Below are 57,671 nucleotides of genomic sequence, written 5' to 3'. Positions count from 1 at the left end.
ACCCGGACGAGCTCGCGAAGATCCGCGAATGGGCCGCCGCAAACGGCCACGACGTCTCCTCCCGCGGCCGTATCAGCCAGACCGTCCGCGACGCCTACGACGCCGCACACTGACACGTTCAAGCACTCCCCCGCTACGCTCACCTCGAGCACTGTCGCAGGGACTCCGGCCGGACCGTCACGACACTGATGGTCCGGCCGTTCCTGTTCCCACACCCTGTGCGCAGGATCGGCCGGGGGCGATGCAGGTGCTCCTCCTCATCAACGCAAGCCGACAGGGCACCATCGTCGGCGCGTTCGCCTTCATAGAAGCAGCCAGACGCTACGTCCGCCAAGTCGACCCGAGCCGCACCTTTACGTACGACATCAGCGAAGTACCCTGGTTCGACAACTACGACAACTACGACAACTACTGAATCGCGCTCTCCAGCGAATGCCACTCCCGCCGATACGTCGCTCTTATGTCAACTCCCGAGACGAACGCACTTTTCACTTCACCCTCGAGGGAATCAGATCGCCTCAGATGCGTTCAATACGCTCATCGAGTTGCGCATCTGTAAGGGGAACAAATGCCGACTGCTGCTTACTGCGGTACCCTCCGAGAACATCAGTTCCGTCCTTTTTAAAAATACGCTCTGTCTGCTTTCGATTCGTGGTGCGTGTAGGAAGCGAACTAGAAAATGTCCGCAATGTTTTTTTAGAAAAGCGCGGGCGCAAGACAGCTTGCTTGCGACGCTGGACAACTATCATATTTTCGGACTGAAGATAATCAAGAAGAGGCACCTGATAATACTGACCAAATGACATTTGTATTTTGTAATTGACAAAAGCTTTGGGGACAAGTAGAAGCGCTTTCGCATCTGCTTGAGGGACTGTAATCCTCTTACTCCTCCACGCCAGCGAAGGCTGGTCCCAGTATGACACCTCCTCGGTGACGCTCCGCCGTCTGGTTGCCAGTGACGGATACTTGCGCGTCATGTCCAATGTGAACTTTTCAAGTGTTTCTAGAATGATTCGCGCGGTGATGTCGGAGGTAATATCTCTATCGATACCCTCGACAAAAAGGGGAATATCCTCGACGTACTTCAACGTCGCGATCGCCCGGTGGCATAGAGGATTAGTGCGCAACTCCGTCCAAATTCGCGTACCAAGATCTTCTGCAGCACCATGGCCGTTAGTCCCCGATTTTGACAGACCCAGCCTGGTGTAGCTGATCTCTGAGAACTGCTGGAGATCGGCTTCTCCCTGACGAAGAGTCGCTCGATTCGTGGACCTCAACTTGATGAGAGTTTCGTCGAAAAAGTTGTTGAGTGCCGTGGCGGCCATCTGTCCGTAGACATCACCCGACGCGGCGGCGGCTCGAATTGCACTCGGATCGATGAAAAGTCGGTTGTCGCGTTCTACGTGAACATCGACAAAATCAACCGGACCTGCAATCGAAAAATCTACCGTGATTCGCGTCATCGCGACCCCCTCTGCTACTGAGTCGAGCTACAGTGCCCTACCTCTCTTACATCTTTGCATACATGATCCCCAAAATATTCGAGGCGACTCCGACACGTTAAGGGTCAGCGGCATCTTTGGTGCACGAGGTTCATCCGGAGCGGGTGCCTCGGTCGAGACAAGTCGCTCAAGAACTCTTCCGGCGGTCTGTAGCGCTTGGGTATGCCCTAACGCCGGACGGGGGTCGTTGGGCTGTCCGCGTGGTTCTGGGGTGGGCTCCGGACCTTGAGCAACAGGTCTGTACACGGGTCTAGAGGTTCCGCATCAGTGCCCGCGCCGATCAGCGGGTGGTGGGTGAGCCCAGATTCGGGAAGCCGCGCTTCGTTCAGCGGTACCGGTAGAACCCCTCGCCGGATTCGACGCCGTACTTGCCCTTGTCGAGGTACTCCGACTGCAGGTACGCAGCCCACGCCTGAGCGCCCTCGTCCGGTGATGCGCTCGCGATGGCGTGTGCAGTCCGCAGGCCGACGATGTCGAAGATTTGGAAGGGTCCGACCGGTGCGCCGGTGCCGATTCGCCAGGTCGTGTCCACGGTCTCCGGGTCGGCGACGCCCCGTGCAACAAGCTGGGATGCTGCGTCGAGGAGTGGGACGAGGAGGGAGTTGAGGACGTAGCCGGGCTGCTCTTTCCGGACTCGGATCGGCACCATGCCGATCTCTTCAGCGAAGGCCGCGACCCGCTCATACACGGCAGGGTCCGTCTGCTCAGTTCCCATCACCTCGGCGGTGTTCTGCCGCCAGACGTGGTTGGCGAAGTGCAAGGCGAGGAACCGGTCCGGTCGCCCCGTGGCGTCGGCGATCGCGCTCGGCAGCAGTGTCGATGAGTTCGTGGCGAACACGGTCTCCTCGGGTGCGACCGCCGCGAGCTGCTGATACACCTCCCGTTTGAGGTCAACACGCTCGGGGACCGCTTCGATCACCAGGCCCGCATGGGCGGCCGCTGCCGCGAGGTCCGTCGCGAACGCGATCCCGGCCGCGGCTTCCGTGGCGGCCGCGCGGTGGTCCTCACCGACGTCAGCGACGTACTGCTCGATGATCGCGACCAAGCGCTGCCGTCCTGCGGCGACGGCATCATCGTTGATGTCGTAGAGCGTGACTGGGACACCGTGCGTGGCGGTTTGGAACGCGATCTGGGATCCGAGGACACCGGCGCCGAGGACGGTCACCGCACTGAAAGTCGTCATGTCAGCCAGTGTCGCACCGCAGTCGGAGAACACCACCGGACGCGGGCAGCAAGATCACGGCACACTGAACCCGATTCGCGATCGCGAAGCACCGAACTCCGGCCACGGCCCTAGAGCGTCTGACCGGCTCCGAAAGACCGGCCGATACCGGGCTCTTTTGTCAGCACTGCCACGCGTGCACACCTTGGCGTGAACTTTCGTCAACCGGTATGCGGGTTACCCGCAGATCGACGGATCAGGGCACAGTGTGTACCGGTGGACCTGTTCGGGTCAGAGCCACCACCGAGGTGCCGGTGCACCCCAAGCGCAAGGACAGCGACACCAACTCGGGCGGAGAACCCACCTCCCCGGAACAGGACGCATCATGAGCGGCCCCGCACACCCCGATCACGACAAGCCTGCCGACGACGTCGCCAACCCGAAGGACGTCGACCCAATCGACGGCACCGACGAAAACGACCGCCCGGTCGACAATCCCTCCGGCTGACCTACCGTCCCTACGCCCCGCGGCCACGCGAGATCAACCGGTACCCGCTGTATCGCGCCATGCCGAGACGCATCACGGAGCAATCGGGTAACCGGTGCGCTGTGGAGTTGGCGGGCCCGTTCGGGTCAGCACCGCCACGAGGTGCTGACGTGCGTTCCCTGCCTCGCGCCTCCCGCATCGTGGCGCGGCTCGAGGCGGACGCGCTCATCACGAGATCCACCTGCAAGACCGATGGCCGAGCTGTCATCGTCACTTTGACACCTAAGGGCGAAGACGTCTTGAAGGCAGCCACGCCTCGTCACGACCGGCTCGTTCGAGAATTCCTCGTCGACGCCCTTTCCGCGGAGCAGCTGGCACAGCTGCGCAACATCGCCTCGACCCTCGAAGTCCACCTCCACCCCGACATGGCGTCACCCGTAGATCGCCAACGCGTTGTGACCGCCACCTGAGCGACCGTGCCTCGGGGCCCTGAGCGCGGAGAACAACCGTGCCGGGGGGGGTGTCATGGGTGCACGGTCGCAGACGTATACGCCAGAAGCGAGATGTCCCGGCTTTTTCGCATGTTCATCAGTGCTAGTCGGGCGACGTTGCCGCCGCTCGCGTCGTGTGAGACTCGGCGATGAGGCCACCTTGCGAGCCGCACCCGCCGCTGAGCGATCACAAAACGCCACCAACAAGCGATAAAGCCCACACTCAGGGGGGAGCGGTCGTGGCCGGCGATCGTCCGGTGGACGACCGGCTTACGAGACAGACGTTGCGTCAGCTCGCGGCGTCCTCCGCGGTCCCGTTCAGCAGGTTCGCGAGTCCCTCGGGTGCGCGGGCGCCGAAGATGAGGTCGATGGTCTCGTGTGCGGCGATGGCTTCTTCCTCGGCGCGGGCGAACATGACCTCCTCGTAGGCGGTGAGCGCGGCGTCGATGTCGTCCGGGTGGGCAACGATCGCCTCGGCGAGCTCGGCGCCGTCGAGCATCGCGGTGTTCGCGCCTTCGCCACCGGGGAGTGTGACGTGCGCTGCATCGCCGATGAGGGTCACGCCTGGGGTGTGCGGCCACCGGTGGTCGTCGGGGAGCTTGTAGATGCTCCGCAGCACGGGAGGCGTATCGGCATCTGCAATCAGCGCGACGAGCTCGGGCGCCCAGCCGTCGAACTCCGCGGCGATGCGCGCCTTGGTGCTTGCCGCGTCGGAGAAGTCGATGTCGTCGAACCAGCTGAGGGGTCTGCTCAAGATCACGTAAGTGTGGATGATCTCTCCCGCCTCGCGATGCGTAAGGAATCCTTTGCCTGGGATGAGGGCGTACATGGCGCCGTCGCCAGCAACCAGGGACGTCGTGCTGTGCCGTTCGTCGACGTCGTGGAGGAACGTGTCGATGTAGCTCATGCCCGCGTACACCGGCTTCTCGACGGAGACCAACGCTCGCACCTTCGACCACGTCCCCTCGGCGCCGACGAGCACGTCGCTGTGGGCGGTGGAGCCGTCCGTGAAGGTCAGCTCGTGGCGGCCGTCGCCGAGAGGGGCGACATCGCGGAGCTTCTTGCCCCACTGCACCGTGCCATCCGGGAGGGACTCGAGGAGGATCCGGCGGATGTCGCCCCGTCGCGCCTCGGGACTTGCCATCGACCCGTCGTCGGGCAGGTCGGCCAAAAGCGTGGCGTTCCGATCGAGGACGCGTTGTCCTGCGCCGCCGACATGGATGATCGACCGGTATTCGTTCATCAAGCCGGCCTCCTGGAGGGCGAGCTGCCCGTTGTGCTCGTGCAGGTCCAGCTGGCCGCCCTGGGAGCGGGCGCCGGCGTCGGCGTCTGCCTCGAACACAGTGACGTCGATGCCGTGCAGGTGCAGGACCCGGGCAAGGGTGAGGCCGCCGAGCCCGGCGCCGACGATGCTGACTGAAGGAGTCATGGTGTGCCTTTCTTCGAAGTTGGACCGTTGGTCCAACCGAAGTGTGGACCGACGGTCCACTTGTGTCAAGATGGGCACATGACGAACCCGGCGCCCCGCATCCACAAGCGCGTCGACGCCCTCTCCCGCGAGCAGATCGTGCAGGCGACGATCCGGCTGCTCGACTCATCCGGTGAGAGCGCGCTGACCGTCCGGGCGCTCACCGAGCATCTCTCGACCGGCCGTGGTGCGATCTACCACTACGTCACGGGCAAGGAGGAGCTCCTCGAGGCCGCAACGGACGGCATCATCAGCGCGGCGCTCGAGAGCCCCGCGAACGTTCTAGGCCCTCGCGAATCGCTCCGGCACCTCGCCCTAGCCGTGTTTGATGCCCTCACTGAGCACCACTGGGTAGGGAAGCAACTGGCGCGGGAGCCACGACAGCCTGCCGTCCTCCGCATTTGGAAGGGCATCGGAGCCGGCCTCGGGCGCTTGGGAGTGTCCGGCAGCGCCAGCGCTGATGCGGGAGCGGCGCTCATGAACTACCTGCTCGGAGCGGCGGCGCAGAACGCAGCCGCCTCTCACCACTTGCTCTCCGACAGCGACAGGCAAGCATACCTGGAGGCATTCGCGGCCGAGCTGACCCGCAGCGACTCTGATGCCGTCTCTGAGCAGACTGCCGCGGCCCTCGTGGAGCATGACGACCGTGAGCAGTTCATCAACGGCCTGAACATCTTCCTCGCCGGCATCGAGACCGGCGGGGATACCAGCGTGCGCCTGTCCCACAACCCACTGCGATAGAGGTTCAGCGCGGAACGCAAGCGCGTCGGGCAGGGCTCAGCGTCCGATGAAAGATCGGCTACCGGGACGTGAACAAACCGGAGGGCTTCGGCGAGACCTTGACCCTCCGAGACTGACCCCCTGGCCGGCCGAGTCATCATCCGCAGCACCGACCCCGGCACAGCCCCGCAATCACCAGGCGCCGAAACGTGAACCACAACGCCGCGGTGCCGGCAGCGGCAGATGCGATCGGGATTCTGCCGAGCAGCTGCAGGATCGTGAGCCGTCCCATCGAGCGTTCACACCCGAGTGCGTACCACCGAGATCACTCGCCGAGCAGGTCATCTAACACAGCCGCTGCTTCAGGGACAAAACTGTTGCAGGTTTCGCGGAACGATTTAGTCTTCGAGGGCGTCGATCAGTGGTTGGAGGATTGCGTGCATCTGAGCGCCAGCAGCCTCACCATCCCCCGCCACGATGGCGTGCACTAAATCCCGGTGTTCACGAGAGAACTGGTCCTCATCACCAGACACGTCGGCATCGAGTGCATCCGCGAACACCGCGACCAGGCCCTCGTAAACCTCTGCGAGGAGCGTGTTCGACGATGCGATAATGATCGCGACGTGGAGTGCAGTGTCTGCGGCAAGACGGTCTGCCCGATCACCTGTGCACCATGCCGTCCGGCGCGCTTCGAGCAGCGCCAGCAGGCCTTCGGCTTGCGCGTCCGACCGGCGCCGAGCCGCCAACCGTGCGGCAACCGTGTCGAGCGCAAGTCGAAGTTCGAGGGTGTCACGCCGCGGATTCGCGGCGGCACGACGACTCAACGCACCCCCGAGGTCCGATCGCGCAGTGACGAACGTGCCCCGACCCTGCTCACGGCGCAGCATCCCCGCCTGAACGAGTGAACTGACGGCTTCACGAACCGTGTTGCGTCCAGCACCGCTCCAAGCAACGAGCTCGGATTCGACCGGGATGCGCAACCCAACAGGCCAGCGCCCCGACGTGATCTCATCTCGGATGGCGTCGACCACACGGTCACCGAGCGCTCCGCGGGACTCATGCACAGACACGCCTCCAACTTAGACAATGAAATTCATGGGATGATCCCATCTATGCCTCCTTTTGCCCTGCCCGCCCCGAGGAGGGCTAGCGGCCTCATCCTCCTCCTTGCGGTGTGTCTCACGGCCTTGAACTTGCGCACCGCCGTGACCGGGTTTTCAGCAGTCGTCGACATCGTGCAGGAGTCCCTGCTATTCGGGCCGACGGTCACGGGGCTGCTCGGGACGCTGATCACCGGGTGCTTCGCGGCGTGCGCGTTCGTCGCGCCGGTACTCGCGCGACGCTTCGGGCTCGAGCATGCAGTCCTGGGTGCCGTGGCGATCACGACTGTCGGCCTCGCGCTCCGCGCGGCGGCCGAGTCGGCTGGAATGCTGATTGCGGCGACGGTCGTCGGCTTCGCCGGAGTCGGCGCGGCCAACGTTCTGCTGATCCCGATCGTCAAGGAGCACTTCCCCGACCGGGTGAAGGCGGTCAGCACGCTGTACATGCTCTTGCTACAGGTGGGGCAATTCGTGGCGCCGGTGGTGGGCGTCAAACTGGCAACCGCTGCCGGTTGGCGTGTCTCGCTCGGGCTGTGGCCGGCGCTCACCGGGATCGCGACGCTGCTCTGGTTGGTCGTCGTGCTCAGGACGAGCCGACGGGCCGGCCTGGCCGAAGCCGAAGCTGAATCCCCACGCGTTGCACCACCGGTTCGGCGTGTCACCGGCCAGCGTCCGTCGACCGCGACTCTCGGACTCGTCGGCCTGATGGCCATGACGGCGTTGCATACCTACGCGCTCATCACGTGGATACCGTCGATGTTCGCCGACGCCGGGCTCAGCGCCGTGACGAGCGCGACGCTGCTATCGCTGTTCTCCGCGATGGGTCTGCTCGCCGCATTGGTCATACCAGGACTTGCAGGACACATGCGGAACCCGTTTCCGATCGTCGTCATCTGCGTCGCCCTCCTCCTCGCTGGGTACCTCGGGATGCTGAGCGCTCCAGCCAGCGGCGCAGCTCTGTGGGCAGTGCTTCTCGGCCTCGGGGTCAGCACGTTCCCGCTGACACTCACCCTGATCGGCCTGCGGAGCAGTACCGCGGCCGAGTCCGCGTCGCTCTCCGGCATCGTGCAAGGTGTCGGCTACGGCATCGGCTGTATCGGGCCACTTGCACTCGGAGCGCTTAACACTGCGACCGGATCATGGGATTCGTCCTACGCAGTGCTGATCGCTTCGCTCGCGGTCACACTGATCGCCGGCTGGAACGCTTGCCGTCCCGTAACCAGCCTCGGCAACCGCGAATAATCTCCTTGATCGTCACAGCCGAATCTTTCGTCTGGTCCGGGAGCGCTCAGACGCTGACGTTGAGGCGTGAGTTGTAGTCGCGGCAACAGTCGTGGGCCCAATCGGCAGTGACCCATCCAAAGGTTGCGGCGTAGTCGCGGGCGCGCTGGTAGGTGTCGGCGGAAGGGCCTGAGACGGCGATCATGTGCTCGCAGTCCGCAGTGTCGCAGGTGAGCACCGCGGCGGGGTGGGCGGTCACCGTTCCCGCCCGTCGTCGCCACGGGTGCGGTCACGCTCGCGCGCCTGGCGGTCGCGCTCGGCGGCCTTGCGCTGCTCGTCGGCGGGATCGCGGTCGCGGGCGGTGGCAGTGACGCCGACCTGGCGGAGCCGTTCGGCTCGGCGCTGGGCCTCTTGACGGTTCTGCTCGCGGAGAGTCTCGGCAACGCTGCGGGGCCGGGCCGGGGTCGGGCTGACCTGCTCGCGGGTCCGTCGCGCTGCGGCGGTCACTTCGGCGGCCGCGCGCTCGCGCACCGCCTGCTCGGCCGGCGGCTGCGTCGTGAGAGCCGACTTGTGCATGGCCGTCACTCGCGCATGCAGCTCCACACCGATGGTCTGCTCCCGGTACTGCTTCGGCACGGCCACGCCAGCGTCCTCGATCCCGTAGCGGGTGCGGAACGTGTCCACCTCGGCAGCGAGCAGCGTCCACGCCTCACGGCGCTCAGCGGCCGCCGGGACGTCGCCAAGCTGCTCGGCCCACGCAGGTTGTTCCGCGGCGATCGTCGCGCCCCGCTCCTCGAGGCGGACGGCGATGTACTCGTACCGCTCCTGGAGGTGGTCCCGCCAGGCCGGGTCGGTGTGCGGGGAGTCGAGCGCGCCGCGGTCGGCGATCGAGCGGGGCACCCGGTGGTCGGGCTCGTCCGCGCCGAACGACTCCGTGTACTCGGCCACGTCGGCCTTCACGCGGGCGGCAAGCACCGCGGGCTCGTTCGCTGCACCGCCGAGGGTGTCCTTCGTCCACGCCTGGTACAGCGCGTCCGCGGGGTCGTAGCCGGCACGCTCGGCACTGGCGAGGGACGCCAGCCTGCTGCACGTGGTCGCGGGCTCGATTATCCGCGCACAGATCGAACTCCTCCCCCGGATCACCGGGGCGATCCAGGGGATCTGGGGTCCCCTCGTGCAACAGCACCTCGACGCTGTCGCCGGCATGGTCCAGGCCATCGAAGCAGTAGACAAAGAGCGAGCAATCGCCGCGCGGACGACGCCAGGGTTCGACGCGCTGTTCCACCACATCCACGTACTGCCCGCCTCATAGCAGGCTTCAATGTCGAACTCCTCACTGGAGGATGCGCACGCCGCTCCTGATGGCTACCGGCGGCAAGCTACCCTCTGGATACTCGGGCACTTGACACCGAAGCCTCGCAATCTGCTATCTGACATACGAAGCCATACCTCGTCCTCATTGACGGGCGACAAAATCCGTTCAGTACCACACTGCGACCCGCGGGTTCTGCTTCCAGTACTCCGCGCCCAGCGCGCGGAGTCGCGTGATCCGTTCCCGGATGCGAGCATCAAGGTCCTCAAACTCGTCGAGCACGTCCATTGCGGCATACGTGCGGTCTCGCTTCCGGTCAGTGACAGCCTCGACTACGCGGGCCTCCTCGAGAACCTGCACGCCGCGGTACACGCTTCGCTCCGGAATGTCCTGCACCTCGTCGACGAGCTGCTCGACGGTGAAGACCGGCATGGTGAGCAGGACCGGCAGGATGCGGTCGGCAGCGCTGCCTGCGCGCGGGCTGGCTTGCTCTCGCCAGGCATCCTCGTACTGTGCGAATGCGCGCGCGGTACCGCGGGCCTCGCGGGCCGCCGTCTCGACGCAGAGCGCCAGGTCGGTGACGATCGGCTCCACGTTCCCGGCGCGGTAGGCGGTGAGGAGCGAGAAGTAGTGCGTCGTGTCGGCGGCGAGGGCGCTGGCGACCGGGAGCACGGTGTGCGGCGTCACACCCCGCCGACGCAGGATGGCGCCGATGAGCGCCCGGCCGATGCGGCCGTTGCCGTCGGTGAACGGGTGGATGCTCTCGAAGTGGGCATGCGCGATCGCGGCCTGGGTGACGGGTTCGACGTCGTCGCGGTTGGCGAACACGATCAGATCCTCGAGCAGCGCCGGCACCTCTTCCGGCGGCGGCGGGACGTAGAGCGCGCCGCGGGGCGAGTACTGGGAGCCGCCGATCCAGTTCTGCACGTCGCGGACGCGGCCAGCGTAGGGACGCTCGGCCACGTCCGGGTCATCCTGCATGAGCGCCTGGTGCGCAGCGAGGATCTCGTCGAGCGTGATCACCAGGCTCGATGCGTCGATGAGCTTCGTGATCGCGGCTCCTGCGGCGACCATCGACATCGCGGACGTGTTCTCCTTCAGCCCGCCAATGGCGCGAGCGAACGCTATCGGGGACGCCTCGACGTGTTCGATGCGGCTGGACGCGACGGACTCCATGCGGATGAGGAACCCTGCGAGGGGACTGAGCACGCCGTCTGCCACCCGCTCGAGGTCCGCGGCCTCGTAGCGAGCCCGGGCGAGGTCGCGCTCAGCGATGGCCGGAACGTCGGCGTCTGCGATCATCGGCGGGATGGACACCGTGACCGCTGCGAGGGTCCGGTCCTCCCGAGTGCCGCGACGGCTCGTGCTCGTCCAGGGGACGACGCGCCTGCTGTGCGCCGGCCAGTTCGTCATCGCGGCTCCTTTCTGGCGATAGCTACGTCGATAATGTCAGTTATTTAGAATAAGTGACAGCGACGCCAGAGATGCTGCCACGGAGGTTCCGCGGGCTTGGCGCGCTGGTTAGGCAGATGAGAAGCGCCGCGCGACCGCCGCCGCGACGCCCACCACGTCCACCGGCCCATCGACAGCGGCGAGCTGCTTCGCGAGCTTCTTCGGCCAGCAGACGTCGATGCCGCGGGTGGTGAACGAGCCGCCGAAGAGCGGCCAGTCCGCGTCAACGAAGCAGAACGCACCGCGCACGGGTATCGGGCCCACGACCTCCTGGACGAGCGCCGCCTGACGGAGTGCACCGTCGACGAGCTTCATTCGGTCGCCGCCCACGATGAGCCTCTCCGTGCGGGCTCGGAACAGGCCGCCCTCGACCTGGAGCCGCGGCCGCTTGTCGCGGTATCGCTTGGCGTCGACGGCCCAGACGCCGACGCGGGTGATCACGATGTGGTCGATGTTCGCTCGGGAGCCGAGCGATACGGCGGTCGTGGAGCACGGCGAGGTGCTCGGCGGCAACGGCGTCGAGAACCCGGCTGACGACAGCTTCACCAGCGGCTCCGGACTTCCACGCGACAGTGCTCTGTCGCTCGCTCGAGAGCGCCACGGCGATCGTGCCGATGCGCCCCTCACTCCACGTCTGTCGGATCTTTACCGCGTCGCGGGCCCGCCTGGGTCCAGTGGGCCTGACAACCGAAGCGCCCCGTGATGCTGGTTCGAGCTAGCGATCGCTATCGGGCGCTATCCCATGCTTGCTGGTGCTGGCAAAGGGTTCGAGTGCAGCATCGAGGGCTCGGGCATCTTGCCAGAGGGCCGTGATGCGAGCGAGTACGTGATCGGCAGCGCTGTCAGCAGCGCCGAGCGCGGCGTATGTCTCCGGCAGCGTGAGTTCGTCGAAGCGGGACCCTGCGCGCACTACCGGCCCGACAGCCTCCCGCTCCGTCCCGTGCGCAGCGGCGACGCGTCTGACGGGGACGATGCCCGTGATCGACCGACCGGACAAGGTCACCCCGGTCTGGGCCCACCCGTGAACGTCTAACGGCAACAGCAGCTGCTCCGCTCGCCGCCACTCCCCCGGTACCGGCTGCTCGCAGTCATGCACGTCGAGGTTGCCTCTCGTGGGATCGAGCAAACGAACGACGTCGCCGCGGAACCCGGTCCACACCGGACCCACGATCCGCAACCACCGGGTCACCGCGCACGCAGCACACGCAGCCGGATCATCCGCGGAAGGGACCACCTTTCCGCGGATCCGCACGATGCTCGTCACCGCGACCTCGCCCGCCGTGACGGTTTGCGCCTCTCGGCGGGTGAGGTGCAGCACGCCAAGGAGGACGATGAGGAAGGCGTCGCGGCGGCCGCGGAGACCAAGCGGATAGCGGTACTTCGGAATCGCCGCGAGCACCTCGCGGACATCCACACTGTGCGGGGCCGACTGGTGCGGCCACACGCGCCCCTGCAACGCCGGAAGCGGATCCGGATAGCCGGCGGCGAGGTGGTGCGCGCGAATGCTGGAGCGCCGGAGTCGCTGCGTCGACGCCGCGCCGGGGAACGCGGCGAGGAACTGCTCGATCGTTGCCGGCGCCGCCGGCAACGACGCCTGGCTGGTCGCAGCGCACCATGCCACGAACCGGTTCCAGTGCGCCCCAAACGACCCCTGCTCGCTGCGAAGTTTAGGGTCGAACTGGAGGGAAGTTTGGGGGGTCATAGCCGCATCCGGGTGACGGCGTTGCGGACCAGGGGCGTGTACTCGCGGTCGTAGATCTGCAGGGTGGCGGCGTTGGTGTGGTGGGTCTGGTTCATGATCTCCACATCCGTCGCGCCCGCGTTCCGCGCCTCGGTGACGAACCCGGCACGGAGCGAGTGCCCGGACCACCCCTCCTCCCCCAACCCCGCCGCTCGCGCACGGCGCGCGACGGCTTTCCCGACCGTTGTCGGGCTGATGCCGGTGTCCCGGAACAGACCCCACTTCGACACTGCGCGGAAGAACGGCATCGACGGCGGCAACCGGTCGGGTCCGAGCCCATCTGCACAGACATGGACGGACAAGCCCGCGCCAGCGAGTGCCGCGAACAGGCCGGCTTCTCCTCGGGTGTCCTGTGCGGCCATCAGCCGATAGAGCCGGACGAAGGCGCACGGCGCGCAGGTGACCGGGTTCGCGCCCTGCTTGAGCGCCTTCACCCGCCCAACCCCGTCCTGATCGGTCTTCGACCGCCGCACGCGCGCGTAGACACACTCACCATCGACGAGGCGGATGTCGGCGACGGTGAGGGCGGTCAGTTCGGACTCGCGGAACGCACCGACGAACCCGAACAGCAGCAACGCGTGGTCCCGGATTCCGAGCGCGCCGGTCTGCAGGTCGGTGACGTCGATCGTCAGCAGGGTCGTCTGCAGGGTCTGCAACGTCATCGGCTTTGCCCGCCGGACCGGCACCGACCGGGTCCGGCGGATCCCTTTCAGGACGTCGCGGACGATCGGGGTGGAGCCGGGTGGGGTGTGGCCGCGGCGGGTGTGTTCCCAGTCGATCGCGGCGACGTAGCGGCTGATCGTCGCCGGCGCATACCGCTGCCCACCATCCGGCAGAACAGCATTGGCCTTGTCCGCGAGGAACGCTGCGACCTCGGCAGGGTCGACCGGCGCCGTCGACATCTGCTCGAGCTCGTGCGCCTCGGAGATCTCGTGGTCGAGGAAGCCGGCGCGCCACCGGGCGAACTGGCGCAGGTCCGACCGGTACGCACGGACCGTGTTCAGCGACAGGGACGCCTCAGCGAACACCTGCGGCGACGCGTCCGCCTGAACCACCACGTTGCCTCGATCAACCGGGTTCCCCTCCCCCGCTGCCATGCGAAGCCGCGCGAATGCCGTCCGGGACCGCTCCGCGGCCGCACGCTGCTCCGCTGACGCAGCCTAGTCATTCTCGGAACGTAAGAGCGGGGGTGGAAGTGGTACTTGCCTGGTAGCTCGCGGTTGCACCGTCGGTCAGACGCGAGGCAAACCATCATTTCACAAGAGTTCCACGTCCGAACTGGCGGCTGCTTCCTCCGCGAGGGCCGCGTCTGGAAGCAGTGAGGGTGCTGTGACGGCCGGTCGTGGCGATACCTTGTGGTTGCGTGCCCGCTCGAACTGCAGGGTGAAGACGTCGGGGCGGGAGTAGTGGCCGACGGGGTCCGCGGCGTTCTTCGCGGCCAAGATCGCGCCGTAGTCGATGTCCGCGTAGAGGATGCCCTCTTCCGTCTGGGCGAGCGGTGTGGCCAGTGAGCGTCCGTCCGGCCCGTAGATCCGGGCGTGGCCGCCGCCGAGCGACAGGAACTGCCGCTTTTGCTCGGAGTTGGCGAACAGTGCCTGGGCCGCCTCGCCAATGATCCCGCAAGGAGAGAGCACGAACACCTGCCCCTCGACCGCGTACTGCTGCGCCGCGGCTGTGTTGACCTCCGGCCCGAGCGCGTGGACGGCTCCCTCGAAGATCGAGAAGCTTGGCCACGCGGCGACGTGGAGCTGCTCGTCCTGCGAGAACATCGCGTACTTCGTCAGGGGTTGGATGTGCTCCCAGCAGCAGAGCGAACCGACGCGCCCGAGCTCCGAGTCCACCACGACGACGTCGGAACCGTCGCCCTCGCCGAAGTGGGCGCGCTCTACATGGGTGGGCTTGAGCTTGCGGCGCGTGATCCGGGTGGTGCCGTCCTTATCGATGTGCGCCTGCCCCATGTAGAGCGAGCCGTGGTCGCGTTCGCTGTACCCGAGCGCGATGGCGATGCCGAGGCTGCGAGCCGCGTCCTCGAGCCGGGTGAACTCGGCGCTGCCGACCTCGAGGGAGTTCTGCGCGTACGGGACGACGAACTGCGACTGCCAGGCCACTGAGTCGAGCCAGAGGAACCACGGGTAGCCTGGAATCCAGGTTTCGGGGAAGGCAATGATCTCGGCACCGTTTTTCGCGGCCTCGGTCGCCAGGGCGATCGTCTTGTCGATCCCGCCTCGGAGATTGTTCCAGACCGGTTCGGCCTGAACGGCGGCCGCGCGGAATGTCTTGGTGTAATCGGTCATGGTCGGGCCTCTCGGTCGGCTGACTGCTCCAGCGCGGGGCTGGACTGATGCAGCGACGCTAGGTCAACCCGTCCGCCCCGGATCCGACGATCCGCGCACGGTGTCCGACGATCCGCGCACGGTCCACCCTGTATACGACGATCCGTGCACGACCAGGCACTGGAGCCCGGATCGGAAACGTGGTTGAAACGATGGGCACCGCTCGTCGAAACGCCCTGATCGTAGGGTGAATGCGTGTCCACGGTCCGCATCGACTCTCCCGAGGAGTGGGCGCACGCCTGCAGTGCAGCCTTCGTCCCGCTCGGTGTTCGCGCGGCAGGGCCGGCGTTCCGCGCGCACCTCGAACAGGTCGCGCTGCCGGGCGGGGTTCGTGTCACTCGTGTCGGATCTGAGCGGTCCGAGGTCTTTCGCAGCGCCCGGACCATCGCGCAGGCCCCCCGCGACGACATCCTGCTTGCCTTCCACGAAAAGGGCCGCGGCCGGGTGCACCAAGACGACCGCACCGTCTCGCTGGGTACCGGCACCGCTGTCTTCTACGACACGGCGGCCCCGTACACGCTCGACTTCCCCTCAACGATGATCGAAACCATCGTGCAGTTCCCGCGCAGCGTCCTCGGACGAGAGCGGCAAGACCTGTCGGATCTGACCGCCCGATCACTGCCCGCAACACCCATCACGCGGGCCCTCACCACCTTGGCGACATGTGTGCTTGAAGACGAGATGGCCGAAGACACCAGCCAACGAGCGGCGCTTGGTGAGGCGATCAGCACCCTGCTCGGCGGAACGTTCGGCCGTTCATCCGCCCAGATGAGCCCGGCGGTAAACCGTGCGTCGCTCGCTCGACTGATGCTCGCGTTCATCGACCAGCACGTCGAAGACCCTGACCTGTCACCTCCCGCACTTGCCGCGGCGCACCATGTGTCAATTCGGTCCGTGCACAGCGCCTTCGAGTCCCTCGACGTCTCTGCGGCTGGGGCCATCCGTGCGGCTCGGCTCCGCCATGCACGGCACCTCCTCGAACGAGGCGTTACCGTCCACGCGGCAGCCCTGGCGTCGGGCTTCACCAGCCCAGACACCTTCACACGCGCCCACCGACGCGCATTCGGAATCCCTCCTTCTCGAAACCGCGACACCACGCAACAGCCCTAGCTCCACACGCCACTCCCGGGGCCGAGATCGCACCTACGGATTCGCCCTGACCGCAAATCGATTCAAGTAATGCCGCTTCTCGGACCGTGCTGGGCTGGAAGCGGCTACTCGTAGAGTCGACCGACATCCCGGGCCGCTGGCAGCAGAATGCCCCGCCGCCCCGGTGAGGGGCAGGCGGGGCCGGAGCGGGCCTCCCGTCCGTCACGCGGGCACGCGACGGACGGGAGACGGCAGTCCTGTTCGACCGTCAGCGCTGTGCGCGACGACGACGCAGGGCGCGGGCACCGATCAGGCCGGCACAGGCGACGAGCAGACCGAGGGCCCAAGGCAGGAGGCCGGTGGCGTCCGAACCCGTGTACGCGAGCTGCCCACCACGGTTCATCGGGGTGACCGGAGCGGCCACGGGCGTCGGAGCGGCCGGCGTGACGACAGTGGTGGTGGCGGGCTGAACCTCGACGGAGAACGAGGTGCTGAACGACCCGAGGGCAACGGACAGGGTGTGGGTCGAGGCGTGCGGGAACGTGACGCCGACGATGCCGAAGTCGCCGAGCTCGGGGTCGGGCGCGATGACGTCACTGGCCACGTCGGACGTGACGGTCGGCAGGACGTCCTCGTGCGGCCGGCCGTGCCTGTAATGCACGGACGGTACTGATCAGCAGCACCGCATCCCCCAGACTGAAGCGCAACAGCTGCAGTTCATGCGCGAGCCGCAGCCACGCCACACCATCCATTCCCAAATCACCACGCACAGGCTGCAGGCCACTCCCAATCCCAGAATGGGAGCGGCCGGACTGTCAGTGTCGTGACAGTCCGGCCGGAGCCCCAGCAACGATGCTCGAGGTGAGCGTAACCAGGGCAGATGGTGTGAGGGGGATCACCCGCCGATGACGGACGGGAGGCCCGTGGCGAGCTGGCACCTCTCCCTCGCAGGCTCGGTCGGCGCGCCCCGCGCAACGCTTCGCGTTGCCGCTGAGCGGGGCGCGCCCGTCCGCCTGTCGGTTCAGACGCCGGCCGTGGTCTTGATCCAGGACGAGGCCTGCGACAGCAGGGCGTAGTTGGAGCCGGCCTTGGTGTTCGCGCCGGGGTCGGCGCTGTCACCGGTGGAGCAGACGGCGACGACCTTGCCGTTCACGAGCAGCGGGCCGCCGGAGTCACCGTGGTTCGAGGCGCCGGTCACACCCGTGAGGTGCTGGGCACGACCGCTGTAGGCATCGGTGCTCGCGCCGGTGAGCGAGACGGTGGCCTGGTAGAGCCCGTCGGACTGGGTCGCGTTCGCGCGCAGGCCGTAGCCCTGGATGGTGCCGGTCCCGCTCGACTTGGCGGTCGCGGTGAGGTCGAGGGGCGCGTAGGTGGACAGCGAGTAGGCGGTCCGCAGGTGGACGAGGGCGATGTCGCCCGCGGGCGAGGCACTGACGCGGTCGACGGCGACGGCCGTGCCCCGGTTGGTCGTGGAGTTCGAGTGGTAGACGTTCATCGCACCGATGCCGTCGATGCAGTGCCGGGCGGTGAGGATCCACGAGGCGTTGATCTGCTCACCGGTGCAGTTGCTGACGTAGCCGGACGGGATGGAGCCGCCCGAGGCCTCGAGCTGGACCGCCCACGAGGTGGTGGGGGCCTTCTCGCCGCCGACGACCTTCGTGCTGGCCGGCAGTGCCGAGGCGGGTGACGCGGCGAACACGCCCGCGGTGATGACGGCCGCGGCGGCGAACGCGGCTGCGATGGACTTCTTCATGACGACTCCTCTGTCGGGGGAAGTACCTGACCCGTTGCGTTGTGCAACTGGTCAGCATCCTGACCCTCGTTCGAGGGCCGCACCAGTCCGCACTTCGGCGGACGCCGAGCCCTACCAAGTCGTCGCGCCCCCTGACAGGATACGAAGAATCACCCATCCTGCGCGCTGAGCCGGACATCCAACAGCCCAGCTTGCGCATCCAGGCAAAAATACGCAGCCGCCCGGCGGAGAATCTCATTCTCCTACTCGACCAGCGCCGTCAGCGACGCCGCGATACCAATACCGCCATCGCGGTCCGCGAGCCACAACCACCGGGCCAGGCAAGACTCCGAGACACCGAAGTCCTTCGCCACCTGCCGCATCGACGTCTCACCCTTTCAGGCGACCGCGATCACATCACGGCGGAACTCTTCCGGATACGCCTTCACGATGGCGCACATCCTTCCAAGCAGGCGCCAACGCCTCTACCTCTCAGGAGCCAACCGGACCTACAGCAGTCCCGCTTGCCATGACCCCATCTTGCATGTCACGGATGGCGAGCGATTGGTACGGAGCTGTACCGCGCCTGGGGCGGGGAGAGCGCGCCGTCGGGGCGGCGGAGGTGCAGGTGCACACGCGACTGAAGGGCAAAGTTGGTAAGCGACCCAACTAGCAGCCCGCGTCGAATGGGACGGCACCACATCCGACAAGGTTAACTCCCCTGCCAGTCTGGCGGCTGGTCTCTGTGCCGTGTTCGGGGGTCATGATTTCTTGCGATACGGGCGTATGGTCGCCGGTAACCAGGAGATCAGGTTGTCTCCAATTTAGCGATCAGGGGTTTTCATGATTACGGCAGCAGCACAAGGTGGAGATCGTCGGCGGCGGAAGACGGCATTGGCGGTGCTGGCCGGAGGATTGGTGCTCGGTGTCGGGGCGGTCGTGACGTTGGCGGCTTGGCAGGACGATGAGTTTGCGAACGGCACGTTCACCTCGAGCGGTGACTTCGAGCTAGCTGGTCAGGTGAGCACGGCAGAGGGATTCACGGATCACGCGACCAGCCCAGGCGGCGCGTTGGCGTTCGATGTGAACGCAGCATCGCTGGCACCGAACATGGTGTCGTACTCCCCATATGGGGTGGAGCTTGCCGCCGGTACGACCGTGCCAGCAACGGTCACGGTGACCGCGGGGACACCGACTGGGACGGTTGCCGATCTCACCTACGGCATCTACGCCGTTGACTCCTTCACGTGCAATGCCGCCGCCGTCACGGCAGGGACAGCATTGATTCCTGAGGGCACCGCGATCGACACAGTGCCGGCCGATACGACGTTCGATCTGGCGGCGGCAACCGCGGACACGGCTGGCGCTCCGCAGTACCTGTGTCTAGTCGTGACAGCGGGTCCGGATCTCGCCACGGGGCAGACGGGTGCTGCGGTGTGGCAATTCCAGGCGGCGTCGCAGTAGCTCGCGACCATGCGTGCAACACCTCGCCGCCCCCAGCGGTGGCCTGTACTGCGTAGCGTCCTAGCCTTTGGGCTCGTCGCCGGAGTTTCTGTGCCGGGGACGATAGCGCAGTGGACGGACCAAGAGTACGGCACCGGAACCTTCACCGCGGGGAGCTTCGCGATGCAGTCATCCACTGACGGAACAACTTTCGCTGACCACCCGTCGGGCTCGGCGGCACCGTTGACGTTCAACGCGGCGGCGATGTACCCCGGGCTGACGGTTGCCGCGCCGCTGGTGGTGCGGACGACTGCCGGATCTCTCGGCGGTACCGTATCGTTGTCATCCGCGACAACGTCGGGGAATGCCACGCTGGTGTCGACACTGGCATACAAGGTGTACGCCGACACCGTCAGCGGGTGCACAACGACCTCCACCCCGAGCAGCTCCGGAACCTGGGTAGCGGGCAGCACCACAACCTTTGTGAGCGGGTTGACAACGGCAGTGCCATCGAACACGCGACCGTTGCCCGCCGCGACGTCCGGAGCGCCTGGCGCGGCCGTGTACTACTGCCTCATCGTGCAACTGCCCGCGACAGCACCCAACACGGTGCAGGGCGTCACCGCCACCGCTACGTGGTCGCTCACCGGAAGCCCGCCGAGCGCATGACACCGCAGATACCAGCCAGCCAGCTCCGGTACCCACGTGCCCGCACGCTCGGCATCGTCCGAGGGGTGCTGCTCAACGTCGCAGCGGCAGGCGGAGCGGTCTGTATCGTCCTGGTCATCCTGGCGCTGACGTTGCAGATCACCTTGATCATGTTCCGGACCGGGTCGATGGCTCCCACAATCCCGGCAGGGTCTCTCGCGGTCGTGAAGCAGATCCCGGCCGCGAAGGCACATGTCGGCCAGGTCGTAACGGTGGACCGGGCAGGGCAGTTGCCGATCACACACCGCGTCGTGTCGGTGACGCCCAACACGGACGGTTCCGCGACGCTGCAGCTGCAGGGCGACGCGAATGACGCACCTGACCCGAACTCGTATCGGGTTACGCAGGTGCGCCTCGTGATCTGGTCAGCCCCCCGCCTCGCGTACGTAGTGGTGTGGCTGTCACAACCGGTAGTGATTGGCGGGCTCGCCGTCGGCGTCGCCGCGCTAGTCATGTGGTCGCTCTGGCCCGACCGCACCGCCCCCAACACTGACGGTCCCGAACCCGACGTAGACAACGATCGAGCCGACCCATGAGCACCACGGCGGTAGCGCGCTACCGAGCCGCGCCGATATGGGCACTGGGGATGGGACTGGCGCTGATGTTCGTGGGGGTTGCCCCTGCCCAGGCCGCTGAGCAGCTCGGGCCCACGGGAAACGACACGGTTCTCCGACTCTCGGGAACCCCGGTCGCAATGACGGTGACCCCAGATGCGCCGGCGTACTGGGAGATCGGAATCACCACAGCACCGATCACCACCCAGACACTCATGAGCGCCGTCACCGCTACCGGGCCATCCGGCACACCCACACACGCACTGACGATCGCGTTATCGAGCTGCACAGCAGCCTGGCAACAGGCGTCATGCTCCGGCACGGAGCATCAGATTTTACAGCCGACACGGATGACCGAGCTCACTGGTGCCGCTTTCCCGGTCACAGCGACGGCAACGATTCCCGCGCGGTTGCATCTCCTCGCACGGGTCACCCAACCCACCCCAGCCGCGAAATCACAAACGGCTGCGGTAACTATCAGGGTGTCCGCCACCGGTGACAACACCCCCGACCAGATAAGCAGCGCTCGAACACCGACCGGGGCACTCGCTTACACCGGAGCGCGCCTAACCTTCTGCGCTCTCGCTGCTGCACTGAGCGTCACGTCCGGCATGCTCCTCGCACGTCTACGCAAGCGGACGCGGCAACTATGAACCGGACACTACGGACCACGGCGATCGGCGGGCTGCTCTCAGCCGTGTTCCTCCTGCCCCAGGGCAGCGCCGCGACCTGGACCGACACGGAAACCGCCGCCACCCAATTCGCCACAACCACGCTGCCAGCCCCAACATTCGATAGCTGCAGCAACACAGCAGGCGACATCACCGTCACATGGCACTACGCCACCACCACCACCACCCTCACCGCAGGGAACGTGCAATGGTCCGCGTCCAACGGTGTACTGCAGCAGCTGACGAACATCATCACCCCAAGCAGCACCACCACGACCGGGCCAACCAACGGGCGCTACCAAACCACCATCACCGCCGGCGCCATCAGCAACCTCGCCTCACTGAGCTCCTTCACCATCCAAGCCCAAACCGTCCTAGCGAACTGGACCACGATCAGCACCAACAGCGCACAAGGCGTCAGCACAGGCCTCATCGGCATCGGCGTCTACACCTGCACCCTCAACTAACCGGGACTCGAAGCTAGCGAAAAATCCCGGGACTGCTGCAGCTTTCGTTGACTCGTTCGTTTAGGCCGCGAGTGCGACCTGGGGGTTGATGATCGTCTCGTACTCGATCGGGGTCAACTTCCCCAGACCGCGTTACCGTCGTTTCCGGTGATAGGTCGCTTCGATCCAGGTGATGATCGCCAGTCGGAGCTCTTCCCGAGTCGCCCACCGTTTCCGGTTCAGGACGTTCTTCTGCAGGAGCGCGAAGAACGATTCCATCGCCGCGTTGTCCGCGCACGCACCGACTCGGCCCACCGATTCGAGCAGGCCGGCATCATTCAGCGAGCGGACGAACTTCTTCGACCGAAACTGACTCCCTCGATCTGAGTGGACGACCGTCCGGACTGGGCTCCGGCGATTCACCGCCATGTGCAGGGCAGCGACGGCGAGCGAGGACCGCATCCGATCATCGATCGAGTACCCCACGATGCGGCGTGAGCAGGCGTCTTTCACGGCGCAGAGGTAGAGCTTGCCCTCACCGGTCGGGTGCTCGGTGATGTCAGTCAGCCAGAGCTTGTCGAGGTCTGGCGCCGTGAACGCACGCCGGACCCGGTCCTCGTGCACCGGCGGTCCCGCTTTGCGGTTCAGGCCGCGCTTCTTCGCGTGCAGGGACCAAAGCCGCTGCTGCGAGCACAACCGCCAAACCCGCCGCTCAGACGCCCGGTGCCCAGCGGCGGCGAGGTCGTCCGCGATGAACCGGTACCCGAACGTCGGGTCGTCTCGATGCGCGTCGATCGCGGCGTTGGTCAGGTGTGCGTCGTCCCAGTCCCGTTGCGAGACCGGGTCAACCCGCCAGCGGTAGAACGCCTGCTTCGAGAACCCCAACACCCGGCAGGCCACCGCGACAGGGATCCGGTCTGCGGCGAGTTCGAGGACCAGCGGGTAGATCATTTTGGGAGTTGCGACTGGGCGAGGTACGCGGCCGCCCGGCGGAGGATCTTGTTCTCCTGCTCGAGCAGCCGGATCCGCTTTTGGGCTTCTCGCAGCGCCGCCTGCTCCACCGCCTTCATCGACGGCGAGGCAGCATCACCGATGCCGTCGTCGCGGTCCGCGAGCCGCAGCCAGCGGGCAAGAAACGACTCGGACACGCCGAAGTCCTTCGCGACCTGCCGCACTGACGTCTCGCCCTTCCGGGCGACCGCGATCGCATCGCGGCGGAACTCTTCCGGATACGCCTTCACCATGGCGCACATCCTTCCTGCAGGAGCCCATGCCCCTACCGCTCAGGAGTCAACCGAACCTGCAGCAGTCCCGGTGGCTGGCTGTTCTCGTTGGTGCTGATACAGCCGATTCATCTCTCCTTCACGTGCAATGTCACCCACACCGTTTTGAGACATCACAAACTCACGCGGCAGCGCTCGTACGGCCGCCCTGCCGGGAGAGCTCCCACCGGCGATGGCGTTCGGAGTGGTTAGCGTTCGACGTAAGCTTTGAGGGATGAGCAGCATCATTTGCTCGGTCTTTGCCTGCAAGCAGACTCCCGAGTCTGCCGAGGGAGTTCCCCGAACCTGTCTCTGTAAGCACCCGCAAACCGGCCGACATGTGCGAAGCCAGCCTCCCGTGCAATCTCGGCAATGCTCCGATCGGACTCGGACTGCAACTGCTCACGGGCGAGGGCCAGGCGGATGCATCGCAGGTATGCCAGCGGCGTGGTTCCGTGATAGCGGTGAAATAGTGCCTGTACACCGCGGACACTTAGTCCAGCGGCTTTGGCAACGTCGGCGACGGTTATCTGCTCAGTGGCGTGCTCGAGCAGGAATGCCTCAGCACGGGAGAACCGCGAACTTGTAGGGCTCTGCTGAACCGGGCGGCCAGCGGGCCAGTGGGGAATCGCTTTCAGGAGACCGTCGGCTACAAAACGAGCGAGTCCACGTTCCCGCTCTCCTGACACTTCGTCCGGCCCGGCGAGAACCTCGGCCGCGACGATGTGGACAATCCTCCACCAGGAGGCTTGCTTCGGGCCCGGCGGGATGTGCCTGCGCTGGAACTCGAGCGGCCGCGGCTCCCAACCACCGCGCTCAGCAGCGACAGCCTCTACCGTCGCACGATCAATACGGATGACGTCCTGCCGGAATGCCTCCAACCGCACGAACTGAGGCCGGTTCCGATACAACACTGGTCCACCTATTGGAGCAGAAAGACCATTAATTAGCCCGCGGCCTGACTTCAACCACATCAAGGCCATCGCGCTGCCAGGCTCGATTGTCCCGCTGATTACCCCCGTGCAGGTGGTTGATTCCAGCGTCAACAAATGCGTCCCCCGCACCCTCTCCTCGAACACAAATTCAGCATCACTCGGATGGACGTCGATCCCTTGGCTAATGTATCTGCGAGCGAACGCATCCGCGGCGAAAGTGGGGTCGGTCGTCTCGATAAACTCACGCGTGCGACGCATCGACTCAATCACTCGTTCATCATCAGCGTCGCCCGACACGTAAGACACCTGAATTGTACGACTACCGAAATTATCTCCGACATCGAAGTACGCGCGGATCACCATGGTGATCATGGTGCAACATCGGGCGCTGTCCATCGTTGCGCACCCGCGTGCCAGCCAATATCACATTGTGCCATTCGGTCAGTACAGGTGGATCAAGCCGTCTTGGTGTGCACGGTCGAGCAGCGCCACGCGGTTCGGGACATCCACGCCCATCGCCACGTACTTTGCGCGGATACGTTTTACGTAGGACCGCACTGTATTCACGCTTAACCCGAGCACCAACGCAGCGTCCTTATCAGCTCTGGCGGCCGCGATCGCGGCTAGCACTGTTCGTTCACGCTGGCTCAACACCAGACGTCGATCCAATCGAAGCTGTGGCACCACAACATGGCAACGAACCCACTTAGCAAACAGCGCCCCCTCGATCCGAACAGACCCGTTGACACGATGACACGGCAACGCATCCGGATCCCCCAATTCAATTAGCTGCCGGACCTGAATAGAACTGATGCCCAGAATCCCAGCAACATCCTCAATCGTGAGAACAGCCCCCTGCATTTCCGCAATCGTCAACATTCCATTACCATCACATCGGTGTATCGGTAGACCATTTTAGGAAGTGATCAATATAAACACCCACCTTGCCCCAGGCAAGTAATATACCACTCAGGGTGCCTGGTTTTCGGAAATTGACCGCTCCTCTAGAAAATCTATGCGTCATCAATATCGTTACGTATGAACGTCGAAGTTGACTGCCCCAGAGCAAGGACTGATCACCATGCGCAAGAGCCTGAAGACCTCCATCACCCTCGCCACGACCGGCGCCCTCGTGCTCGGCGGTGCCGCGTTCGGCATCTCCTCCGCCCAGGCCTCCACCCTCGCGATCCACACGGTCTCGTCGTCGTCGTCGAAGATCCCCGCACCCGTCGCCTCCGTCCCCGAGGTCCTCGGTGGGTCCACCGCCGTGAAGCTCGACTCCGGCTTCACCGACGCCCTCACCGCCCTCAAGCTCACCCCCGGCGTCTCCGGCGACGCGACCCTCGCTGACGGGTCGGTGTCGTTCCCGATCACCGCCGGGTCGGTCACGTACTGGTCGCCGGACGGCGACTACAAGCCCTACGTGCAGGGCCTGCTCAACCACGACGACTCCGGCCTCACGCTGAAGGCCGGCGACACCACCGTCACGCTCGAGAACTTCGTCGTGAACCCGGGCTCCTCCAAGCTCTACGGTGACGTCCTGGTCAACGGCAAGGTCGCCGCGTCCAACGCGTTCCTGTTCGAGCTCTGGGGCGGCTCCCTCAAGCCCCTCCAGCTCGAGGGCGACAACGCCATCCTGACCGGCACCACCGTCCACGTCTCCGAAGACGCCGCCGGCCTGCTGAACAAGACCTTCGGCACCGACGCCGTCAAGCGCGGCCTCCTCGTCGGCACCGCCACCATCACCGCACAGATCAAGTAACACCATCGGGCACAGCAGTAGCGGTCGAATAAAGTGACTACCTCTGACCTCTGCGGTATGAGCCGCAGAACAAGTGAACAAGAATATCCAACGCACCCAAGGAGTATTGATGAATATCATCGCCATGCTGGCCAATGTAGGCTTCAAGAGCCAATATGCATATATTGGGTCGTTCGTATCAATTGCATTGTCCCTGATCAGTTGGTTGACCTCTAGAGGAAAGAAAAGTGACAGCAAAGCACAGGCAGACCGGTGGGGTATTTTTGTCGGCCACTGGGCGCCGACTTTCATGGCTCTCGGCGTTGCGCTCGATCTTCAAAAGAAGAGGTAGTTAACACTCGCCACCATGTAGTGCTTGGCTATATGGCTTCCAAAGAAGATACAAGCACAACACGCCTGATAACCGTCGGGCGCTCTAGTCCAGCTTCTAGCCGGATGTGAACTGACATGCCCGACCGCGCTGCCTCCACCCCGTCCGACGCCCTGCGCCTGCTCGTCGACGGCAACGCCCGCTTCGCCGCCGACAAGCGCCGCATGGGCCGCACGGACCCCGACCGCCGCACCGAGCTCCAGGGCTCACAGGCGCCGTTCGCGACCGTCCTCGGCTGCTCCGACTCGCGCGTGCCGTTCGAGCACGTGTTCGACGCGGGCATCGGTGACCTCTTCGCCATCCGCAACGCCGGGCAGATCGTCGACGACGTCGTGCTCGGGTCGATCGAGTTCGCGGTCGTCGCGCTCGGCACCCCGCTCGTCGTCGTCCTGCGCCACACCCGGTGCGGTGCCGTCGCCGCCGCCCGCTCGGGTGAGCCGGTCCCCGCGCCGCACCTGCAGGCCCTGGTCGACGCCATCGCCCCGAGCGTCGAGAAAGTCCGAGCCACCGACGCCGAGCTCCCGCAGGAGGCGATCGGCGCCGCCCACCTCGAGGCCACGCTCCGCCAGGTGCTCGAGCGCTCCGGTGCCGTCTCCGACGCGATCGCCGAGGGCCGGCTGGCCGTCGTCGGCGCGACCTACGACCTCGGCACGGGCGAGGTCACCATCGACACCGTCGTCGGCCAAAAACAGACTGCCGATCGTAAGCAGTAGCGATGTGGAGCCACAGGCTTTCATGACTCTCTTCGCTTTCCGACAAGGTGCGCGGCAGTTTCAAGCCCGCGTTGGCAAATCCTCGCTATCTGGCGAGCGGCTTTCACGTTACATACGACGCTAGCTTCGCCGGTCTTCGCGTCTCACTTCGCGACGCGTTCCCGGACTACCTAGTTCTGATCTGGACACCCGCAAGGCCAAACTGCTAATAGAGTATTGACCGGATCATTAGTAGGGATCGACTTCACGGCCGAGTTATTCTCACTATGGTCTACTTGGGTTAGCTGGTCACATCAGGATTCAGGCAAAGTCAGGGCACTCATAGTGGATGACGAGTTTGAAACGCTGCGCTGGTTTTCAGTCGATGAACTGGCCGCGACGCGTCGTAGTGCCATTCGCCGGTTGAACCGAATCGACTGGTCACAACCAGATGCAGAGTGGCGGGCGGCCGTACTACAACGTACGATGCGACTGATAGGCGAATTACAGGACGGGCACCAGCGCAAGCACTAAAGAGCTTTTGTCCCTCGTCGCGAGTGGAGGACGGCTCGCCGTCGCCAGGCTCGCCAGGGCAACGACGTCACGAGTGCAAGCCCGATGACTACGGTACCAAACCAGCTGACAACGATTCCCGGAATCGGAATGAGCAAACTCATCCATAACAGCACCGCGAGGACCCCAAGCACGTACGCCGCCCCGGCCTTCAAATAGCGGAGCCGCTTCAGCCCCGCCGCTTGGTCCACCCTTGAGGTCAGGCGAGCGAGAAATACTGCACCGACCCCGATCGCGGCTATTGCCGCGGCCGCCTGCTCGAGCACACCAAGATCGGCTGAGGTGGACAGCCCCGACAGGCTATAGACGCCGTCGAGGATCTCGAAGAGCATAAATACGACGAGTCCGCGCTCGAAGACAACCGTCGACGCATAGGCATGGATCCGCCAGACAGAGCGGCCGGTACCGACCGAATCGCTGAGTAGATTGACATCAGCGTCGGAGAGCAGGGCCCAGGCCGCAATGCGCTTTGAGACGAGGTATGCGACGATCCCCATCATCCCACCGAGGGTGGGAGGCAGCATGGTGCTCGCCGACCAGCCTAGGCTCGCGCCGACGAAGAGCGATGTAACCAGCACGCCGACGCTGGCGGTCGCCAACGACCAGGCACGTGGTCGGGCGACGGTGGCGATTCGTGCTTCTAGGCGGCCGAGCCAGGACTTCCGGGACGCTCGATCAGTGTTGAAGAGGTACTCAGCGAATACCAACCAAATGAATGCGGCCCCGAATGCGGCAAGCGCCGGTCGGACCTCTCCAAGGCGCGCAGAGAAAGCAGACGGAGCGAAGACTGCCTGCTGGACGGAGCCAGCCCAGTTCGTCGCACCCCCCACAGCGACGGCCGCCGGCGGTAGGAAGAGACGCATCGCGAGCACCCCAACGACGATTCCCAACGACAGAAATAGCTGCCTCGCAGAGGAGTGAATTCGGCTGGCGATACCCGCCATCGGGACCGACGAGTCAGCCGCCATCGCAATCTCCAAAAAAGCAAGTGAAACAAACGTCAGGGTTACGGCCGGGCCGAGGGCGAACCACATCGCAGCTGTGGACGCGGCGGTAATGAGCAGCGGAACAGTGAGCGATCTCGAGGTCATTGATCCATGCAGCGCCTGCTGCCTGGGCGGATGGTTGAGTACTGCTGATATGCCCCTGTCAATCATACGATAGTCACAGCGCCCCTAGGTGATACTTGAGGCTGGCGGGCGCGTTTGCGCCACGTGTCTTTTAACGCTTTGACGTTCTGGTCATCGATCTCGACCCGCGCGCCTGTACCCCAGGACCCTGCAGCAGGAACCCGTCGGAGCGCGGATGATGACTACCGTCCCGCGGCAGCCATCGATGTTTTCGACACGTGGGCCGGGCGCAATTTCGGCGCTTTACGTCCGCCTCAGCTGCGGTCTGATCAGGGAATTTCCGCCGACGCATGCTCTAGCGGGGGTTGCAGCTAGCGCCCACACAGATTGACTACCGTCGCGCAGGCGCAACTTAGCTGAGCCGCAAGCCTGCGAGTGGTCAGTTCCTAGTTTGTAAGGAGGACCCGAGTTGTACCCCGTAACCCATTCGAAACACGCTAGTAACGCACTGAACACTTGGTCGCGTTGCGCGCGCGTTCAGGTTCTGCATCAATTGGGTCACCCGAACCGACCCTGATTCCCCAACGTCGCGGAATCTCCACCTCGAACGTTGAAGCAGGGATCAGTGTTCACCTTCATTCTGCAGATCAGGCAGATGGTCGAAGGCCGCCCCGAGTTCTACCTGTTCGCCGTGTACTCCGCGGTGATCTGGTTGCTCTGGTTGGTCAAGGTCGTCATCTCCGCCCGCTACCGCCCGTTCACCGGCACCTTCGTCGGTACCACCAGCGTCGTCGTCCCCGTCGTGGACGAACCGCTCGACCTGTTCCGCGACGTCATCGGTCGCATGGTCGAGCAGGGACCCGGCGAGATCATCGTCGTCATCAACGGCGCTCGCAACGAGGCGCTCGAAGCCGTCTGCGACGAGTTCGCCCCGCTCGTCCGCTGGACGCACACGCCCATCCCGGGCAAGCGCAACGCCGTCAAGGTCGGCACCGAGATGTCCAACGGCGACATCACGGTACTCGTCGACTCGGACACCGTCTGGACCCCCGGCGCGCTCGAGGAGTTCCTCAAGCCGTTCGCCGACGAGTCCGTCGGCGGTGTCACGACCCGGCAGCGCATCCTCGAACCCGAGCGCAGCTGGATCACCCGCTGGGCCGACTGGCTCGAGAACTCGCGAGCGCTCTACTCGATGCCCGCGCAGAGCGTCCTCGGGCAGATCGGCTGCCTGCCCGGGCGCACGATCGCCTTCCGGCGGAGCATCCTGATGCGCGTCATGGACAAGTTCATGCACGAGAAGTTCATGGGCGTGTTCCTCGAGGTCTCCGACGACCGCACGCTCACGAACCTCACGCTCAAGGAGGGGTACCGGACCGTCTACCAGTACACCTCGCTGGTCTACACGGACGCTCCGCTGCAGGTGAAGAAGCTGTTCAAGCAGCAGCTCCGCTGGGCCCGTGGCTCGCAGTACAACACGCTGCGCATGCTGCCGTGGATGCTCGGTCACGCCCCGGTGCTCGCGGCGTTCTTCATCACCGACATCATCCTGCCGTTCATGCTCTTCGGCGTGATCGCCGGTTGGATCTACCGGGCCTTCACCGGGCAGGGCGAGAACCTGTACCAGGGCATCCTGTCGCAGTACGGCTTCTCGACGGGCTTCGTGTACGTCGCCGCCCTGATGGTCGTCTCGTCGGTGCTCAGCATGGCCATCCGGCAGATGCGCCACCTGGCCGAGAAGCCGAGTGACTTCTTCCGCCTGCCGATGTTCATCATCGTGTCGACGTTCTTCCTCATGCCGATCCGGCTCATCGGCTTCTTCCGCCTGGCGCACGCTTCCGGCTGGGGGACCCGTGCGGGCGCCTACGCCGGCGGTCCGATGCAGGAGGACCCGTCCGACGCCGCGCAGCCGTCGTCGTTCGGCGCCCAGACCCCGGTCAGCCCGATCGACGCCGCGGACCGTGCCCGGGCCGTCGACGGACGCGTGCCGCTCGGGAGCGACCAGGTTGCCGTGGACCGCGCGTTCGACGAGCTCTTCGGGGCCGACGCCACCACCAACTCCACCACGACCGTGCTCGCCACCCGGCGCGAGGCCGCTGCTGCAGCAGCAGTGCAGCCCGCAGCCCCACGGACCGCCCCCGTGAAGGCCCGCCGGTACAACCCGTACGCCGCGATCCCGTACTGCATCGGCATCGCGATCTTCGTCCTGGAGGCCTTCCTCATTGTCTGACATCATCCGCTCCTCCAGTACCTGGTGGGCGCAGTCGAGCAAGCACGCCCGCTGGACGGCGGTCGGCACGACCGCCATCGTCCTCGCCCTCGCCCTCATCACCTGGTCGGTCTGGGTCTCCCCGGCCGGCCCCGTCTCCACCGCCGTGCACCAGGCCCTCGGGGTCACCGCCCCGAAGGCCAAGAAGGTGTCCGCCGCCGAACTGCAGACGCAGCTCGACGCCGCCCAGGACCGCATCTGGGCGCTCGAGGGCAAGCTCGACTCCCGCACCGCCCAGGCCGGGTCGCGTGGCGACCAGATCACGCAGCTCAAGGCGCAGATCGCGTCGCTCCAGTCCCAGCTCGGTTCCGCGAAGGGCTCGGGAGGCTCGTCCTCCGTCACCGCGTCGGGTTCCGGTGCGAACGGGGCCGGCTATTCGGGATCTGGGGTTGGAACGCCTTCCGGTTCCGGCGACCTGACCGACGCCAGTGCCGGCGGTGGTTCTGAGTCGAACGGTGGCTCCGGCGTAGCAGCCACGAAGCCGAATACTGGGCCGTCAACCGACCCGGGCAGCACTCCCGTTGACGTACCCACCAAGGCCGAGATCCTTGACCAGCAATCGCGCTGGTACGGCCTGTACACCGCGCAGGCTCCGTTCAACTGGGCCGAGTACGACCAGGTTTCTAAGGAAGTGGGTACCGCGTCGAACATGACAGGCTTCTTCCAGGGCTTCGACCAGGAGTTCAACGCCAAGGCGGTGCAGCGCTCCTGGGCCAACGGCCGTGTGCCGCTGATGACGTGGGAAACGCTCCCGGCAAAAACCGGCAACGACCAGAAGTACATCCCCGGGTATACCAACGAGGACATCTCCGGCGGGTCGTTCGACGCCTACCTGACGAAGTACGCCAAGGCACTGGCGGCCAACGGGCAGCCGATGGTCATCCGTCTCGACCACGAGATGAACGGCTCCTGGTACAACTGGTCCGAAGGCGACGCCCAGCAGAACCCGGCAGGTTCGTACAAGAAGATGTGGCAGCACGTGCACGACATCTTCGAGGAAAACGGCGCCAACAAGTACGTCATTTGGAACTGGGCGCCGACCCGAATCGATGCTCTCCAGTCCGAAACCCGATCAATCGATCACATGAGAGGTTATTACCCGGGTGATCAGTACGTCGACTGGACTGGCATGAGCGGCTACTACCGCAGGGTGACCGACCAGCCCACGTTCCAAACGACGTTTGGTGCAACCCTCGAGCAGCTGCGATCGATCGCTCCAACCAAGAAGATCATCCTCAGTGAGATCGGTGCGACCGAGACCGGTACTTCTGTGAAAGATGGGCAGAAATCGAAGTGGTTCAACTCACTCTTCGATGCCCTAGCAGATCCTGCAAACGACGACATTATTGGATTCTCGTATTTCAGTCAGGTGGCGACGACAGTGGTCGATGGCAAGCGCACTACGAACGACTGGCGGCTCAACTCACGAGCCGATTCCCTGGCGGCCTTCGCCGAGGGCATCAAGCGCAACGACATCGACTACGACCTGCAGGAGGTCACGCCATGACCGCGTCCAAGAAGTCGCCCGACCAGGCCGACACCCGTCCCGCACCCGTCATCAGCGTCATCGGCACCGGCTACCTCGGTGCCACCCACGCGGCCGCCATGGCCGAGATGGGTTTCGAGACCATCGGCGTGGACGTCGACCCGGCGAAGCTCGCCGCGTTGTCCGCCGGCGAGGTCCCGTTCTTCGAACCCGGCCTGCCGGAGCTCATCACGAAGCACGTCGCGAGCGGCAAGCTCCGGTTCACCGCCGACATCGCCTCGGCCGTCGCCGCCGCGGACGTCCACTTCGTCTGCGTCGGCACCCCGCAGAAGGCGGGCTCGCACGCCGCCAACCTGGCGTACGTCGAGAGCGCCACCCGCGGCGTCGCCGAGAACCTCACCCACCCGGGCCTCATCGTCGGCAAGTCGACGGTCCCGGTCGGCACCGCGGCGCGACTGCGCGGCATCGTCCGCGAGTTCACGCCCTCCGGGATCGATGCCGAGCTCATCTGGAACCCGGAGTTCCTCCGCGAGGGCAAGGCCGTCGAGGACACCCTGCACCCGGACCGCCTGGTCTGGGGCGGTGCGTCCGAGGCCGCTGACGCCGTCATCCGCGAGGTCTACGCCGCGCCGATCAGCGAGGGCACCCCGGTCATCAGCACCGACCTGGCGACGGCCGAGCTCGTCAAGGTGAGCGCGAACGCGTTCCTCGCCACGAAGATCTCGTTCATCAACGCGATCTCGGAGATGTGCGCGATCACCGGCGCCGACGTGTCGACGCTCGCCGACGCCCTCGGGCACGACGCCCGCATCGGCCGGAAGTTCCTGAACGCCGGCCTCGGCTTCGGAGGCGGTTGCCTGCCGAAGGACATCCGAGCGCTCATGTACCGCGCGAACGAGATCGGCGCGGGCCAGGTCGTCGGCCTCATGCAGCAGGTCGACGAGATCAACATGGGCCAGCGTCAGCGGGTCATCGACATGGCGATCGACTCGGCCGGGGGATCGGTGCTGAACCGTCGGGTGGCCGTGATCGGCGCTGCGTTCAAGCCCCTGACCGACGACGTGCGGGACTCCCCGGCGCTCAACGTCGCCGCTGCACTGCACCTGCGCGGCGCCCAGGTCACCCTCTGGGACCCCGAGGCGATGGAGCCGGCGAAGCGCTCGTTCCCGACGCTGAGCTACGCCGCGTCGATGACGGACGCGATCGAGGGCGCCGACGTCGTCCTGGTGCTCACCGAGTGGAACGAGATCATCACCGCCGACCCGGTCGCCCTCGGTGACCTCGTCGGTCGCCGCGTCGTGATCGACGCGCGCAACTGCCTCCCGGTCCACGACTGGGTCAAAGCGGGGTGGACCGTCCGTTCCCTGGGGCGGCCCACGCCGGTCACGGGTGCACCCGTGAGCGTCGCAGCGGGGACGAACGAATCGTTGGCCACGAGCCGCTAGTCACCGTTCGCGAGACGGGTTCGTGCCGGAGGGTGGAGCCGGCGTCAGTACGGCTATGGCGTTCACCTCCAGGCCCAAGCGAACACGTCTCTTTGTGCATGCCACCAAGCGATTACGATCAGCGAACGACGCGCGCCCTCCGCAACGTAGCGCTTGGCATCTCGTTATGCCGCTGCAGATAGTGCTCAGCGAATCGGCCTGGATTTGAAAACCCAAGCCGAGCAGCAACCTCACCGACCCCCGCTGACTCCCCCGGATCGCTCAGTAGTCGATGCGCCTCGTCGAGCGTGATGTTTCGCATGTATTCCGCCGGAGATACCCCAAGGTACCGACGGAATTTCATCTGGATGGATCGTTCAGACATGTTCGAGAAATCGGCAAGCGACCTTGAAAGCCCCACGGTCCGCACTGCATCGAACCGCCCACAGTGCATCTGCAGTAACAGGTTTTGGAATGCCGAATCGCAGGTCACCCCTGGGTTTTCAACAGGGTAGGACGCCTCGACAGCCTCATTGAGCCGGCGTATGATTCCTTGCCATTCGACGTCATCTGACGACCTATTGATGTGCTTACGGACGTCAATAGCAATACGGCTAAGATCCTCGCCATTGCCGGACGGAACACACTGGCGCACGAGCCGATCCCCGTGATCATTGCCACGAACACCATATATGAGCGATAGTCGAGAGGTGTCAGCGCAGAAATCCATCTTACGGACCGCGCTCAGAAGATAGAACCTTCCGGGCCTTGCGCGAACTACTTTGCCGCGGTCGTCAACAATAACTCCAGATCCGTCCTTGATGTGGGCAATCACGTCGGCACCCCGCGGCACAGAGGTACCCATCCATTTTGCGGAGAGGTACGAATCTTGTATCCAACACGTCTGGTAGCTCATATCCCACTTATCCACGCCTAGGTAGATCATCTTCACGCCCGAACAACCCCCAGGTTGGCACACCAATGACGCAGCACGCAAGGGCGACCTTCGCGGAACTTAAGCTGAGCATAAACGTGAACGACCATCATCATCATCGACCTGATTCAGGTTTATAGACTCGCCATTAGCCGGCAAGCTAGGGCTCGAGGTCGGCGACTGTCGCTCCCGCGGACGCGGGCCGGCGTGCGCAGCAAGGGGCCCCCAAAATCACGATCGGAGGGGGGCGGGTTTCGGGGCACTGCACGAAGCCGGGCCTACTGGCTCGGGCGGAATCCCGGATGACGGCACCCTTCCTGTCGGCGACGACCAGCCAGCAACCCGCCCGTCCTGGGGGCAATGCAGCTCTCCCCGACAGACGCGACAGAAAATTCGAGCGGCCCGCGGCACCCCTGACGGTTCTGTAACGCACCACACAATCGGAAGTAACTTCTTAGATCAAGACCAATCCTTATTGCATGGCGCGCCCATAACCGAAAAATATCCTTTCGCCTCACTCGCAGGGATATCGTGAGCGCATGCTTGCGCGGTTCAAGCCACGAGACTATCACCGACGGGTACTAAGCCCAATGGTGGCGATTTGAACGTCCACGCGGACGAGCGGCAAGCCCCTCGCAGTGAGAAAACCCAGGACAACAGCGTGAACCTCATGAGCAACATCGCGGGCTATGGATCCTTCCGCTGTTCCGATAATCACGGTCACAATTCCGTCAAAGATTGTGACGTGTGGTTCGCGCTGGCCTCGTGCATTCCATGTCGCCAGCGAGCGTTCGGCCGAGTGCAGAACCTGCCGCTGGTAGACTTTTGCAACCCCGGTTACCTCAATGATCTGCCTCTCGAGGTCGGTCGCAATAGCGATGTCTTTGTCAAGCATTTGACCATCCTCGAATAGACCCGGGGGGACTGTGTGACAATCGGAGCAGCGACCCGCACGATGGCGAAGGACCATTTCTAGGGCGACAGTCGATCGACGATAATGTAACGACGCGAAGTCGCTAACCTGCTGCACCGCCGCTCCAGGCAAGACAATTGTGATCGCGTTTGGCCATACGCATTTCATCACCGCGGTCCAGAGACGTAAAGTGGTGCAAGGTCGACCCCGCAGCGTTCTTGTACAGCTGCTCGCCAGTGACGCACCGCGTCGTTCTGGCGTTGCACCGCTTCGGCAAGGAGATAAATGAATTGGTCGTCAGCGGTGGATCGTTGTTGCTCGTCGAACCGGTTCAGTGTCTTCGTGTAAGCGGTGACTACCTTTGCCCAATCTTGAGATCCGATCGAGGGGGTGCTCGTTCGACTGAGGTGCTGATATAGCTGCTGAAGTTTCTGTAGGCCGGAATGAATCGTGTCCGGCGTAGTCTTAGTGGCAGTGGTATTCGTGGCTGCTACGAGGTCAGCGGCAGCGGCGCAGAAATCGTCTTCAGCGGGTGGTTCCGCTGTCCGGGACGGCGCTGAGGGCATTGCCGTCGGAGTGAAAGCCGATGCGGACGGTTCGCCTCGAACGGTCGCGGCGCTGCTGCAGCCGACGAGCGCGAGCGTGAGCAACCCGATTACGGTGAGTTGTGCTTTCTGCCGTGAGTACAACTGGGATTGGCGCCGGGCGTTGGGCTGGTGAGAGCTCGCTGGGGGAGTCTGTTGGTCGGTCATGGGCGAGGATGTGCTCCGTTCGGTATCGCGCGGCGCGCAGGGTTGCGAGTGCGCGCTGCCAGGTGCGTTCTCGGATAAAGACGGCGTCGATGGCGACTGCGCTGATGGAGAACCAGGGCAACCCCATGAGAATGCCGATGCCGATGTGGAAGCCGAGTAGGACGATGAGTGCTGCACGGCGGGTCCATCCAGTTAGCAACAGCACCGGAAAGGTCATTTGCACCAGCACGGTGAGCGTGGTCATAAGCGCAACTCCCGGCCCCCAGGCCGTTACGAGGTCGGCAAGCTCGGGCCACGTGCTGAACTGTTTGACGTGCAGCGGATCATAGATCGCCCATCCCTGCGCCCAGGCTTGGCCGCCGGCCTTATAGAGGCCGCCCGCGGCGTAGATGAAGCACACCTGCGCACCGAGTGCGGCAAGTGCTCCGTTATGCGCCGCGTTCTGAAGTGCCGAACGAGGACAGTTCAGCGGTCGTTGCTGGCGAACGGTGAAGGCCGAGCTGGGGTCTGTGAAAAAGAGCAGCGTGAGGGCGATCCGGATTAAGTTGTCGCTCTGATCCGCGGTGAACGTGGTGAGCTGGCCCAATCCAACCCATAAGATCAACAGGGTAATAATCGCGACTCGGGTTCCTACTCCGAGGATGAGCATCACTGCCGCTCCCGCAACGACACCGAACAACAGTGCGAGGCCAGCGGGGTGTGAGGCCGCCAGCCATACCCAGGCATAGGGGAAGAACGTGACGAAGTCCGTGGATGGAGCCGCGAACTGGCCAGTCCACTTCGCACCGTAGGAGTAGTCCCGAGTGAACGAGTTTGACACCATCTCTCCGAATATGGCTACGCCAAGCAGAATGCGCGTAACTGCGAGGCCGTGCAGCGCATGCGGGGCGGCCGTGAACCACGCCCACGCCTGTGCTGTTGCCGTGACAACACGCGATACGACAGCATCGCAAGCATCCGAAAACGAGACCCACGCAGCACGCAGGAGCGCCTGAATCGTTCCTGCCACTGTCATTGCCGCGCCTTGTAGAGAGCCCAGGCTTTCTGGAAGGTGTTCCGGAAGCCGTCATCGGCACGACTGAAGGAGAATCCGACGTTGCGCCAGCCGGTCGCGGCAACGACCGGAGCTGGGCGTTGCGGTTTGATATCGTTCCGGCTTGCAAACGGAACGATGCCGTGTCGCTGGACGCGGAACTGCACGGCTTCGACACGCGATCCCCAGATGCTGTAGGCAACTTCTGTCGCGTACGCCGCGGTTCGCTCGTCTTCCTGCAGGTACCTTGCCGCCACGGCGGTCGGCCCGAGGATCTCGAGTGCACGTTCCAGTGCTGGTTCGTTGGTAAACGAGCGACCGGCTACTTCTCGCTGCTTCGTATTCAACGCTCCCCAGGCGTCGCGGAAGGACGCGGCTTGATGCGCCCCCATCGTCGCGGCCTTGGGCGGGAACGGGTTATGCCAGGCAAGGGCGTACTCCACGTCCGTCGCGCTAACCCACACCGTGGCAGCGCCATTGTCGCTGCTAATCTGTGCGCGGACAAGGATTTCGTTGTCGCCGTTGATCGGGTCGGGAGCGAACACCGACCAGCTCTGCCCAAACCAGGGCAGCATGTACCGCTCGAGCAGATCTCCCGGGACGAGTTGTCGCATGGCTGTCGGCGGAGCGATCCACAAGAAGGACGCGAAGATCTGCCAGCCGGCGAAGAAGAGGATGCCGCCGGCGGCGGCGTTCGACAGCCACTGGCGAAGGTTACGACGTGGTTTCGGTTGCGTCTGCGTTGGGCGCATGTTGTCCTCCTCGTTCGCATGTCTTCGGTCGGGGCGTGGGGTGCCACGACAACAGCCGAAGCCATCGTCACGACACCCCACAGCGGCTGAATTAGCTGACTACCTTGAGGCGTCGTCGTCGTGCCGCGGCGGCGGCCAAGATGCCGCCCATGAGCAGCAGCGCGATCGCGGTAGCAGACAGCCCGACCATCAGTGACCGATCAGCGCCGGTGAAGGCGAGGGATCCGCCATTTCCCGAGGCATGGTGCTGTCCCGCCCCGTTTGAGGCGCCCGCCGCCGTTACCACCGTGGTCGCCCCGCTCGCCGTGCCCGATGCGTTCGCGGATGCATTTGTCGACGCGTTCGAGATCGCCGCAGCCTGAGCAGCCGAGGCCCCTGACACGTTCCCCGCGGCCGACGTATCGGCGTTGCTATCGGAACTGTTGTCACCGTTCGAGGCAGCCTGGGCTGCGGCTGCAGCAGCAGCATCGGCGTTCGATGTTGCGTTCTGCGAGGCGTTTGCGGATGCGGTGCTGTTCGAAGCTGACTGCGCTGCCGCGGTCGCATCGCTATTCGCAGCCGCAGAGGCCGCTGTTGTTGCGTTAGCCTGTGCCGCTGCCTGCGCTGCGGCATTGGCTTGCGCGTCCGCCGCGGCTGACGCTGACGCGTTGGTATTCGTCGCACCGTTCGTCGCCGTCGTCGCATCCGCGTCCGTCGCACCGTTCGTCGCCGTCGTCGCATCCGCGTTCGTCGCACCGTTCGTCGCCGTCGTCGCATCCGCGTTCGTCGCACCGTTCGTCGCCGTCGTCGCATCCGCGTCCGTCGCACCGTTCGTCGCCGTCGTCGCATCCGCGTCCGTCGCACCGTTCGTCGCCGTCGTCGCATCCGCGTCCGTCGCACCGTTCGTCGCCGTCGTCGCATCCGCGTTCGTCGCACCGTTCGTCGCCGTCGTCGCATCCGCGTTCGTCGCACCGTTCGTCGCCGTCGTCGCATCCGCGTTCGTCGCACCGTTCGTCGCCGTCGTCGCATCCGCGTTCGTCGCACCGTTCGTCGCCGTCGTCGCATCCGCGTTCGTCGCACCGTTCGTCGCCGTCGTCGCATCCGCGTCAGCGTTGGACCCGGTTTCCGTGCAATGCAGCCCACCGGCCTGCATGGTCGAATCGACATCGACGCGCTCGAACCCGAGTTCGGCGGACCCGAGACCGCTCGGGGCCACAACGGGAACCGGGAGGAGGGTGAGGTCGGCGTTGAGGCCGTTCATCGACCCCGAGGCGCGGGTTCCGTCTGCGGTCTGCACGACGTTGGTAGTGCCTCCGTAAGCAAGCTGCCCGTCGACGATGCGAGAAAGGGCAGAACCAAGCTGGGAGCCGGCGAAGAGGTCGGAGATCTCGATAGCTGCCCCGGGCTCGATCTGCACAGCGCGACCGTTGGGACCGCCGATCTGCACGGTCATCGTCGGAAGCTGTGACACCGTGAGCGTCGCACCTCCCGGCTGGCCGGTGGTCCGCGCAGTGATCGTGCCGGTGTCGTCCGCGCCAGACTCACCACCCCAGCTAACCCCGACATTGCCGCCGAAGAGCTGCACATCGGCGAACTTCCATGTCGAGGTGGTCTCCGCTGCCAGTGCCGCCGGGCAGGTGGCTGTGGGAGAAGCGACCAGCCTCACCTCGTTCGTGTTCTGCCCCAGATTGGCTTGCCCGAGTGGCAGCACGCGTGAGACGCCGGGAACCGGCGCGCCCCCAGCCTCGATCCGCGGAACGAGTTGTAGGTTGCCCGTGTTCGAGCTCGAACTTGCGACGACACCGCCGTCGTTCAGCACGTCATCCGTCCAGGCGGTCTTCGTGGAACCAGTGAGCGCGTCGAGTGTTGCGAGCGGGCTGAGGTCGACTGCCCCGAAGTCCTGGTCGTTGTTCGCGGTCTCCTGTACCGTCGTCGATGTGGACTGCGATCGCACGGGGTTCAGGTTGAGCCCCGTGAAGCCCGCACCGACAGGGGCAGCACGGCTGTACGCACGCGCGGTCGGGTCATTCGCGACGGTGCCGGGGACCGCGTAATCGCCCACGCCGGTTCCGTCGTACTGCGACAGCCCCTCCGAGTTGACCGCGACCACGCTCTCGGCGATGTTCGCGCGAGCATTCACCGAGTCGTTCAGCAGACCAACACCGGCGAAGACGCCATAATTACGAGCAGCGCCGCTAAAGGCACCAGCGTCAGCGGGGAGGTCCGCAGCAGACGCCGACTGGTGCATCGGAACCAAGGTTGTTGCTGCGACCGTGAGAAGAACACTTCCCCCGGCAGCAAAGAACAAATTTCGTGTCAATTTCATCATCGAAGAGCCCCACTTGTCAGTCGAATATCAGACATCTCTCGCCGCAGTCACGAATTCGTGATGTAACGACGTCGCCAGAATCGCAGCGACACGAGCCCACTTGACCACCGCGAGACAGTATGAGCAAAATAACCAGCTCGGGCGGTATATCAGGGCGAGGTTGCTGATCATGGCCGACGATGGGTCGAAGACGTGAGGAGAGCGAGCCATGCATCAGGTAGATCGGCGGAGTTTTATGAAGTTCGTGACAGCAGCTTCAATCCTCGCCGGGGTCAGTTCCAGAACTTTTACGGAGGCGCGGGACGTTGTGAGCTTGCCAGATATCGAGCGGTGGAAGATTCCAGGACCACACAAGATGTCGGTTTTGGTGCAAGCGCTGAGCACCATTTATTACCCGTCAGACATCTCCGCTGATGACCCTAGACCAGTGATTATTTGGGGCAACGGTACCGGCGCTGTCCCGGTGGTGTATCGAGGGCTCTTCAAGCATTGGGTGAGTTACGGGTACGTTGTTGCAGCAGCAAATACCCCGAATGCCGCGCTCGGGCTCTTGATGCGTCAGTGTATCGACTCGCTGGAACGGCAGAATGAAGCTTCTGCGGGACTGTTCGCGGGTGCGCTGCGGCTGGACAAGATCGCCTCCAGCGGGCACTCACAGGGCGGTCAAGCAGCCATCAATGCAGCAATTGACCCGCGCGTAAGAACGCTGATCCCCATCCAGCCCGGGCCCCTCGCGGATGTCGCGCTCATATCTACCCCAATGCTGCTACTCACGGGAACTTCCGACGTGATCGTTTACCCGCCGCTATATGTCGAACGTTGGATGCGAGATCGAGCACGAGGCCCCATGGTCTATGGCAGCCTTCGCGGTGCGACACATTTCGAGTCAGTTTCCACGAAGGACGACAGCGGTTTCGCGTCCGTCACCACCGCATGGCTGGAAGCAGTCCTAAACAGGAACGGGTCTGCGGCACGGCAGTTTTTCGGTCCCGACTTCGGCTTCCAACGATCCCCGATGTGGACGGGCGTCACGAGGAACACTGCCGCGGAGCGCTTCCTGCCCAATGGGGACAACGCTTCCACCTGACCGTCGGCCAACTCAGATAGGAATAGGCCGCCGCCGGCGATCCGCCGATATCCGCCGTGCTCGAAGAGCTCGCCGACGCGCAGGGACAGGGTCGGCTGCAGCTCAATTGAATTGGGGGGCTGCTCGAGCTACGGCGCCCGAAGCCACGGGTAGGCGGAATGGTCCTGACGCAGACCATCACGGTACGCACTTGGTCAGCTGAATAGCTTCCCGAGGATCCCGATCGATGAGGGCGCCCTGACCGCGACCGGCATCGTGACCCTCGCCATCGTCGCAGTCGTCAGCCTCGACGGCGCGATTTTTGGCGGCCTCGCCGGGATGCGTTATCACCGCAAGGTTGACCGTGTCGGCCTCGGCCGCTGACGTCAACACACACCATCACCACAACAGGAATGACCGCTCTGAAGGAGACACCATGATCGACAACGCAACTGCCAACAGACTCTTCGACGTCAAGGTCGTTGACCCACACGGCGCCAAAGTCGGCACCGTAAAGCAGGTCTACCTCAACAACGAAAACGGGCTGCCCCTGTTCGTGTCCGTGGCGACTGGGCTGTTCGGAACTTCCGAGTCCTTCGTGCCGCTGCAGGACGCCACGTACGCCGGAGACGAACTCCGCGTCGGCTACGACAAAGACAGGATCAAGGACGCCCCTCGCATTGACGCTGACGGCGACCTGTCCGAGGACGAGCAGGAGCGCATCTGGGACTACTACGGCCTGACCGCCACCACAGGTGCTCCGACAAATGCTGCAGCCGACAACACCCAAACCACACACGCACCCAACCACGACATCACCCACGCTGACGACGCGGTCACCCGATCCGAGGAACGCCTCAACGTCGGCACTCAGAATGTGCAGACCGGCCGGGCCCGCCTCCGCAAACACATCGTCACCGAGCAGCAGACCGTCACCGTCCCGGTACAGCATGAAGAGCTCCGCGTCGTGACCGAGCCCATCACCGAAACCAACGTCGGATCAGCGACCGACAGGCCCGCACTGTCCGAAGACGAACACGAAGTGACCCTGCACGAAGAGCGCGTCGTCGTCGACAAGGAAACCATCCCCGTCGAGCGGGTCCACATCGGCAAGGAGACCGTCACCGAACAGCAGCAAGTCACCGAGGACGTCTCCCACGAAGAGATCGAAATCGACGAAGACGACACAAAACACCGCTAACTCCCCGCGCACCACCAACACTGGTGGCGGCTCTCCAACGAAGAGCCACCACCGTGGTACTGATGGTGGTGCCGGTTCCTTCCCGGGAATCGTGCATGAGGGAGTGATGGGGGCGGCCGGGACCAAGTAGGGATTGGTCCCGGCCGCATCTTTTCTCGTAGGGCCGGTGCTGATCAGGGTGTCTACACAGATGGTGAACTGCGGCCCAGCAATCGCCACACTGGGCTACCTACCGGGCACCTAACGAATCCGCCAACTTGGAAGCTTCAACGAGCGCCCGCCGGATTGCCGGTGCCCTCCGCCAGATCAAGCCGCCCGCGGCCAGACCCGACGTCCTCGACGAGCTCGCCGACGCGCAGAAACCGGCGAATGTGAAGCGGCCCCGGTCTCTGGGGGGAACCAGACCGGGGCCGCTGCAGCTCGAGCGGGCTGGGGCTGCTCGAACCACGCGCGCCCGGTTTCGAGGGGGGACGTTCCCGAACGCGGCAACCACGCTACGCACCACCACCGAGACCCAGCAACCCGAACCGGCGATGAGGTCACTGGGACCTCCACACGGTGCCGCACAGCAACCACACCCACGCAACGGTCTCTGCCTGCCCGCTCCACCACTCGATCGGGGCAGCGCCACCGGTCGACATACTCTCCATCTGTCGGGCGACCCGATGTCTTCATCCGCAACGTTGCATCCGGTTGCACCCGGTTGCACCCGATCAACTCGGCTGAGCCCGCGGCAGTGGTCCGCCGCGCATCAGCGAGCTCGTCGACAGTCGGCCCGCTGCTCAGAGCGCACCGCCATGACCAGCATCGAAAACACCCGGATCCGTCACGTGCTCTATCGGTAGGTCCGCAGCAGGCACATACTGAGCGTGATAGCGGAACCCGAATCCGCAAGCGGCGGGGACATCCCCAGCCCACGGGGAGGAAGCGCCACCCTCACGTCAATTGCACGTCGACGCTTCCTTCCTGTCCGATTTCACCCCCACAACTCGTCCAGCCACGATTCGGGTCAATGGCCGGACGAGCAGGGACGTGCACGTCCCCGCGAGCCGGGCAACTCACCCCGCCCGGCTCGCGCACGACCGCACCCCATGCCGTCCACACGCAACAGGACGCAACGCATCAGTGATGGCCCGTCCCACACACTCACCCGAAGAGCCGCGGAACGGGACCACCCTGACGCTTACAAACAATCTTCGACACCGACGCCACAACCGATTGGAAGTGCGCAGCACCCCGCGGCGCCGAAAGTGGCAGGAAGCGTTGACGTCCGGCGCGTGGTCGGGCGTCTGCCCGGGCATTCGGTCAGAGGTCTCCCAGATGCCGCTACCACGGAGGCGGTTGACCCTCGGGAGCGCCCCCTGCAGACGGCGAAACGGCGGGGCCGCTCGGTGTCGAGCGTCCCCGCCGCCCGTGAGAGCCCCGAAACGGAACTCCTTACTCACGGTACGAGGCGAACGCCCAGATGTACATCCCGTTGAGCACGATTCGACAAGGCGGCGCAGACGCTGCAAACGAGCGTCTCGTTCAGCGACGTTCGTACCTGGTCAGCTTTCCCGGTTTGGCGTGATCTGCGCCGACCTGGTGGTGATTCGCAGGAGTGACCGCCGCGGGCTAATGCTTCGCGCCGCTACTCCGACGGTGAATAGCACCAGCGCGGTGCTCATGCTGCTGAACCGCGTGTCGGGTTGGGCAAAGAAGGTGAGGCTTCCAGTGTGGTCGGCATAGATGTTCGGGTAGACGTAGCCAGGGATGACGCGTCAGGCAAGTGCGCCCGGCCGGCGTCGTGGGCGGTCCTGGTTTCGGATGATCTGTCGTTTGCTCTATCGGTGCGGGCGCATGCTGTGCATGACATCGGAACCCGAATCCGCGAGCGGCTGAGCGACAGGTTCAGCCCATGGGGAGGAAGCGCCTACCTGGCGTCCGTTATGCGTCGACGTTCCCTTCCTGTCCTGTGCCCCGTATCTCGTCCTGCCGTGATTCGGGTGATCGGCCGGGGAGGGCAGGGACGCCCTCGTCCTCGCGAGCGCGGCTTGGGGCAAAGAAGAGCTCAGGGGCCCTTGCCTAGTGCTAGCCGAGGAGCCCGTGGAATGGTTCGCTCGAGCGACCCAGCGGTCCGAACTTTTGGTGCCATGCCCTCCGCGATCGGCACTCCGTCCCGCTGCGCTTGCGGACACCGCCCTCGGGTCCATGAACCTATTGATCTCAGCGGACCGCGCGCTGCGGCCGCGGCAAGCCACGAAGGCCAACGAGTGAATGTCTTGACAGACGGTGCCCGTTCTGAGCCGAGAGGACTCGGGAAACTCCGAGCGAAGAGGCGTCTGATTGCATCATGCAACTTCGAGCGCGGTCCTCCTGGGCGGCTCTCCTTCCTGCTTCGGTGATTCTCGTGACTGCCGAACATGACTTGGACGGGTCCCTCTCGGATGACGAGCGTGACGCCATCGCGACGGCGCTGCCGAAGCGGCGCGCCGAGTTCGTGACCGGACGTGTGCTCGGGCGGCGGGCCCTTGCTGCCATTGGCGTTTGGGGGGCGTCGATCCCCTGTACACGGAGCGGGGCGCCGGTGTGGCCGGCAGGGTTCGTCGGGACCATCACGCACTCCATCGGCCTCCGCGCATGCGCCGTAGGGCGACGCGACGAGTTTGCTGGGATCGGCATCGATGCGACGCCCGCCTGCCCCTTGCCCGATGGCGTGCTCGAACGCGTGGTGGACGTCGGTAGTGCGTCCGTCGCCTCGAGCCTCGAAGCGCTCCGGCGACGCGGGATTCAGAGTTCGGACAGCGTGCTCCTCGCGACCGCTGAGGCTGTTGCGAAAGCACGGACGTCGGCCCACGGAGGCTGGTACGGCATCGACGGCGCAAACATCACAGTTTGCCCAGACGGTTCGTTCATCGCCAGTGCACGCCGGGGCCCGAGGTTCGCTGGAACCGGCAGGTGGTCGGTGGATGGAGGCATGGCGCTGGCAGGCATCACGCTCGACGAGCACTGAAGCCGGAGCACATGGACGCGGCGGAACGAACAACGAGAGGACAAAGACCATGGGGCTGCAGAACGACACGTCGATCGATAAGTTGTTCGAACGGTACGCCGACCGTCCGGCACTGCGGCAGTGCTCCGGAGTAGGCATCACGGACACGAGCTTCCGGGAATTGTGGGGTCGGGCAAGCGCCCTGGCAGCAGCGCTTGGTGAAACCGTGCGTGCCGGCGACAGAATCGCGGTGCTCGGCGCTGTGAGCGCTGACCTCGTCACGCTCGACCTTGCGTCGTGGATCCTCGGCGCGGTGAGCGTCCCGCTGCAGGTGAGCGCATCCGTCGACACCCTGCACGCGATCGTCGACGAGACAGTGCCGGTCTGGATTGCTGCCACTTCCGAGCAGCTCGCGACGGCGGTGACGGTTGCGGAGACATCAGGAGAAGGCGTTCGGACGATACTGCTCGACGCCGGCGCCGACGCCGACGCCGACGTGACACTCGACCAGCTCGTCGCTCGCGGCGTCGGCTTGCCGCGGCTCAGCCCGTGGCACCCTGCACCCGGTGAGGACCCCCTGGCGCTGCTGCTCTACACGTCCGGCAGCACAGGCACCCCAAAGGGCGCGATGTACACGCGCTCCATGGTCGAGCGGCTGTGGCATGCGTTCCAGCCCGACCCTGCCGTAGACGCTGACGCATCTTCGAGCTCCGACTTTGGAGACACCAGCCTCGTCGGGTACGCGTACCTCCCGATGAGCCACCTCACCGGCCGAGCGGCTCTGTTCGGGACGCTCGGCCGTGGTGGGACGGTCGCGATCGCGACCTCGACGGACCTGTCGAGGCTCTTCGACGACCTCCGAGCCTTCACTCCAACTGAGTTCGTCTTCGTGCCGCGCGTCGCGGAGATGGTCCGGCAGGAGGGCGACCGTGAGGAAGAACGAAGGGTCGCCGCCGGCGGCGCGGACCGAGCAGCGGTCCGCGCCGCGGTCCAGGCGGACCTCCGGGTGCGTGCGCTTGGAGGACGGATCGGTCAGGCCATCTGCACCAGCGCCCCGCTGATGCAGGAGCTCCGCACCTACCTCGAGGAGTGTCTCGGAACGACGCTGCACGATCTGTACGGGTCGACTGAAGCGGGCAACATTCTCCGCAATGGGGTCGTCCAGCAGCCGCCTGTCACGGAACACAAGCTCGTCGACGTGCCCGAGCTCGGGTACCGCATCACCGACCGTCCGTATCCGCGGGGCGAACTGCTGGTGAAGAGCACTGCCGTCATCGCGGGGTACTTCCACCGGCCGGACGTCACCGCCGCGGTCTTCGACGAGGAAGGTTTCTACCGAACCGGTGACGTCATGGCGCAGATCGGACTCGACACCTATGCGTACGTAGACCGTCGGAACAACGTCATCAAGCTGTCGCAGGGCGAGTTCGTTGCGGTGGCGCCGCTCGAGGGGACATACGGCGGGACGCCTGAGGTGCACCAGATCGCACTGCACGGCGATAGTCGGCACGCGTTCCTCGTCGCGGTCGTCGTGCCGGCGGCCGCGGGGGTCTCAGAGCGCGATGTCCTTACCGGCCTCCAACGCACCGCACGCGAGCATGGCCTCGCGCCCTATGAGGTGCCCCGCGGCGTGATTATTGAATCGCAGCCGTTCACTGTCGAGAACGGGCTGTTGTCCGACGCCCGTAAGCTCCTGCGCCCGCGCATCATGGAGCGGTACGGTGAGCGCTTCGCCGCCCTCTACGACGCCGTCGCCACGCAGCAGAACGGCACGCTGGTGGCCGCCCTGCGCGAACGCGTCGACGAAGAAGCGACGGTCGATATCGTGGTGCGCGCGGCGCGCGAGTTTCTCGGCGCCGACGTGTCTCCGGCGACCGCCGCGGCGTCCCGGTTCTCAGACCTCGGTGGGGACTCGCTATCCGCGCTGACGTTCTCCGGGATCCTCGAGGACGTGTTCGACGCCGAGGTGCCAGTTGGCGTCCTCACTGATCCGACGAACGACCTCGCCGCCGTCGCCGCGTTCGTCGAGCGCTCCGCCTCCGACGACCGTCCGACTGTGACCCGTGTGCACGGTGCCGATGTGCTCACGCTCCGCGCCAGCGACCTGCTTCTCGACCGGATGCTCGGCGGCACACCTGAACCGGTCCCCCGAGCATCGACGGCTCAGGCACGGCCCCGCACCGTCCTACTCACCGGTGCTAACGGCTACCTCGGCCGGTTCATGGCCCTCGACTGGCTCGAACACCTTGCTCAGATCGACGGCACGCTGGTGTGCATCGTGCGAGGTACCGACGATGCCGACGCCCGGCGCCGCCTCGAAGATGCCTTCGCGGCCGACCCCGCGTTCGCCGAACGCTTCGCCGAACTGTCGGACTCGCTCGAGGTGCTGGCCGGCGACGTCAGCGAGCATCACCTTGGCCTCGACGAGCAACGGTGGCAGGGCCTGGCCGCCACAGTGGACCTCGTCGCGCACGCAGCTGCTCTGGTGAATCACGTTCTCCCGTACACGGCGCTGTTCGGTCCGAATGTCATCGGCACCGCCGAGGTCGTCAGTCTGGCGGTCGCCGCCGGCAGCGTGCCCGTCACCTTCGTCTCCAGCGTCGCCGTCGCTGGCGGTGCACGGCCAAACGCTGCCACAGGACCAGCCCCGTCCGCACTCGACGAGCACGCCGACATCCGCGCCACAATCGCCGAGTGGTCCGTCGGCGACGAGTACGCCAACGGATACGGGGCGAGCAAGTGGGCGAGCGAGGTCCTGCTCCGCGAGGCGCACGACCGCCACGGCGTTCCCGTGGCCGTGTTCCGCTCTGACATGGTCCTGGCGCATCCGCGCTGGCGAGGCCAGGTGAACCTCCCCGACGTGTTCACCCGACTGATCTGGAGTGTGCTCACCACCGGGATCGCACCCGTGTCCTTCGTCAAGCGTGGGCCAGACGGTGAGCGGCTGGCGTCCCACTACGACGGGCTGCCGGCCGATTTCACGGCCGCTGCGATCAACGAAATCGGCGCTTCGCTCACCGCGGGGTACCACACCTTCAACGTCGTGAACCCCCATGACGACGGTGTATCGCTCGACACGTTCATCGACTGGCTCAGTGAGGACGGGCACACCATCGAGCGCGTCCCGAACTACGCGGAGTGGGCGAACCGGTTCCGCGAGGCCTTGGGAGAGCTACCAGACGAGGACCGCGCCCGATCCGTCCTGCCGCTGATGCAGGCGTTCGCCGCACCTGAAGAACCACACGCCGGCTCGCTCATCCCATCCCACGCATTCTCCAAGGCCGTTCGGTCGGTCCGGCCACTCGGAACGTCAGAGGTCCCGTCGCTCGACCACGCTTTCATCACGAAGGCGGCGAACGATCTCGCGTTCCTGGGGCTACTCAAGCCCACACAGCAGGCGTCAGCTACCTGAGTCCGCGGCCGCGGAAGGCCAGAGACGCTGCCGCCGTCGTGGGTGAGGTCAGTCTTGTGGGGAAGGGGGAGTAACCGCGCATAGCGGAGATCGACTATGTCTTCACCCGGCCTCCGTGCAGCAAACCTCGTACGGACAGAGATCACCGACATCACGGTGAAGGAAGCGTGGACCGGACCGGCTCGGCTGCAGCTGTTCGCGCACGCCTTGGCGCCGATGACGGACCTGCCCGTCCTTGAGGTCGTCAGCGCCTCGCACATCGTCGCTGACCTGGCCCTCGCTCCCGTGCAGCACGCCTACGACTAGCTCGCCGCCGCGAACGCGCAGGCGGCTCAGTAGCGTCACGGTTACGACCACTCCTCCCCCGACTGTACCGCGTCCGGTCCGCCGTCGCAGCAGCACCCGTACGCACCTCGTCGATGCCGCCGAAGCGGTGTTCGACGACACCGGCACTACCGCGATCAGCGTCGAAGCGATCGTCAGCGGACGTTCACTTTCCCGCTCGAACCCGGGGACGGATACATCATCGACAACGAACGCTACCTCCACGGCAGGCTCACGTTCAGTGGCGCACGTGAGATGCTGCGGACGCTGATGCTCTAATCCTCACCTGATCCTCCACAGCGCCTTCGACAGGAAGAGCGCCCGACGGCTGGCACCTGGTAGGTGCCAGCCGTCGCCTCTCCGCTCATATGGCGCTTGCGGTCACGGACAGCGATCAGGTGTCAGACTTCCCAGTCCGACGAGTACGTTCGCCCCTGGAGCAAAGTCGCGAGTTCGGCGTGCACCGTCATGGTCTTCTCCAGCCGAGCGGCTCGTTCAGCGGTCAGCGACTCCACGTCCCAGTCTCGTTCCGAGAAGTACGCCGCGTACGGGTTCACGACGCACTTGAAGTCGAGCATCAGGGATTGGCCGAGCGCCGCGGTCGCCATGTAACTGTGCGGCAGGCCCGCGGCACACACGAACGTGATCACCTTGTCGAACCACGCCGCACGACGCCCGTTTCCGGTTGCGCCCGTGGCCTCAATCAGCGACTTGACGGTCGAGGACGGCGCCCAGTTGTAGATCGGGAACGCCAACACCACTCCGTCAGCCTCACGGATGAGAGCGTGGAGGGCGCGGATCGACTCACTGTCGAAGACTCGGTCGTTGTCGAATGGCGGCAGGTCAACTGCTGCGAGATCTATGACCTCCGATTGGTGTCCAGCCACGGTGAGCAGCGTGGCCGACCGCTCGGCAAGACGGCGACTGATGCTGGCCGGGTCGAGACTGCAGGAGATGACCGGCAAACGCAGAGAGATCACCTCTGCACGGTACCGAGCGGAGACAGTACACAGTAATGACATTTGCCCAACCGTCGTCTCGTAAGACCGACGAACCAGGTGCACTTCGACATCGAGGTGGAGGACGACCGGCTAGCTCGGGATATCTGGTGCTATCGCCCGCTTGCGCGGAGTAGCTGCGTGATCCAGATCAGAGTCGAGCGCTTGCGCGTCATTCCAGATGGCGGCGAGACGGGAGAGGGCGGCGTCAACGGCAGCGTCCGTGGCACCGAGCTCGACGTAGGTCTCCTGCAGAGTGAGTTGGGTGAACCGGGACGGTGGGCGAACCATCGGTCCGACAGCCTCTCGATCCGTCTCGTGTGCGGCGGCGGCGCGTCTGGTGGGGATGATGCTCGTCATCGATCTGCCGGACAAGGTGACCCCGGTGCGGGCCCAACCGTGCACGTCTAACGGCAACAGCAGCTGCTCTGCCCTGCGCCACTGCCCGGGGAGTAGCTGCTCGCAGTCATGCTGGTCGAGGTTGCCCTTGGTCGGGTCGAGCATGCCGATGACGTCGCCTCTGAATCCGGCCCAGGCCGGGCCCGCGATCCGCAACCACCGGGTCACAGCACACGCCGCACACGCGGCTGGGTCGTCGGCGGAGGGGACGACCGTGCCGCGGATGCGCACGATGCTCGTCACTGCGACATCGTCTGCCGTGACAGCTTGCGCCTGCTGGCGGGTGAGGTGGAGGACGCCGAGGAGGACGATGAGGAACGCGTCGCGGCGGCCGCGGAGTCCGATCGGGTACCGGTACTTCGGGATCGCCGCGAGCACTGCTCCGACGGCCGCATGGTCGGGGACTTCTGGTCGCGGCCACACCCGCGCCGGCACCATGGGTATCGGATCTGCCAGGCCCGCTGCGAGGTGGTGCGCACGGATCGCGTGCCGGCGGAGCCGCTGCGTCGAAGCAGCCCCGGGAAACTGCTTCAGGAACTGCTCGATCGTTGCTGCCGTCGCCGGGAGCGGCTGGTGTCCCGTCGCGGCGCACCACGCGGCGAATCGGCCCCAATGCGCCTCGAGCAGCGCCCTGCTGCCGGGTCGGGGTTCGGGGCTGCGTTCGGGGGAAGTTTGGGCGGTCACAAGCGCATCCGGGTGACGGCGTTGCGGACCAGGGGCGTGTACTCGCGGTCGTAGATCTGCAGGGTGGCGGCGTTGGTGTGGTGGGTCTGGTTCATGATCTCCACATCCGTCGCGCCCGCGTTCCGCGCCTCGGTGACGAACCCGGCACGGAGCGAGTGCCCGGACCACCCCTCCTCCCCCAACCCCGCCGCTCGCGCACGGCGCGCGACGGCTTTCCCGACCGTTGTCGGGCTGATGCCGGTGTCCCGGAACAGACCCCACTTCGACACTGCGCGGAAGAACGGCATCGACGGCGGCAACCGGTCCGGCCCGAGCCCGTCCGTGCAGACGTGCACGGCGAGCGACGCATCGGTCAGCGCAGCGAAGAGGCCCACTTCCCCACGAGCATCCTGCGCGGCCATCAACCGGGAGAGTCGAACGAACGCGCACGAAGCGCACGTGACCGGATTCGCCCCCTGCTGCAGCACCTTGATCCGGCCGAGCCCGTCCTGGTCCGTCTTCGACCGCCGCACTCGCGCGTAGACGCCCTCGCCATCGACGAGGCGGAGATCGGCGACGGTGAGTGCGGTGAGCTCGGACTCGCGGAACGCACCGACGAACCCGAACAGCAGCAACGCGTGATCCCGGGTCGCCAATGCCCCGGCTTGGAGGTCGGTGACGTCGATCGTCAGCAGGGTCGTCTGCAGGGTCTGCAACGTCATCGGCTTCGCGCGCCGGACCGGCACTGACCGGGTCCGGCGGATCCCCTTGAGGACGTCGCGGACGATCGGGGTGGAGCCGGGTGGGGTGTGGCCGCGGCGGGTGTGTTCCCAGTCGATCGCGGCGACGTAGCGGCTGATCGTCGCCGGCGCATACCGCTGCCCACGATCCGGCAGAACAGCATTGGCCTTGTCCGCGAGGAACGCTGCGACCTCGGCAGGGTCGACCGGCGCCGTCGACATCTGCTCGAGCTCGTGCGCCTCGGAGATCTCGTGGTCGAGGAAGCCGGCGCGCCACCGGGCGAACTGGCGCAGGTCCGACCGGTACGCACGGACCGTGTTCAGCGACAGGGACGCCTCAGCGAACACCTGCGGCGACGCGTCCGCCTGAACCACCACGTTGCCTCGATCAACCGGGTTCCCCTCCCCCGCTGCCATGCGAAGCCGCGCGAATGCCGTCCGGGACCGCTCCGCCGCCGCACGCTGCTCCGCTGACGCAGCCCGGTCGCGCACACCACGCTGCGCGAGGACCGTCGCGGGATCCACAGCGGCAGCCTCGACTCCTACGTCCTCGTTCACGTGGCCTCTTCTCCTGGCGGCGCCGGCACTGTGCACACGTCCTGCCTCAGTTCCGATAATAGTTCTTCTCGGACCAAATTGGCGGGGCTGGAAGCGCCCATCCTTCGGTGTAGCGGCAGATTCGGCACCCAGGCGAGCGATTCGGCACCTTGGACATCGTCGAGAACACCGACCTCACGCTCAATGAATGGCGCGACGCCTGCAGGAAGCTCACCGCCCACCTGCGCGCTAACTACGAGGGACTCCCCAAGTGGGCCCGTCAGCCGTATTTCGGTGAGGACATCTGGCCGCTCGCAACTGCGTCCGGGCGGAACCTCCATGAGGATCCCCAGGTGTACTTCGGCATGACTGAAGAACAGGCGAAGCGCTGGCGGCACGTACGCGGGCAAATCTAGGTCGTACAATCGGAGTCGGACCTGACCCCCTCGCTCATGCGCTGATGAAGCAGCCCAGCGTGGCGTACCGCTACCTTGCCGTCACCGCCGCCTCCACCTGACTACCCCGCAGTCCGCACCGGGAAGCCTCCTCCAACGCAGACCTACGGACGTCGCGCGGCGCCGAGCTTTCTACGGCGAAGGGGCGATCCGGCGCGCACCATGCCGCAAGGCTCCCGCATAGACCGGCATGGACAGCAAGGACACCTACTTCCGTCTCCCCACGCCCGCTGAAGCCGCAGCAGCCGAGGAGGTCGCCGTTCCGCGAGCTCCTCGGCTGTCGCGTCGGTCGCTCGTGCCGGCGCTCTGCTGGCTCGCTGGCGGGCTGTTCTTCCGGTTCGTCGTCGGATGGCACGGCGACCTCACCAGGTGGATCATCATCCTTGCTGCCATCGTGGCTCTCGCCAGCTTCGGCCGCTTCGTGATGAAGGTCTCGGACTACCGCGCGAAGCTCCGCGACTACCGCTTGCGACGGGCAGAGCAGGCAGCTCCCTGACCGTCTGCGCATAGACCCAGCATGGCCACCACTCCCTGCCCGTCGTTGTCCTCGAGGACGCGGGCAAGAGCAAGCACCTCCGCTTCAAGGGCGTCGTCGGTGGTGGTTCCCTGGAAGTGACGGTCGCCGATCTTCGCGACGCGAACAGCGGCGAGCGACGCTTCTTCGCGTCGCTCCGAAGGCAGCAGTTCGTGACCGTGGACGCCGCAGGGCTCGGCAACCTCGACCGTCGCTACCGCGTACGCTTCGATGTTCCCGCCATCACGGACCTCCCGGCTCCGCCTCTGAAGGCGAGGGCCACTCCCCCGCGGGCGAAGAAGAACCGGCGCGGGTAGCGGTCAGTTCGGTACCGACGTACCCTCCGAGGAGTTCTCCACAGCAGGGTTGGTCGTCGGACTCGATACCCACGCACTTTTCGTGGGTGTCTGGTCCGTTTTCGTGGGTACCTGGTCCTCGGCCCGTGGGTATCCGGTCCGCTTGGTGTGGGTATGCAGTCCCAGGAGCACAGCACCGCTCCCCCGCCGATCGCTATCAGCATGCGGATGTGACCTCGCTCGAACGCGGCCCCCTGTAGTGCTTCCTGTAGCTCTATCCGGTAGCTGATTTACGAACTAACGAAACGCAACCACAGAGGGGGCGCCAAGTTTTCCACAGACGGGTGCTTCTACCCCTTCCATTGGAGGAAAGAGAGTCACTCAGGCCGCCGCACTTCAGGACCATATAGCCACGGGCTTCGCCTGTGATTCCATGCGTGAGCTCTGCGCCGGTGGGAGGACTAGATACCCACGTTCGAAGACGCCTGTCACCTCAAGGTGCGAGTCGAGGACTTCGCTGTCACTGAGGACCGGATACCCACGCCCGCTCGTCTTGCCCGGCACGCCGACTTGCCCGCAACTAGTGGCTCGCACCCCGGGGACCAGATACCCACGCGGTGCTCCGCGGTTTCCGACCGGGAGGACCAGATACCCACGCCGGCTGGTGGACCTTCGCGGTTGGCAAGGACCAGATACCCACACGACGTGCCAGCGGGCGTCCCGGCGGGTACCTCACCTAGCTGTCGACCGGAGCGGGGTGGGCGGGCGGACCAGATACCCACGCCCGGGGCTTTATCGCATTCTACGCCGGAAGGTAACCGCATGAACTGGTGTCGCAGGGGACCAGATACCCACGACCGCGGACCAGATACCCACGCCTGATGAGCTCGCGGCGCTGGGTGCGGAGAGGACCAGATACCCACGGCGCAGGGTGTACGCCAGCCGTCCGGAGTGCGCGCGGAGGGGACCGGATACCCACGCGCGCCGTCGACGGACGCGGTTTCCAGCTCACGTGGGTATCCGGTCCCCTCGAACGCGAAAAGAGAGGCGCCCGTAGGCGCCTCTCTCCCGTCGTTTCTCTGGCCGATTAGGCTCCGACCTCGCGTCGAGGCTTCGTCGGCTCCACATGGGGCGGAGACGGCCGGAGGATGAGGTACTCGGACGTCGGTTCGACCCGTGCTTCTGGGTAGATGATCTTGATGGCCCGCAGGTGACCCTCGAACGCCGCCTTGAACTTGTGGGGCTGCGTGTACTGCGCGCCGAACTGCAGGTTGAGGTCGTTCCACTTGATGCGGGTGGGCTTACGCAGGTAGAACATGCGGTACGTGAGCCACAGGTAGATGTCCATGCGCATCGCTGACTTCCCCATCGCCTTCATCGCGTTCAGGTCGATGGGGACCGGCGAGGAAACGATGGAGTCGTAGAACCGCTCGGAGAGGGTCACCGTGGACTGCCAGAGCCCTTCGTTGTCCTCGACGTCGTCCTTGCCGAACCACAGACGGACGCTGTCAGCGATGCGGAAGTACTCAATGGCTTCCCCGTGACCGTCCGGGCGGATCTCGAGACCCTCGACACTGAGGTTCGCGCCGAAGAGCCGCTTCAGGCCGTCCGCGACCCGCTTCGCGTCCCGTCCACCGTGTGCGAGGCCGATCTTCTCCATGAACGCTTTCATGGAACGGCCGAGCTCGAGCTGCTTGCTCTGCGTCAGCACCGCTTCTGTTGCCATCCAGTTCATGGCCTGGCGCGGCAGGACACCGTATGGGTAAGCAGGTGTCCGCTCTCCGGTCTGTGCGTCCAGCAGCAACGCCGGCTGCATCATCAGCGAGACGGACCCGTTGCGACGCTCCCAGTATGGGATGTTGCCGGGGTTGCGGTAGGGCAGCGAGACCTGCGCCCAGATGCGCGCCGAGTACCCGATGTCCATGGCGTCCTCTTCGCCACCCTCGAGGTTCGCCGCGTAGTTCACTAGCCGCGCCGTTGTCTCGTCGATGAGGATTGGCGCGTCGGCCGGCACGTCGATCAGTGTGATCTCGGTTGCGAGGGTGTCGGTCATCAGGACCTCCCGGGGCATGATGGAAGCAGTGGTCGCGCGGAAGCGGACTTGGTCAGTGCGTCCCACCCGGCAGAGCGCACTGTGCCTGGCGCTCCCCCATCCGAGTTGGTACTCGCACAGCGTGGCTGCGGATCAGATACCCACGTTGGAACTTGCCCGGCGTGTCGCAGTGTTCCTCGCCGGCGTCTGTACGAACCCATGCCTCTGATCTACGGGATCCGGCCGACATTGCCGGGCGCGGATGACCAACGAAGTCAGTTCTCGCGCCGAATCGGCCGTCCGCGCGGAGCTTGCTTCATCCGCTTCGGGAACGGCTGCCCGCCGTTGTAGGTGTCCTGCAGACGCTTTGTCTCCCCCAGGTAGATGTCCACCAGGATGTCCTTCGGCGTGGTGTAGCCCTCGTGCAGGGACGCTGCCGCGAACGCGTCGTTGAACGCGTCGCGATCGCCTCGACGAATCTCGAAGGTGACCTTGACGATGTCGTCGGGGTTCTCCTCCCCCGAGTCGCCGTACCGACGCCTCGTGTACGGCGTCGTCGGGCCCTGCGCTGACTCAGCGGCCTGCCGCTGCCGCTGCCGCTGCCGCTGCCGCTGCTGCTGCGTTTGCGGAGCGGGGGCAGCCGCAGGCTCGACCACCGCCGGTGGGACGTCCTCGGCTGCTGCAGTCGACGGCTCCGGCTCACGGAACGTGACGGCCGGCGCCTCGGAAGGCTCGACGGTCATTACCGGGTCTTCGACCTCGGACTCTGGAGCGGACGCGATGGTCTGCTGCACTGCGCGCCGCGGCGCCGGGGGTGGTGGCGCAACCGTACGGGAAGGCTCGATCGGCTGCTCGACCTGCTGCTGCGCCGTTCGATTCGCGCGGAGCAGGGACCCCGCCCCTCCCCCGCTGTTCGGACGGCTTGGCGGACCGGAGATGATGCGGCCTGCGTCAGACATTCGCTTCCTCCGCCGCGTCAGCCTCAGCCTCGGTGAGTCGAGCGGTGAGCTCCTGGGTCACTGCGTACAGGCTGTCTGCAACGTTGCCGGCAGCCTGAGGGCCAGCGGAAATGTGCTTAGCCCCGCGGCGCAGAGCCTCGTACCACTTTTCCTGCTTCTGGACACTTTTCTCGAGCTCGTGGACGAGGACTCGCTTTTTCCTCGCGGCCTTCGCGGTTGCGCCTGAGTGGCGGACGTAGCTGGTGAAGATGAACTTCCGAGCTTCTTCGCTTTCCAGGGCCTCGACAACGTCGTCGGCGAACTCCTGCCGCACCTTCGTCTCAGACGTACTCGAGTCGAAGTTCACCACGCCGAGGAGGTCCACGTCGGGGTTGATATCCACGACCTTGTCGAGGCGCCGAGCGGTCAGTCGGAGACCATCGATGCTCGCATCGTCAGCCTTCGCTGGGATGAGGATGTAACGAGCGGCCGCGACAGCAAGCATCTGGATGCTGTCGATGTTCGGCGGGCAGTCGAGCAAGATCAGGTCGTAGTCGTCGGCGATGACAGACAGAGACGTGGCAAGGCTGAGGCGTGCTGCGGTGCCTTCGGTGCCGGACTGGCTCATCCGAGGGCTGATGCCCTTGTCGAGGATCTCGATGTGCTCCCCTCCCGGGAGTACGTCGAGGTTCGGGCGCACCTCCTTCAGGGGCTGAAGGTGATCGCCGAAGAGGACGGCCTTCGACAGACCAGAGCCCTTGTCGTCGCCATCTGCGTACCTGTAGCTGAGGTCGAGGCCGAGGTTCCCCTGCGGGTCCAGTTCGATGACGAGGACTCGCCAACCTGCCTCGGCCAGAATCCCGCCGATGTTGGCGCAGAGGGTGGTCTTGCCGACGCCGCCCTTGTTGTTGATGACGGCTACGACTCGCTGAAGGGAAGATCGGTCAATGGTGAGTGACAT

Annotated in this window: 50 protein-coding genes and 5 pseudogenes (1 of these 55 running past the window's edge); 26 read left to right on the top strand and 29 right to left on the bottom strand. The window is 65.1% G+C overall.

Annotated elements, in window-relative coordinates; translation table 11 throughout:
- Positions 1-113 carry the final stretch of a histone-like nucleoid-structuring protein Lsr2 gene (locus tag KZI27_RS00270; protein ID WP_222657517.1) on the top strand. 229 nt of this gene lie to the left of the window's left edge, so 113 of the gene's 342 nt are visible here — the last part of the coding sequence; its start codon lies off the left edge, out of view; it ends in the stop codon at positions 111-113.
- Positions 114-241: 128 nt separating this feature from the next.
- The gene (locus KZI27_RS00265) at positions 242-415 is read left to right on the top strand and encodes a hypothetical protein (RefSeq protein WP_222657516.1); all 174 of its coding nucleotides are present in this window, start codon (positions 242-244) and stop codon (positions 413-415) included.
- 103 nt (positions 416-518) lie between these two features.
- Here KZI27_RS00265 and KZI27_RS00260 read toward each other — a convergent pair whose 3' ends face one another.
- Together KZI27_RS00260 and KZI27_RS00255 are read right to left on the bottom strand one after the other, a co-directional pair.
- A complete protein-coding gene (locus KZI27_RS00260) occupies positions 519-1,463 on the bottom strand; it encodes a hypothetical protein (RefSeq protein WP_222657515.1) in 945 nt (314 codons plus the stop codon).
- A gap of 364 nt (positions 1,464-1,827) precedes the next feature.
- Positions 1,828-2,685 (bottom strand): 3-hydroxyacyl-CoA dehydrogenase, encoded by an 858-nt coding sequence (locus KZI27_RS00255; RefSeq protein WP_222657514.1) that lies wholly within the window; start codon positions 2,683-2,685, stop codon positions 1,828-1,830.
- Between the two features lie 364 nt (positions 2,686-3,049).
- Here KZI27_RS00255 and KZI27_RS20090 point away from each other — a divergent pair, with 364 nt between their 5' ends.
- Together KZI27_RS20090 and KZI27_RS00250 are read left to right on the top strand one after the other, a co-directional pair.
- A complete protein-coding gene (locus KZI27_RS20090; protein WP_261783850.1) occupies positions 3,050-3,172 on the top strand; it encodes a hypothetical protein in 123 nt (40 codons plus the stop codon).
- A 149-nt stretch (positions 3,173-3,321) separates the two neighbouring features.
- Positions 3,322-3,621, top strand: a complete 300-nt coding sequence (locus KZI27_RS00250; protein ID WP_222657454.1) for a MarR family winged helix-turn-helix transcriptional regulator — start codon at positions 3,322-3,324, stop codon at positions 3,619-3,621.
- 310 nt (positions 3,622-3,931) lie between these two features.
- Here KZI27_RS00250 and KZI27_RS00245 read toward each other — a convergent pair whose 3' ends face one another.
- Positions 3,932-5,071, bottom strand: a complete 1,140-nt coding sequence (locus KZI27_RS00245) for an FAD-dependent oxidoreductase (protein ID WP_111085062.1) — start codon at positions 5,069-5,071, stop codon at positions 3,932-3,934.
- Positions 5,072-5,149: 78 nt separating this feature from the next.
- On the opposite strand from KZI27_RS00245, the gene KZI27_RS00240 reads away from it, so the two are divergent.
- On the top strand, positions 5,150-5,851 hold the full coding sequence (locus KZI27_RS00240; protein WP_222657513.1) for a TetR/AcrR family transcriptional regulator: 702 nt from the start codon (positions 5,150-5,152) through the stop codon (positions 5,849-5,851).
- Between the two features lie 377 nt (positions 5,852-6,228).
- On the opposite strand, the gene KZI27_RS00235 is transcribed toward KZI27_RS00240, so the two are convergent.
- Positions 6,229-6,861, bottom strand: a complete 633-nt coding sequence (locus KZI27_RS00235) for a FadR/GntR family transcriptional regulator (protein WP_222659011.1) — start codon at positions 6,859-6,861, stop codon at positions 6,229-6,231.
- 156 nt (positions 6,862-7,017) lie between these two features.
- Here KZI27_RS00235 and KZI27_RS00230 point away from each other — a divergent pair, with 156 nt between their 5' ends.
- Positions 7,018-8,172: an MFS transporter gene (locus KZI27_RS00230; protein ID WP_222657512.1), complete on the top strand. Its 1,155-nt coding sequence runs from the start codon at positions 7,018-7,020 to the stop codon at positions 8,170-8,172.
- 46 nt (positions 8,173-8,218) lie between these two features.
- On the opposite strand, the gene KZI27_RS00225 is transcribed toward KZI27_RS00230, so the two are convergent.
- Positions 8,219-8,410 carry a hypothetical protein gene (locus tag KZI27_RS00225; protein WP_222657511.1) on the bottom strand — a complete coding sequence of 64 codons (192 nt, stop codon included), beginning with the start codon at positions 8,408-8,410 and terminating at the stop codon, positions 8,219-8,221.
- Positions 8,407-9,126 carry a hypothetical protein gene (locus KZI27_RS00220; protein ID WP_222657510.1) on the bottom strand — a complete coding sequence of 240 codons (720 nt, stop codon included), beginning with the start codon at positions 9,124-9,126 and terminating at the stop codon, positions 8,407-8,409. Before KZI27_RS00220 ends, KZI27_RS00225 begins: the two co-directional genes overlap by 4 nt.
- Positions 9,127-9,241: 115 nt before the next feature.
- Here KZI27_RS00220 and KZI27_RS00215 point away from each other — a divergent pair, with 115 nt between their 5' ends.
- The gene (locus KZI27_RS00215; protein WP_222657509.1) at positions 9,242-9,463 is read left to right on the top strand and encodes a hypothetical protein; all 222 of its coding nucleotides are present in this window, start codon (positions 9,242-9,244) and stop codon (positions 9,461-9,463) included.
- A gap of 168 nt (positions 9,464-9,631) precedes the next feature.
- Here KZI27_RS00215 and KZI27_RS00210 read toward each other — a convergent pair whose 3' ends face one another.
- The 5 genes from KZI27_RS00210 to KZI27_RS00190 form a co-directional block, all read right to left on the bottom strand.
- Positions 9,632-10,876: a Fic family protein gene (locus KZI27_RS00210; RefSeq protein WP_222657508.1), complete on the bottom strand. Its 1,245-nt coding sequence runs from the start codon at positions 10,874-10,876 to the stop codon at positions 9,632-9,634.
- Between the two features lie 108 nt (positions 10,877-10,984).
- Complete coding sequence (locus KZI27_RS00205; protein ID WP_222657507.1) at positions 10,985-11,461, bottom strand: nuclease-related domain-containing protein; 477 nt, start codon at positions 11,459-11,461, stop codon at positions 10,985-10,987.
- Between the two features lie 169 nt (positions 11,462-11,630).
- Positions 11,631-12,617, bottom strand: coding sequence for a hypothetical protein (locus tag KZI27_RS00200; protein WP_222657506.1), 987 nt, complete (start codon positions 12,615-12,617; stop codon positions 11,631-11,633).
- Positions 12,614-13,714 carry a tyrosine-type recombinase/integrase gene (locus KZI27_RS00195; protein ID WP_222657505.1) on the bottom strand — a complete coding sequence of 367 codons (1,101 nt, stop codon included), beginning with the start codon at positions 13,712-13,714 and terminating at the stop codon, positions 12,614-12,616. Before KZI27_RS00195 ends, KZI27_RS00200 begins: the two co-directional genes overlap by 4 nt.
- A 198-nt stretch (positions 13,715-13,912) precedes the next feature.
- Positions 13,913-14,950 carry a carbon-nitrogen hydrolase family protein gene (locus KZI27_RS00190; protein ID WP_222657504.1) on the bottom strand — a complete coding sequence of 346 codons (1,038 nt, stop codon included), beginning with the start codon at positions 14,948-14,950 and terminating at the stop codon, positions 13,913-13,915.
- 234 nt (positions 14,951-15,184) lie between these two features.
- On the opposite strand from KZI27_RS00190, the gene KZI27_RS00185 reads away from it, so the two are divergent.
- Positions 15,185-16,099: a helix-turn-helix domain-containing protein gene (locus KZI27_RS00185; RefSeq protein ID WP_222657503.1), complete on the top strand. Its 915-nt coding sequence runs from the start codon at positions 15,185-15,187 to the stop codon at positions 16,097-16,099.
- Positions 16,100-16,346: 247 nt separating this feature from the next.
- Here KZI27_RS00185 and KZI27_RS00180 read toward each other — a convergent pair whose 3' ends face one another.
- From KZI27_RS00180 to KZI27_RS20085, 3 genes and pseudogenes are all read right to left on the bottom strand, one after another.
- Positions 16,347-16,739, bottom strand: coding sequence for a hypothetical protein (locus KZI27_RS00180; protein ID WP_222657502.1), 393 nt, complete (start codon positions 16,737-16,739; stop codon positions 16,347-16,349).
- A gap of 360 nt (positions 16,740-17,099) precedes the next feature.
- Positions 17,100-17,831 (bottom strand): S1 family peptidase, encoded by a 732-nt coding sequence (locus tag KZI27_RS00175; RefSeq protein WP_222657501.1) that lies wholly within the window; start codon positions 17,829-17,831, stop codon positions 17,100-17,102.
- A 263-nt stretch (positions 17,832-18,094) separates the two neighbouring features.
- Positions 18,095-18,262: pseudogene (locus KZI27_RS20085) on the bottom strand (transposase); the annotation flags it as partial.
- 391 nt (positions 18,263-18,653) lie between these two features.
- On the opposite strand from KZI27_RS20085, the gene KZI27_RS00170 reads away from it, so the two are divergent.
- The 4 genes and pseudogenes from KZI27_RS00170 to KZI27_RS00155 all read left to right on the top strand — a co-directional run bounded on the left by KZI27_RS00170 (position 18,654) and on the right by KZI27_RS00155 (position 21,653).
- Entirely contained in the window at positions 18,654-19,274 is a 621-nt protein-coding gene (locus KZI27_RS00170; RefSeq protein WP_222657500.1) for a SipW-dependent-type signal peptide-containing protein, read from the top strand.
- Between the two features lie 9 nt (positions 19,275-19,283).
- Positions 19,284-19,421: pseudogene (locus KZI27_RS20410) on the top strand (hypothetical protein); the annotation flags it as partial.
- Positions 19,422-19,672: 251 nt separating this feature from the next.
- Positions 19,673-20,497 (top strand): signal peptidase I, encoded by an 825-nt coding sequence (locus KZI27_RS00160; RefSeq protein WP_261783848.1) that lies wholly within the window; start codon positions 19,673-19,675, stop codon positions 20,495-20,497.
- A 667-nt stretch (positions 20,498-21,164) separates the two neighbouring features.
- Entirely contained in the window at positions 21,165-21,653 is a 489-nt protein-coding gene (locus tag KZI27_RS00155; RefSeq protein WP_222657497.1) for a hypothetical protein, read from the top strand.
- 60 nt (positions 21,654-21,713) lie between these two features.
- On the opposite strand, the pseudogene KZI27_RS00150 reads toward KZI27_RS00155, so the two are convergent.
- The 3 genes and pseudogenes from KZI27_RS00150 to KZI27_RS00140 form a co-directional block, all read right to left on the bottom strand.
- Positions 21,714-22,876 (bottom strand): annotated as a pseudogene (locus KZI27_RS00150) (IS3 family transposase).
- Positions 22,877-23,139: 263 nt separating this feature from the next.
- Positions 23,140-24,201: a helix-turn-helix domain-containing protein gene (locus tag KZI27_RS00145; protein ID WP_222657496.1), complete on the bottom strand. Its 1,062-nt coding sequence runs from the start codon at positions 24,199-24,201 to the stop codon at positions 23,140-23,142.
- Positions 24,202-24,270: 69 nt separating this feature from the next.
- Complete coding sequence (locus KZI27_RS00140; RefSeq protein ID WP_222657495.1) at positions 24,271-24,708, bottom strand: helix-turn-helix transcriptional regulator; 438 nt, start codon at positions 24,706-24,708, stop codon at positions 24,271-24,273.
- 202 nt (positions 24,709-24,910) lie between these two features.
- On the opposite strand from KZI27_RS00140, the gene KZI27_RS00135 reads away from it, so the two are divergent.
- From KZI27_RS00135 to KZI27_RS00125, 3 genes are all read left to right on the top strand, one after another.
- Positions 24,911-25,591: a hypothetical protein gene (locus tag KZI27_RS00135; RefSeq protein WP_222657494.1), complete on the top strand. Its 681-nt coding sequence runs from the start codon at positions 24,911-24,913 to the stop codon at positions 25,589-25,591.
- A 109-nt stretch (positions 25,592-25,700) separates the two neighbouring features.
- Complete coding sequence (locus KZI27_RS00130) at positions 25,701-25,922, top strand: hypothetical protein (protein WP_315971190.1); 222 nt, start codon at positions 25,701-25,703, stop codon at positions 25,920-25,922.
- A gap of 116 nt (positions 25,923-26,038) precedes the next feature.
- On the top strand, positions 26,039-26,674 hold the full coding sequence (locus KZI27_RS00125; RefSeq protein ID WP_222657493.1) for a carbonic anhydrase: 636 nt from the start codon (positions 26,039-26,041) through the stop codon (positions 26,672-26,674).
- 509 nt (positions 26,675-27,183) lie between these two features.
- On the opposite strand, the gene KZI27_RS00120 is transcribed toward KZI27_RS00125, so the two are convergent.
- Positions 27,184-28,317, bottom strand: a complete 1,134-nt coding sequence (locus KZI27_RS00120) for a DUF475 domain-containing protein (RefSeq protein WP_222657492.1) — start codon at positions 28,315-28,317, stop codon at positions 27,184-27,186.
- Positions 28,318-28,921: 604 nt separating this feature from the next.
- On the opposite strand from KZI27_RS00120, the gene KZI27_RS00115 reads away from it, so the two are divergent.
- The 3 genes from KZI27_RS00115 to KZI27_RS00105 are packed head-to-tail and all read left to right on the top strand — an operon-like array spanning position 28,922 to position 33,493.
- Positions 28,922-30,523: a glycosyltransferase family 2 protein gene (locus KZI27_RS00115; RefSeq protein WP_222657491.1), complete on the top strand. Its 1,602-nt coding sequence runs from the start codon at positions 28,922-28,924 to the stop codon at positions 30,521-30,523.
- Complete coding sequence (locus KZI27_RS00110; protein WP_222657490.1) at positions 30,516-32,069, top strand: glycoside hydrolase family 26 protein; 1,554 nt, start codon at positions 30,516-30,518, stop codon at positions 32,067-32,069. Before KZI27_RS00115 ends, KZI27_RS00110 begins: the two co-directional genes overlap by 8 nt.
- Positions 32,066-33,493 (top strand): UDP-glucose dehydrogenase family protein, encoded by a 1,428-nt coding sequence (locus KZI27_RS00105; RefSeq protein WP_222657489.1) that lies wholly within the window; start codon positions 32,066-32,068, stop codon positions 33,491-33,493. The genes KZI27_RS00110 and KZI27_RS00105 overlap by 4 nt, the downstream gene beginning before the upstream one ends.
- Before the next feature lie 118 nt (positions 33,494-33,611).
- Here KZI27_RS00105 and KZI27_RS00100 read toward each other — a convergent pair whose 3' ends face one another.
- The 5 genes from KZI27_RS00100 to KZI27_RS00080 all read right to left on the bottom strand — a co-directional run bounded on the left by KZI27_RS00100 (position 33,612) and on the right by KZI27_RS00080 (position 40,083).
- Entirely contained in the window at positions 33,612-34,418 is an 807-nt protein-coding gene (locus KZI27_RS00100) for a helix-turn-helix domain-containing protein (protein ID WP_261783853.1), read from the bottom strand.
- Between the two features lie 556 nt (positions 34,419-34,974).
- Complete coding sequence (locus KZI27_RS00095) at positions 34,975-35,301, bottom strand: hypothetical protein (RefSeq protein ID WP_222657487.1); 327 nt, start codon at positions 35,299-35,301, stop codon at positions 34,975-34,977.
- A gap of 543 nt (positions 35,302-35,844) precedes the next feature.
- A complete protein-coding gene (locus KZI27_RS00090; protein ID WP_222657486.1) occupies positions 35,845-37,086 on the bottom strand; it encodes an HTTM domain-containing protein in 1,242 nt (413 codons plus the stop codon).
- Positions 37,083-37,856 (bottom strand): DUF5819 family protein, encoded by a 774-nt coding sequence (locus KZI27_RS00085; RefSeq protein WP_222657485.1) that lies wholly within the window; start codon positions 37,854-37,856, stop codon positions 37,083-37,085. The genes KZI27_RS00090 and KZI27_RS00085 overlap by 4 nt, the downstream gene beginning before the upstream one ends.
- A 91-nt stretch (positions 37,857-37,947) precedes the next feature.
- Positions 37,948-40,083 carry a hypothetical protein gene (locus KZI27_RS00080; RefSeq protein ID WP_222657484.1) on the bottom strand — a complete coding sequence of 712 codons (2,136 nt, stop codon included), beginning with the start codon at positions 40,081-40,083 and terminating at the stop codon, positions 37,948-37,950.
- A gap of 289 nt (positions 40,084-40,372) precedes the next feature.
- Between KZI27_RS00080 and KZI27_RS00075 the strand changes: the two genes are divergently transcribed.
- The 6 genes and pseudogenes from KZI27_RS00075 to KZI27_RS20405 all read left to right on the top strand — a co-directional run.
- A complete protein-coding gene (locus KZI27_RS00075) occupies positions 40,373-41,251 on the top strand; it encodes a twin-arginine translocation signal domain-containing protein (RefSeq protein WP_222657483.1) in 879 nt (292 codons plus the stop codon).
- A 415-nt stretch (positions 41,252-41,666) separates the two neighbouring features.
- Positions 41,667-42,431 carry a YsnF/AvaK domain-containing protein gene (locus KZI27_RS00065; protein WP_222657482.1) on the top strand — a complete coding sequence of 255 codons (765 nt, stop codon included), beginning with the start codon at positions 41,667-41,669 and terminating at the stop codon, positions 42,429-42,431.
- Positions 42,432-44,820: 2,389 nt separating this feature from the next.
- Positions 44,821-45,423 (top strand): 4'-phosphopantetheinyl transferase, encoded by a 603-nt coding sequence (locus KZI27_RS00060; protein ID WP_261783846.1) that lies wholly within the window; start codon positions 44,821-44,823, stop codon positions 45,421-45,423.
- Positions 45,424-45,472: 49 nt separating this feature from the next.
- A complete protein-coding gene (locus tag KZI27_RS00055; RefSeq protein ID WP_222657480.1) occupies positions 45,473-48,814 on the top strand; it encodes a thioester reductase domain-containing protein in 3,342 nt (1,113 codons plus the stop codon).
- Between the two features lie 114 nt (positions 48,815-48,928).
- Positions 48,929-49,120 (top strand): annotated as a pseudogene (locus tag KZI27_RS00050) (acetoacetate decarboxylase family protein); the annotation flags it as partial.
- A 180-nt stretch (positions 49,121-49,300) separates the two neighbouring features.
- Positions 49,301-49,417: pseudogene (locus tag KZI27_RS20405) on the top strand (TauD/TfdA family dioxygenase); the annotation flags it as partial.
- Positions 49,418-49,539: 122 nt separating this feature from the next.
- Here KZI27_RS20405 and KZI27_RS00040 read toward each other — a convergent pair.
- The 3 genes from KZI27_RS00040 to KZI27_RS00030 form a co-directional block, all read right to left on the bottom strand.
- A complete protein-coding gene (locus KZI27_RS00040) occupies positions 49,540-50,118 on the bottom strand; it encodes an NADPH-dependent FMN reductase (protein ID WP_261783844.1) in 579 nt (192 codons plus the stop codon).
- A gap of 111 nt (positions 50,119-50,229) precedes the next feature.
- The gene (locus KZI27_RS00035; RefSeq protein WP_222657478.1) at positions 50,230-51,219 is read right to left on the bottom strand and encodes a hypothetical protein; all 990 of its coding nucleotides are present in this window, start codon (positions 51,217-51,219) and stop codon (positions 50,230-50,232) included.
- Positions 51,216-52,532, bottom strand: coding sequence for a tyrosine-type recombinase/integrase (locus KZI27_RS00030; protein ID WP_222657477.1), 1,317 nt, complete (start codon positions 52,530-52,532; stop codon positions 51,216-51,218). The genes KZI27_RS00035 and KZI27_RS00030 overlap by 4 nt, the downstream gene beginning before the upstream one ends.
- A 113-nt stretch (positions 52,533-52,645) precedes the next feature.
- Between KZI27_RS00030 and KZI27_RS00025 the strand changes: the two genes are divergently transcribed.
- Together KZI27_RS00025 and KZI27_RS00020 are read left to right on the top strand one after the other, a co-directional pair.
- Complete coding sequence (locus tag KZI27_RS00025) at positions 52,646-52,891, top strand: hypothetical protein (RefSeq protein WP_222657476.1); 246 nt, start codon at positions 52,646-52,648, stop codon at positions 52,889-52,891.
- A 229-nt stretch (positions 52,892-53,120) separates the two neighbouring features.
- Positions 53,121-53,426, top strand: a complete 306-nt coding sequence (locus tag KZI27_RS00020) for a hypothetical protein (protein ID WP_222657475.1) — start codon at positions 53,121-53,123, stop codon at positions 53,424-53,426.
- A gap of 1,401 nt (positions 53,427-54,827) precedes the next feature.
- On the opposite strand, the gene KZI27_RS00015 is transcribed toward KZI27_RS00020, so the two are convergent.
- From KZI27_RS00015 to KZI27_RS00005, 3 genes are all read right to left on the bottom strand, one after another.
- The gene (locus KZI27_RS00015) at positions 54,828-55,793 is read right to left on the bottom strand and encodes a replication protein RepA (RefSeq protein ID WP_222657474.1); all 966 of its coding nucleotides are present in this window, start codon (positions 55,791-55,793) and stop codon (positions 54,828-54,830) included.
- Positions 55,794-56,047: 254 nt separating this feature from the next.
- Positions 56,048-56,566, bottom strand: a complete 519-nt coding sequence (locus KZI27_RS00010; RefSeq protein ID WP_222657473.1) for a hypothetical protein — start codon at positions 56,564-56,566, stop codon at positions 56,048-56,050.
- 157 nt (positions 56,567-56,723) lie between these two features.
- A complete protein-coding gene (locus KZI27_RS00005) occupies positions 56,724-57,671 on the bottom strand; it encodes a ParA family protein (RefSeq protein ID WP_222657472.1) in 948 nt (315 codons plus the stop codon).

The sequence above is a fragment of the Curtobacterium sp. TC1 genome, from assembly GCF_019844075.1.
In the GTDB taxonomy this organism is placed as follows: domain Bacteria; phylum Actinomycetota; class Actinomycetes; order Actinomycetales; family Microbacteriaceae; genus Curtobacterium.
The sequence above is the reverse complement of the archived record's forward strand: the minus strand, read 5'-3'. Positions and strand labels throughout refer to the sequence as shown.

What these genes read in the sequence shown, in the direction of transcription:
- KZI27_RS00095 (WP_222657487.1), bottom strand. Translation starts at nt 35,301, where the DNA reads ATGCTTGACAAAGACATCGCTATTGCGACCGACCTCGAGAGGCAGATC.
- KZI27_RS00015 (WP_222657474.1), bottom strand. Translation starts at nt 55,793, where the DNA reads ATGACCGACACCCTCGCAACCGAGATCACACTGATCGACGTGCCGGCC.
- KZI27_RS00065 (WP_222657482.1), top strand. Translation starts at nt 41,667, where the DNA reads ATGATCGACAACGCAACTGCCAACAGACTCTTCGACGTCAAGGTCGTT.
- KZI27_RS00140 (WP_222657495.1), bottom strand. Translation starts at nt 24,708, where the DNA reads ATGTTGACGATTGCGGAAATGCAGGGGGCTGTTCTCACGATTGAGGAT.
- KZI27_RS00105 (WP_222657489.1), top strand. Translation starts at nt 32,066, where the DNA reads ATGACCGCGTCCAAGAAGTCGCCCGACCAGGCCGACACCCGTCCCGCA.
- KZI27_RS00075 (WP_222657483.1), top strand. Translation starts at nt 40,373, where the DNA reads ATGCATCAGGTAGATCGGCGGAGTTTTATGAAGTTCGTGACAGCAGCT.
- KZI27_RS00155 (WP_222657497.1), top strand. Translation starts at nt 21,165, where the DNA reads ATGAACCGGACACTACGGACCACGGCGATCGGCGGGCTGCTCTCAGCC.
- KZI27_RS00005 (WP_222657472.1), bottom strand. Translation starts at nt 57,671, where the DNA reads ATGTCACTCACCATTGACCGATCTTCCCTTCAGCGAGTCGTAGCCGTC.
- KZI27_RS00120 (WP_222657492.1), bottom strand. Translation starts at nt 28,317, where the DNA reads ATGACCTCGAGATCGCTCACTGTTCCGCTGCTCATTACCGCCGCGTCC.
- KZI27_RS00210 (WP_222657508.1), bottom strand. Translation starts at nt 10,876, where the DNA reads ATGACGAACTGGCCGGCGCACAGCAGGCGCGTCGTCCCCTGGACGAGC.
- KZI27_RS00190 (WP_222657504.1), bottom strand. Translation starts at nt 14,950, where the DNA reads ATGACCGATTACACCAAGACATTCCGCGCGGCCGCCGTTCAGGCCGAA.
- KZI27_RS00020 (WP_222657475.1), top strand. Translation starts at nt 53,121, where the DNA reads ATGGACAGCAAGGACACCTACTTCCGTCTCCCCACGCCCGCTGAAGCC.
- KZI27_RS20090 (WP_261783850.1), top strand. Translation starts at nt 3,050, where the DNA reads ATGAGCGGCCCCGCACACCCCGATCACGACAAGCCTGCCGACGACGTC.
- KZI27_RS00240 (WP_222657513.1), top strand. Translation starts at nt 5,150, where the DNA reads ATGACGAACCCGGCGCCCCGCATCCACAAGCGCGTCGACGCCCTCTCC.
- KZI27_RS00100 (WP_261783853.1), bottom strand. Translation starts at nt 34,418, where the DNA reads ATGATCTACCTAGGCGTGGATAAGTGGGATATGAGCTACCAGACGTGT.
- KZI27_RS00125 (WP_222657493.1), top strand. Translation starts at nt 26,039, where the DNA reads ATGCCCGACCGCGCTGCCTCCACCCCGTCCGACGCCCTGCGCCTGCTC.
- KZI27_RS00255 (WP_222657514.1), bottom strand. Translation starts at nt 2,685, where the DNA reads ATGACGACTTTCAGTGCGGTGACCGTCCTCGGCGCCGGTGTCCTCGGA.
- KZI27_RS00260 (WP_222657515.1), bottom strand. Translation starts at nt 1,463, where the DNA reads ATGACGCGAATCACGGTAGATTTTTCGATTGCAGGTCCGGTTGATTTT.
- KZI27_RS00245 (WP_111085062.1), bottom strand. Translation starts at nt 5,071, where the DNA reads ATGACTCCTTCAGTCAGCATCGTCGGCGCCGGGCTCGGCGGCCTCACC.
- KZI27_RS00135 (WP_222657494.1), top strand. Translation starts at nt 24,911, where the DNA reads ATGCGCAAGAGCCTGAAGACCTCCATCACCCTCGCCACGACCGGCGCC.
- KZI27_RS00145 (WP_222657496.1), bottom strand. Translation starts at nt 24,201, where the DNA reads ATGATCACCATGGTGATCCGCGCGTACTTCGATGTCGGAGATAATTTC.
- KZI27_RS00200 (WP_222657506.1), bottom strand. Translation starts at nt 12,617, where the DNA reads ATGACCCCCCAAACTTCCCTCCAGTTCGACCCTAAACTTCGCAGCGAG.
- KZI27_RS00085 (WP_222657485.1), bottom strand. Translation starts at nt 37,856, where the DNA reads ATGCGCCCAACGCAGACGCAACCGAAACCACGTCGTAACCTTCGCCAG.
- KZI27_RS00175 (WP_222657501.1), bottom strand. Translation starts at nt 17,831, where the DNA reads ATGAAGAAGTCCATCGCAGCCGCGTTCGCCGCCGCGGCCGTCATCACC.
- KZI27_RS00170 (WP_222657500.1), top strand. Translation starts at nt 18,654, where the DNA reads ATGATTACGGCAGCAGCACAAGGTGGAGATCGTCGGCGGCGGAAGACG.
- KZI27_RS00090 (WP_222657486.1), bottom strand. Translation starts at nt 37,086, where the DNA reads ATGACAGTGGCAGGAACGATTCAGGCGCTCCTGCGTGCTGCGTGGGTC.
- KZI27_RS00265 (WP_222657516.1), top strand. Translation starts at nt 242, where the DNA reads ATGCAGGTGCTCCTCCTCATCAACGCAAGCCGACAGGGCACCATCGTC.
- KZI27_RS00055 (WP_222657480.1), top strand. Translation starts at nt 45,473, where the DNA reads ATGGGGCTGCAGAACGACACGTCGATCGATAAGTTGTTCGAACGGTAC.
- KZI27_RS00080 (WP_222657484.1), bottom strand. Translation starts at nt 40,083, where the DNA reads ATGCACCAGTCGGCGTCTGCTGCGGACCTCCCCGCTGACGCTGGTGCC.
- KZI27_RS00130 (WP_315971190.1), top strand. Translation starts at nt 25,701, where the DNA reads ATGAATATCATCGCCATGCTGGCCAATGTAGGCTTCAAGAGCCAATAT.